At 45.5% G+C, this 57,671-nt stretch carries 50 protein-coding genes and 1 other RNA gene (2 of these 51 running past the window's edge); 45 read left to right on the top strand and 6 right to left on the bottom strand.

Annotated elements, in window-relative coordinates:
• Positions 1-216, bottom strand: partial view of a hypothetical protein gene (locus HQN88_RS02575; protein WP_173108656.1) — the 5' portion only. The gene continues 87 nt to the left of window position 1, outside the view; only the first 216 of its 303 coding nucleotides appear in the window; the start codon lies at positions 214-216; its stop codon lies beyond the left edge, outside the window.
• Positions 217-441: 225 nt separating this feature from the next.
• Here HQN88_RS02575 and HQN88_RS02570 point away from each other — a divergent pair, with 225 nt between their 5' ends.
• From HQN88_RS02570 to HQN88_RS02545, 6 genes are all read left to right on the top strand, one after another.
• Complete coding sequence (locus HQN88_RS02570; protein ID WP_337995212.1) at positions 442-2,169, top strand: alkaline phosphatase; 1,728 nt, start codon at positions 442-444, stop codon at positions 2,167-2,169.
• 82 nt (positions 2,170-2,251) lie between these two features.
• Complete coding sequence (locus HQN88_RS02565; RefSeq protein ID WP_173108655.1) at positions 2,252-2,929, top strand: ABC transporter ATP-binding protein; 678 nt, start codon at positions 2,252-2,254, stop codon at positions 2,927-2,929.
• The gene (locus HQN88_RS02560) at positions 2,926-4,134 is read left to right on the top strand and encodes an ABC transporter permease (protein ID WP_173108654.1); all 1,209 of its coding nucleotides are present in this window, start codon (positions 2,926-2,928) and stop codon (positions 4,132-4,134) included. The genes HQN88_RS02565 and HQN88_RS02560 overlap by 4 nt, the downstream gene beginning before the upstream one ends.
• A 12-nt stretch (positions 4,135-4,146) precedes the next feature.
• Positions 4,147-4,926, top strand: coding sequence for a hypothetical protein (locus HQN88_RS37465; RefSeq protein ID WP_246320008.1), 780 nt, complete (start codon positions 4,147-4,149; stop codon positions 4,924-4,926).
• A gap of 94 nt (positions 4,927-5,020) precedes the next feature.
• Positions 5,021-5,170, top strand: a complete 150-nt coding sequence (locus HQN88_RS02550) for a YfhD family protein (RefSeq protein WP_173108653.1) — start codon at positions 5,021-5,023, stop codon at positions 5,168-5,170.
• Positions 5,170-5,445, top strand: a complete 276-nt coding sequence (locus HQN88_RS02545) for a hypothetical protein (RefSeq protein ID WP_173108652.1) — start codon at positions 5,170-5,172, stop codon at positions 5,443-5,445. Before HQN88_RS02550 ends, HQN88_RS02545 begins: the two co-directional genes overlap by 1 nt.
• 82 nt (positions 5,446-5,527) lie before the next feature.
• On the opposite strand, the gene HQN88_RS02540 is transcribed toward HQN88_RS02545, so the two are convergent.
• On the bottom strand, positions 5,528-6,334 hold the full coding sequence (locus tag HQN88_RS02540; protein WP_173108651.1) for a glycerophosphodiester phosphodiesterase: 807 nt from the start codon (positions 6,332-6,334) through the stop codon (positions 5,528-5,530).
• Between the two features lie 210 nt (positions 6,335-6,544).
• On the opposite strand from HQN88_RS02540, the gene prmA reads away from it, so the two are divergent.
• From prmA to deoC, 5 genes are all read left to right on the top strand, one after another.
• Positions 6,545-7,519: a 50S ribosomal protein L11 methyltransferase gene (gene prmA, locus HQN88_RS02535; protein WP_173108650.1), complete on the top strand. Its 975-nt coding sequence runs from the start codon at positions 6,545-6,547 to the stop codon at positions 7,517-7,519.
• Between the two features lie 10 nt (positions 7,520-7,529).
• Complete coding sequence (locus tag HQN88_RS02530; RefSeq protein ID WP_173108649.1) at positions 7,530-8,201, top strand: site-2 protease family protein; 672 nt, start codon at positions 7,530-7,532, stop codon at positions 8,199-8,201.
• 124 nt (positions 8,202-8,325) lie between these two features.
• Complete coding sequence (locus tag HQN88_RS02525; protein WP_173108648.1) at positions 8,326-9,093, top strand: 16S rRNA (uracil(1498)-N(3))-methyltransferase; 768 nt, start codon at positions 8,326-8,328, stop codon at positions 9,091-9,093.
• A 6-nt stretch (positions 9,094-9,099) separates the two neighbouring features.
• Positions 9,100-10,434, top strand: a complete 1,335-nt coding sequence (gene mtaB / locus HQN88_RS02520) for a tRNA (N(6)-L-threonylcarbamoyladenosine(37)-C(2))-methylthiotransferase MtaB (protein WP_173108647.1) — start codon at positions 9,100-9,102, stop codon at positions 10,432-10,434.
• Between the two features lie 131 nt (positions 10,435-10,565).
• Complete coding sequence (deoC, locus tag HQN88_RS02515) at positions 10,566-11,246, top strand: deoxyribose-phosphate aldolase (protein ID WP_173108646.1); 681 nt, start codon at positions 10,566-10,568, stop codon at positions 11,244-11,246.
• Here deoC and HQN88_RS02510 read toward each other — a convergent pair.
• Complete coding sequence (locus tag HQN88_RS02510) at positions 11,209-12,216, bottom strand: Na/Pi cotransporter family protein (protein WP_173108645.1); 1,008 nt, start codon at positions 12,214-12,216, stop codon at positions 11,209-11,211. The two genes, deoC and HQN88_RS02510, sit on opposite strands and share 38 nt — an antisense overlap.
• A gap of 117 nt (positions 12,217-12,333) precedes the next feature.
• Here HQN88_RS02510 and HQN88_RS02505 point away from each other — a divergent pair, with 117 nt between their 5' ends.
• The 6 genes from HQN88_RS02505 (at position 12,334) to HQN88_RS02480 (ending at position 27,956) form a co-directional block, all read left to right on the top strand.
• Positions 12,334-13,707: a class I SAM-dependent rRNA methyltransferase gene (locus HQN88_RS02505; RefSeq protein WP_173108644.1), complete on the top strand. Its 1,374-nt coding sequence runs from the start codon at positions 12,334-12,336 to the stop codon at positions 13,705-13,707.
• A 609-nt stretch (positions 13,708-14,316) separates the two neighbouring features.
• Positions 14,317-17,847, top strand: coding sequence for a helicase-exonuclease AddAB subunit AddB (gene addB, locus HQN88_RS02500; protein WP_173108643.1), 3,531 nt, complete (start codon positions 14,317-14,319; stop codon positions 17,845-17,847).
• 21 nt (positions 17,848-17,868) lie between these two features.
• The gene (gene addA / locus HQN88_RS02495) at positions 17,869-21,831 is read left to right on the top strand and encodes a helicase-exonuclease AddAB subunit AddA (protein ID WP_274320262.1); all 3,963 of its coding nucleotides are present in this window, start codon (positions 17,869-17,871) and stop codon (positions 21,829-21,831) included.
• Between the two features lie 45 nt (positions 21,832-21,876).
• Positions 21,877-23,058 carry an exonuclease SbcCD subunit D gene (locus tag HQN88_RS02490; RefSeq protein WP_173108642.1) on the top strand — a complete coding sequence of 394 codons (1,182 nt, stop codon included), beginning with the start codon at positions 21,877-21,879 and terminating at the stop codon, positions 23,056-23,058.
• 115 nt (positions 23,059-23,173) lie between these two features.
• A complete protein-coding gene (locus HQN88_RS02485) occupies positions 23,174-26,656 on the top strand; it encodes an SbcC/MukB-like Walker B domain-containing protein (RefSeq protein WP_173108641.1) in 3,483 nt (1,160 codons plus the stop codon).
• A gap of 196 nt (positions 26,657-26,852) precedes the next feature.
• A complete protein-coding gene (locus tag HQN88_RS02480; RefSeq protein ID WP_246320007.1) occupies positions 26,853-27,956 on the top strand; it encodes a S1 family peptidase in 1,104 nt (367 codons plus the stop codon).
• An 87-nt stretch (positions 27,957-28,043) separates the two neighbouring features.
• Here HQN88_RS02480 and HQN88_RS02475 read toward each other — a convergent pair whose 3' ends face one another.
• Positions 28,044-29,273: a CapA family protein gene (locus HQN88_RS02475; protein ID WP_173108639.1), complete on the bottom strand. Its 1,230-nt coding sequence runs from the start codon at positions 29,271-29,273 to the stop codon at positions 28,044-28,046.
• Positions 29,274-29,528: 255 nt separating this feature from the next.
• Between HQN88_RS02475 and HQN88_RS02470 the strand changes: the two genes are divergently transcribed.
• Positions 29,529-31,466 (top strand): stalk domain-containing protein, encoded by a 1,938-nt coding sequence (locus HQN88_RS02470; RefSeq protein ID WP_246320027.1) that lies wholly within the window; start codon positions 29,529-29,531, stop codon positions 31,464-31,466.
• Between the two features lie 84 nt (positions 31,467-31,550).
• Here HQN88_RS02470 and HQN88_RS02465 read toward each other — a convergent pair whose 3' ends face one another.
• Entirely contained in the window at positions 31,551-33,473 is a 1,923-nt protein-coding gene (locus HQN88_RS02465; protein WP_173108637.1) for an FAD-dependent oxidoreductase, read from the bottom strand.
• 190 nt (positions 33,474-33,663) lie between these two features.
• Between HQN88_RS02465 and rsgA the strand changes: the two genes are divergently transcribed.
• From rsgA to rnpB, 25 genes are all read left to right on the top strand, one after another.
• Positions 33,664-34,728: a ribosome small subunit-dependent GTPase A gene (rsgA, locus tag HQN88_RS02460; RefSeq protein ID WP_173108636.1), complete on the top strand. Its 1,065-nt coding sequence runs from the start codon at positions 33,664-33,666 to the stop codon at positions 34,726-34,728.
• A gap of 90 nt (positions 34,729-34,818) precedes the next feature.
• Positions 34,819-35,169, top strand: a complete 351-nt coding sequence (locus HQN88_RS02455) for a histidine triad nucleotide-binding protein (protein WP_173108635.1) — start codon at positions 34,819-34,821, stop codon at positions 35,167-35,169.
• 114 nt (positions 35,170-35,283) lie between these two features.
• Positions 35,284-35,457: a 30S ribosomal protein S21 gene (gene rpsU, locus HQN88_RS02450; RefSeq protein ID WP_028558020.1), complete on the top strand. Its 174-nt coding sequence runs from the start codon at positions 35,284-35,286 to the stop codon at positions 35,455-35,457.
• 8 nt (positions 35,458-35,465) lie between these two features.
• The gene (locus HQN88_RS02445; RefSeq protein WP_171635233.1) at positions 35,466-35,909 is read left to right on the top strand and encodes a GatB/YqeY domain-containing protein; all 444 of its coding nucleotides are present in this window, start codon (positions 35,466-35,468) and stop codon (positions 35,907-35,909) included.
• A gap of 162 nt (positions 35,910-36,071) precedes the next feature.
• Positions 36,072-36,737: an NfeD family protein gene (locus HQN88_RS02440; RefSeq protein WP_173108634.1), complete on the top strand. Its 666-nt coding sequence runs from the start codon at positions 36,072-36,074 to the stop codon at positions 36,735-36,737.
• 14 nt (positions 36,738-36,751) lie between these two features.
• On the top strand, positions 36,752-37,741 hold the full coding sequence (floA, locus tag HQN88_RS02435) for a flotillin-like protein FloA (RefSeq protein ID WP_216626290.1): 990 nt from the start codon (positions 36,752-36,754) through the stop codon (positions 37,739-37,741).
• Positions 37,742-37,759: 18 nt separating this feature from the next.
• On the top strand, positions 37,760-38,224 hold the full coding sequence (locus tag HQN88_RS02430) for a hypothetical protein (RefSeq protein ID WP_173108633.1): 465 nt from the start codon (positions 37,760-37,762) through the stop codon (positions 38,222-38,224).
• Between the two features lie 153 nt (positions 38,225-38,377).
• Positions 38,378-38,656: a sporulation protein YqfC gene (gene yqfC, locus HQN88_RS02425; protein ID WP_056609736.1), complete on the top strand. Its 279-nt coding sequence runs from the start codon at positions 38,378-38,380 to the stop codon at positions 38,654-38,656.
• A 37-nt stretch (positions 38,657-38,693) separates the two neighbouring features.
• Positions 38,694-39,887, top strand: a complete 1,194-nt coding sequence (yqfD, locus tag HQN88_RS02420; protein ID WP_173108632.1) for a sporulation protein YqfD — start codon at positions 38,694-38,696, stop codon at positions 39,885-39,887.
• 10 nt (positions 39,888-39,897) lie between these two features.
• The gene (locus HQN88_RS02415) at positions 39,898-40,860 is read left to right on the top strand and encodes a PhoH family protein (RefSeq protein ID WP_420794196.1); all 963 of its coding nucleotides are present in this window, start codon (positions 39,898-39,900) and stop codon (positions 40,858-40,860) included.
• A 40-nt stretch (positions 40,861-40,900) separates the two neighbouring features.
• Positions 40,901-43,129, top strand: a complete 2,229-nt coding sequence (locus tag HQN88_RS02410) for an HD family phosphohydrolase (RefSeq protein ID WP_173108630.1) — start codon at positions 40,901-40,903, stop codon at positions 43,127-43,129.
• 18 nt (positions 43,130-43,147) lie between these two features.
• Complete coding sequence (gene ybeY, locus HQN88_RS02405) at positions 43,148-43,684, top strand: rRNA maturation RNase YbeY (protein ID WP_173108629.1); 537 nt, start codon at positions 43,148-43,150, stop codon at positions 43,682-43,684.
• Positions 43,684-44,388 carry a diacylglycerol kinase gene (locus tag HQN88_RS02400; protein WP_173108628.1) on the top strand — a complete coding sequence of 235 codons (705 nt, stop codon included), beginning with the start codon at positions 43,684-43,686 and terminating at the stop codon, positions 44,386-44,388. The genes ybeY and HQN88_RS02400 overlap by 1 nt, the downstream gene beginning before the upstream one ends.
• 36 nt (positions 44,389-44,424) lie before the next feature.
• Positions 44,425-44,838 carry a cytidine deaminase gene (gene cdd / locus HQN88_RS02395; RefSeq protein WP_173108627.1) on the top strand — a complete coding sequence of 138 codons (414 nt, stop codon included), beginning with the start codon at positions 44,425-44,427 and terminating at the stop codon, positions 44,836-44,838.
• A 6-nt stretch (positions 44,839-44,844) separates the two neighbouring features.
• Complete coding sequence (era, locus tag HQN88_RS02390) at positions 44,845-45,744, top strand: GTPase Era (RefSeq protein WP_056609724.1); 900 nt, start codon at positions 44,845-44,847, stop codon at positions 45,742-45,744.
• 93 nt (positions 45,745-45,837) lie between these two features.
• Positions 45,838-45,990, top strand: a complete 153-nt coding sequence (locus HQN88_RS02385) for a YqzL family protein (protein WP_082593664.1) — start codon at positions 45,838-45,840, stop codon at positions 45,988-45,990.
• Positions 45,991-46,036: 46 nt separating this feature from the next.
• Positions 46,037-46,786, top strand: a complete 750-nt coding sequence (recO, locus tag HQN88_RS02380; RefSeq protein WP_173108626.1) for a DNA repair protein RecO — start codon at positions 46,037-46,039, stop codon at positions 46,784-46,786.
• A gap of 176 nt (positions 46,787-46,962) precedes the next feature.
• Positions 46,963-47,775: a pyruvate, water dikinase regulatory protein gene (locus HQN88_RS02375; protein ID WP_056609721.1), complete on the top strand. Its 813-nt coding sequence runs from the start codon at positions 46,963-46,965 to the stop codon at positions 47,773-47,775.
• A gap of 90 nt (positions 47,776-47,865) precedes the next feature.
• Positions 47,866-48,330: a YaiI/YqxD family protein gene (locus HQN88_RS02370; RefSeq protein ID WP_173108625.1), complete on the top strand. Its 465-nt coding sequence runs from the start codon at positions 47,866-47,868 to the stop codon at positions 48,328-48,330.
• Between the two features lie 48 nt (positions 48,331-48,378).
• Complete coding sequence (gene dnaG / locus HQN88_RS02365) at positions 48,379-50,226, top strand: DNA primase (RefSeq protein WP_173108624.1); 1,848 nt, start codon at positions 48,379-48,381, stop codon at positions 50,224-50,226.
• A gap of 37 nt (positions 50,227-50,263) precedes the next feature.
• Positions 50,264-51,379 (top strand): RNA polymerase sigma factor RpoD, encoded by a 1,116-nt coding sequence (gene rpoD / locus HQN88_RS02360; protein WP_028558036.1) that lies wholly within the window; start codon positions 50,264-50,266, stop codon positions 51,377-51,379.
• Positions 51,380-51,499: 120 nt separating this feature from the next.
• Positions 51,500-52,330 (top strand): hypothetical protein, encoded by an 831-nt coding sequence (locus HQN88_RS02355; protein WP_173108623.1) that lies wholly within the window; start codon positions 51,500-51,502, stop codon positions 52,328-52,330.
• Positions 52,331-52,333: 3 nt separating this feature from the next.
• Positions 52,334-53,098 carry a tRNA (adenine(22)-N(1))-methyltransferase gene (locus tag HQN88_RS02350; RefSeq protein ID WP_173108622.1) on the top strand — a complete coding sequence of 255 codons (765 nt, stop codon included), beginning with the start codon at positions 52,334-52,336 and terminating at the stop codon, positions 53,096-53,098.
• Positions 53,074-54,183 carry a Nif3-like dinuclear metal center hexameric protein gene (locus HQN88_RS02345; RefSeq protein WP_173108621.1) on the top strand — a complete coding sequence of 370 codons (1,110 nt, stop codon included), beginning with the start codon at positions 53,074-53,076 and terminating at the stop codon, positions 54,181-54,183. The genes HQN88_RS02350 and HQN88_RS02345 overlap by 25 nt, the downstream gene beginning before the upstream one ends.
• 98 nt (positions 54,184-54,281) lie before the next feature.
• Positions 54,282-54,696, top strand: an RNA gene (gene rnpB / locus HQN88_RS02340) — RNase P RNA component class A.
• A 125-nt stretch (positions 54,697-54,821) separates the two neighbouring features.
• Here rnpB and HQN88_RS02335 read toward each other — a convergent pair.
• Positions 54,822-56,741 carry a S8 family peptidase gene (locus HQN88_RS02335; protein ID WP_246320006.1) on the bottom strand — a complete coding sequence of 640 codons (1,920 nt, stop codon included), beginning with the start codon at positions 56,739-56,741 and terminating at the stop codon, positions 54,822-54,824.
• Positions 56,742-56,921: 180 nt separating this feature from the next.
• On the opposite strand from HQN88_RS02335, the gene HQN88_RS02330 reads away from it, so the two are divergent.
• Positions 56,922-57,422: a YpuI family protein gene (locus HQN88_RS02330; RefSeq protein WP_173108619.1), complete on the top strand. Its 501-nt coding sequence runs from the start codon at positions 56,922-56,924 to the stop codon at positions 57,420-57,422.
• Positions 57,423-57,496: 74 nt separating this feature from the next.
• Positions 57,497-57,671 carry the beginning of a glycoside hydrolase family 15 protein gene (locus HQN88_RS02325; RefSeq protein WP_173108618.1) on the top strand. 920 nt of this gene lie beyond the right edge of the window, so the window shows 175 of its 1,095 coding nt (coding positions 1-175); the start codon lies at positions 57,497-57,499; its stop codon lies off the right edge, out of view.

The following is a 57,671-nucleotide window of genomic DNA, read 5'->3' as shown; positions in this document are numbered from 1 at the left end:
ATACCAGCCCCCACCAGGTACCTCGTACCAGCACCAAACACCAAGCACCAAGCACCAAGCACCAAGCACCAAGCACCATGCACCAAGTACCAAGTACCAAGTACCAAGCACCAAGCACCATGTACCTCGTACCAGCACCAAACACCAAGCACCAAACACCAAACACCAAACACCAAGCACTAATTGCTCCAATTGCTGCTCATCGCCACCACCCATCCACTGCACCAAACGGACACAAAAGACACTATTTGTCTTAAATCAGGGCATTTGGAGCGCTAACAGACGCATACATCACCAAACTATAGCTCTCTTTCTCACCCCCATTGATCATCCCTTTACAAATCACATCAAATTTACAAGACCTTCATATGATTTTGACGTTCTCCAAATCTACGAGCCTTATGCTAGGAAGGTGAAATACTATTTTTGGAGGGAAAACATTTGAAAAAAGCGTTAAAGCAATTAATGGGTTCAGGAATGGCAGTTTCTTTATTAACTCTAAGTTTAGCAGGCACAGTCTCCGCTGCAGATTCAGCAACACCATCAACAGTTCAAGCGCCTCCTTCTAAAAATTTAATCGTTCTGATTGGCGATGGGATGGGGCCAGCTGAAGTAACAGCTGCTCGTTACTACGCGAAGAAGTTCCTAGGTAAAGATCGTCTAGAATTAGATGGCGGCTATTACGTGGGGAAAGCGACTACATACTCTCAAGCAAGTCCTTACACAACAGAGTCAGGTACGATTACGGATTCAGCTGCAGCAGCTACTGCTTTCTCAACAGGTAATAAAACGTACAACAATGCGATCAGTGTATCCAATGGGGATGTAGCCAAGCCGTATGCTTCTGTTATCGAAGCAGCAATGAAGCAAGGCAAAGCAACTGGTTTAGTATCAACAGACAATATTACGGGTGCAACTCCTGCTGTATGGGCATCACATGTACGCCAACGCAGCAACCAAAACGCGATTGCTTCCCAATATTTGAACAGCGGTGTTGATGTTATCTTCGGTGGGGGGAAAGTCAACTTCACTACGAAAGAGGACAAAGGCAAGCGTACTGACAAAAATATCATTCCTGATTTTCAAGCAAAGGGCTACCAAACGGCTTTTGATAAAAAAGGTTTAGATGCAATCCCAGCAACAGCAGGCAAAGCACTTGGACTTTTCGCGGATGCTGAAATTCCTTATGTACTTGACCGTACGGATACGGTACCGTCCTTACCACAATTATCCCAAAAAGCACTCGATATTTTATCACAAAATAAAAATGGCTTCGTCTTGTTAGTCGAGCAAGGTCGTATTGACCATGCAGGTCACGCGAACGATCTTCCAGCGAATATTCAAGAGATGTTAGAGTTGGATGCGACATTCAAAACGCTAGTGGATTGGGCTAAAAAAGATGGTAATACATCTGTAGTTGTATCTGCGGATCATGAAACAGGCGGCTTGTCACTAGCAAGAGACAATGTATATGAATTGAACGTAGATTTGTTTAACAAACAGAAGCATTCGTACGAGTACATTGATGGCATCTTGAAAAAAGCTCAAACGGCAGATGATATTCGCAAAATCGTAGCCGACAATATTGGCTTCACGGATCTATCTGATGAGGAAGTACAATTGATTCTGAACGGTGATGGCTCATCTTACGGTCGTGGCGGCGGTTATAATGCAGTCGTGTCGAAGCGTCTAGCGGTAGGCTGGACAGGGCATGGTCACACAGGGGTTGACGTTGGCGTTTGGGCGTACGGTCCGATAGCTGCACTCGTCAAAGGTGATGTGGATAATACGGATATTGCTAAAAGCGGTGCGAAAGTGATTGGCGCTGATTTAGCAGCAGCAACGAAAGAACTTCAAGACAAATATCTGTACCCGATGTTCAAAGTAACGCGGGATTCCAAAACTTTGTTTACTGCAAGGTCATTAGCAGAATCTCTCGAAATTCAAGTAGCATGGGATGAAGCGGCAGGTGCAGTTACTTTTACGAAGGATAGTCAAAAGGTTTCCGTTCTAGTCTCGTCTGGAGCGATCACAGTGAATGGTACAGCAAGTGCATGGGTTGGCAATGTGGATAACGGTAAGTTATATTTGCCGCTAGAAGCTTTTAATCAGCTGACAGGAAAAACATACACGTGGGATTCCTTCAATGAGCGTATTGTGAAAAATTAAACAGTGGAGCAGACGGACATGGGGAGCTCCTTCCCTGTGTCCTCTTTTCTTTTGGAGTCGAATAGAAGCGAGGGACTTACAGATGATTAATCTACAGGGAGTATCGAAATCTTTCCATCTACATGGTCAAAGATTACCTATTTTAGAGGTAGCCCATTGGCATATTCAAAAAGGCGAAAGGATTGCGCTGATGGGAGCGAGCGGCTGTGGAAAAAGCACACTTTTACATCTGCTAAGCGGGATTATAACGGCAGATCAGGGTGAGATTTGGGTGGCAGGACACCCCGTCCATCGCCTCACTGAAAGTAAGCGAGATCGTTTCCGTGCGGAGAATATCGGTTATATTTTTCAAGATTTTCATCTGATAGCATCGTTAACTGTTAGGCAAAATATTGAACTAATCATGCCGCAGACCGGTACAAAGCAGGAGAGAAAGAAGAAGCTCGACAATTGGTTGGAACGAGTGGGCCTGCAGGACCGTGGGCAGCATCTCCCTTCTCAACTATCTCGAGGTCAACAGCAAAGAGCCGCCATCGTTCGGGCATTAATCACCAAGCCTCCTTTGCTATTAGCGGATGAGCCAACGGGCAGCTTGGATTGGGAGACAGCGAGCGAAATGATGACGTTACTGCTTGATATTTGCCGAGATGAGCAATTAACATTACTGACAGTCACGCATGATCGGCATATCGCTGAAATGTTCCCCAAACGTGTGTATATGCAAGAGTTGAACGATCTACTTAGGAGTGTTTCAGTATGAAGGTAATTTCCTTACTTTGGAGTCACATCTGGCATCGCAAAACCTTGTCACTCTTGACCATTAGCTCTGTGGCAATTACAGCAGCGCTTGTTGTATTTCTTTTGTTATGCAGCCAAGGCGTAGAGCAAGGAGCTGAGAAAGGCTATGGCCCCTTCGAAGTCACGATTGGCGCCAAAGGCAGTGCGTCACAGCTTGCGCTTAATACCTATTACCACATCGGCGCGCCGACGGGCAATATTCCTATCACTGTTTTAGAAGATGTACGCAACAATGAATTCGTCGAGTCCGCTTATGCAATGACCACGGGAGATAATTATAATGGTTTTCCGATTGTCGGTATGGAACCCGGTTATTTCTTAACTCGTTATGGTGCTTCGAAACAAATGGCACAAGGTAAGTTATACGGTACGCTAGGAGAAACCATTGTTGGTTCCTATGTGGCTAGCTCTCTGGGTCTTCATGTAGGAGACACTTTCGCAGGTGCACATGGACTTATTCAAGGTTTGGAAGAAGAAGAGGGAGAAGGCGAGGAAGAGGAACATCATCATGCCTTCACCTATACTGTAGTGGGGATATTGCCACCTTTCCATACGTCGGATGATCGAGCTGTTTTCACTACGTTGGACTATGCGTGGGCTGTTCACGAAAGTCAGCCAAATGCGGCTAAAGAGATAACTGCGATCGTTGTTAAACCGAAATCACTACTAGGAGCCCAGACAATCAAAACGGTTTTCACACAATACAGCAATGTGCAGGCTGTTTATACAAGCAAGGCGATTGCCGATGTTGTCAATGTGGTTGATCAAGGGACACAGGCGGTAAAGTTCGTAACAGTGATATGCATTCTGCTAGCGGCGGGATCCATTTTACTATCGTTGACAGCTGCCGTACATGAACGCAAGAGAGACGTCGCACTATTACGACTAATTGGGAAATCAAAGTATTTCATCTGGCTTTCGCTTATTGGTGAGGGCGTTATTTTAACGTTAATTGGCTTAACACTTGGGCTTGCTGCTGGACATATCGGAGGATATATGAGCGGTGATGCAGTCTTTGCACAGACAGGACTACAAATACAGGCAGGAGCTATCGTGCCAGGGGAATCCTTACTAGTAATAGTTACCTTGTTGATCGCGATTGTCGCGTCCATTGGCCCTGCAATTCAAGCTTATCGTGTGGATCCATTGCAATTATTCCGTTCTTGAGGTGACATGAGGATGAAAAATAAACATAGAATCGCTGGGCTGAGTTTGTTTGCCTTGTTCCTTATCCTTTCGGGCTGTGGTCAAAAAAAGGCTGATCTCCCAGGGCAATCCTTCGGAAGTATCGCGTCGAATGTAGAGTCTGTCGTATCTCCGATACCAAGCGATCGTGTCTCCTCCAAGGAGACACTGGAAGAAAAGCCTAAAGCTTTACCTGCCGAAACACCTGGAGCAACATCCCTTGTAACTCCAAGCCCAAGCGCTGTTGTTCAAAAAGATGCAGCAACTGCTTCAACCAATACGGTTTCTCCTATGCCTCCAACACCTTCTCCACAAGTAAAGATTGAAAGCAACAAATCAACACCTGCTGTGTCAACAACTAAGCCCCCTGAGCCTGTTGCAACACTTCCAGTGAAACAACAGCAACTGTCAAACGAACTGAAATGGGACGAATTTTTTGATTCAGTTAAACAGGATACACCTTCCAATAAGTTCTGGGATTTGAATGGGAAAACCGTCCAAATCAAAGGTTTTATGGGAGAGGTACTGTCTTTCGATAAGCATTGGTTTCTACTGATTCCTAAACCTGGTGCTGAGTGTCCTTTTGATAACGGGGATGAAACGTACTGGAATAAGATCATGATTGTATATGTGCCTGATTCAATGAAACTCAGATATACCTCAGGACCTTTGCAGCTCACAGGGAGGCTTGACGTTGGAATTAAACTTGATGAGTCGGGTTATAAAACGATGTTTCGCTTATATGATGCTTCTTTTGAGAAAATAAAGGAATAAACGTGATTTGGCGTTTGCATAAAACGATACCCGTTCGCAAATGATATATGGGGCTATCATGAAAGAGAATAGGGATATTTGGAGGCATGCGAACATGAATCAAAAGAATAACAATCAAGCACAAAGCAAACTACCCGTTGCTAAGCAAGAGGATGTAGAATTTTCAGCGGAAGTAGCCGATAAAGATGATTTTGAGGCTGCTGAGCGCGCGCAAGCGGCAGATGATCGTCAGGAAGATCAGTAATGACTGAAAGAGGGATTCTTGCCTATTTTCATTCTCCCGAACAAGCGGAAGGTGTTGCTTCAAAATTGAAAGCCTTGCGCGCGGTAGATGTGCAGGTTGATCGTTTTACGAATGATATCGGCAGTGGCATTGAGATGTCCATGGCAGATAGCATGATTAGTCAAGATCATGAGGTCGATACAGTGGGACTTGATATTGTATTGGCAGCCGTTATTGACGAGCAGTGTTATGAACAGGCTATCCGCGTGATTGAAACAGCAGGTGGCTCGGTTTAAATAAGAAGCACCTGTTCCATTTGACCTCAAATATCGAGGCCGACAGGACAGGTGCTTTTTAGTGTGGAAAAATTACCACTAATTATTCAACGCTCATCAATTTGACGAGTTTATCTGGATAGTTCGTAATAATGCTGGACACACCAAGCGCCAACATCCGTCTCATCATCCGTGTATCATTAACAGTCCAAACATAAACTTCTTTATGGTGATTCTCGGCGAGCCTCATGAAAGATTCATTCACAAGGGGGTAGGCCGCAGAAATAACATCATAATCAGAGCTTTTCATCAATTGATCAAGATCTTCTGTGTTTTGGCCAACGATGAGGCCAGTTTTAATGGCAGCGTTAAGTGATTTCACTTTATGCAAAAGCTCTGCATCGAAAGAAGTCACCGTACATTCTTTAACAAAATTATGTGATTGGATGATGTCCACTGTTTTTTGTGCGAGATCTACCACATGACCATTATTTTTCAACTCGATATTTAGTTTCAAGTGACCTTTGGCGAGAGAAATAACTTCATCCAGCGTAGGAACATGCTCATCTTTGTAATCCTTATGATACCAGTTTCCTGCACTTGCTTGTTTGAGTTCAGATGAGGTGACGTCCCACATATTTTTATTGATACCGGTCGTCCTATAAGCACTATTGTCATGCATAAGCATGACGACACCGTCAGCAGTTTCTTGCACATCTAACTCCGCGTATCCTGCGTGATCGGTGATGGCTTGTTGAAATGCAGCTAGCGTATTCTCAGGTGTACTCCCTGAACTTCCGCGATGCGCTGTAACTTGACTATAATTTTCAGCCATCATGGTTTTGGTAGTCAGTGGTGCGATGAGTGCCATTGCAAGGAAAATAGGAAGAATCATGAGTGTTTTGCGCATAGGATGTCTCCGTTCTTACGATACATAATGATGATGACTGTTTCAATGTAACACCCAAGTGTTAGAACTGTGTTAAGAAAAATAAAAAAGCGCTTACATTGTTGACTCCATTTTACCCCAGAAGCGAAGTGTAGTACAATGTTCTTTGTGAAAATAGCCCTTAAGGGAGATATTTCGCATAGGGAATAACCGACAGGAGGAGCAATACCGATGCTTTGGCAAGAATTAACTGTATATACGACAGAAGAAGCAATTGAAATGATAACTAACTTTGTTCATGAATTGGGAGCTGGAGGTGTTTCCATTGAGGAATCCGGCACCTTAAATAAAGAGAGAGATACGTCGTTTGGTCAATTATACGAAACGCCATTTAACGATATCCCGGAAGGTAGAGCTGTGATCAAAGGTTACTTCTACCACGGCACCGACATGGAGCCTGTTCTGGCAAATTTGAAGGCTTCTGTGGAACAATTGGCGGATTTTGATATTGATACGGGGAACCCGACATTTGAGGTTGTTGAAGTCGATGATGAAGACTGGGCGCATGCATGGAAAACATATTTCAAACCAATTCGCGTATCCGATCGTTTGACGATTAAACCGACCTGGGAAGAATATACGGCTTCGCCAGGAGAACTGATTTTGGAGCTGGATCCGGGGATGGCGTTCGGGACAGGTACACATGCCACAACTTCACTTTGTTTGAAAACGTTGGAGAAAGTTCTTCAGCCTGGTGACGATGTGATCGATGTGGGAACCGGATCAGGTATTCTTTCCATTGCAGCAGCTAAGCTTGGTGCGAAGCATGTACTTGCTGTGGATCTGGATCCCGTAGCGGTTACAAGTGCGTTGGATAATACGAAGCAAAACCAACTCGAAGAACAAATTACTGTGAAACTTAGTGATCTTCTTGGCGTACTTAAAGAAAGCGAGTCCGAAGGGGATGCAGGATTAGGTGTTTCCATTCCTGTTCAGCTCGTTGTTGCGAATATTTTGGCTGAGGTCATTGTCATGTTCGTTGATGATGTGTACGAGGTGTTGCAGCATGGTGGTTATTACATAACTTCAGGGATCATTACGAACAAAGAAGCGGATGTAGAAAAAGCACTGGTTGCAGCTAAATTCACGATCGTAGAGAAAAACTATGATTCGAATTGGGTTGTGATCGTAGCTAGAAAGCTGTAGGTGTTGGCTCATGGGAGGCTTATTATTTTATGATTGGAGCACGTTGCCGTTTGTGATTTTGGTACTTGTGCTTTCGTTTACGATTCATGAATGGGCGCATGCGTATAGCGCCTATAAATTAGGAGATGATACGGCTTATAAATTTGGTCGGGTTTCGTTGAATCCGATGGTCCATCTGGACTTATTTGGATCCATTATGATGCTGATTGCAGGCTTTGGTTGGGCAAAACCGGTGCCTGTAAACCGAGGGAATTTCAAGCGTCCTCGCTTGTATGGGATTATGGTGACCGCAGCGGGTCCGCTTAGTAACTTGATTATGGCCTTTATTACCATTATTATTGTCGTGCTTTTTGAGAAATACGGCTGGTTGAATGGGATGTCAAAGGGAAGTGGAGAAGCGATTGTTCAGTTCTTAAATAAAATGCTGAGTATCAATATCACGTTATTTTTATTTAACTTAATTCCAATTCCTCCGCTTGATGGCTATCGAATTATTCAAGATTTGGTTGATTTCAAATACACGGAAGCTGTTCAAAAATTTGAACAATGGGCATCGGTTATTTTTCTTGTCATAGTATTCGTAGGCCCGCTGCGTCGCGTAACTCTTGATCCGTATTTGAGATTAGGAAATAAAATCATTATCCAATTCTATGATATGGTCTCAGGTATATTGGGCATGTAATCCTGACCAGACAGTTCCATATGGATTTTCAAGCTCAAACGAGGTATGATGGTGTGTGGAAGTTCTACCTGCAATAAGCTATTCAAATGATGTTCACATGAACGAAGATAGAGAGGCTTTGACTATGCAACGTTATTTTCTACCGCCCCAGCAATTCCATACTGCTACACAAACAGTCACCATTGAGGGGGACGACGCGCATCATCTCGGCCGCGTCATGCGAGCAGAAGTAGGAGATCAAGTGATCTGCAGCAATGGTGTTGATCGAGAGGTGCTCGTTCGTATCACTCACTTGGATAAGGGAGCTGTTACAGCGGAAATCGTGGAAGAGCTCGCGATGGATGCGGAAGCGGCAGTTGACGTGTGGATTGCACAGAGCTTACCCAAAGGCGATAAAATGGAGCTTATTATTCAAAAAGGGACTGAGATCGGGGCAGCCCGGTTTCTTCCTTTTTTATCTGAACGAACCATTGTGCAATACGATGCGAAGAAAGAAGCTAAGCGCACGGAGCGTTGGCAGAAAATCGCGAAGGAAGCAGCAGAGCAAGCTCATCGCAACCGTGTCCCGCAGATTGAATCCGTCTACTCGTGGAAGCAACTGTTACAGAGGGCGAAGGAAGCCGATGTCGCTTGGATTTGTTATGAGAAAGAAGATGGAGGGCAACTGAAACCTGCGATTCAGTCCGCGATAGCAGCAGGGCAAATTGCACCAGGTAAGCAAGTGTTGATTGCGGTAGGCCCCGAGGGTGGATTCACAGAGCAAGAAATTAAGCAAGCTGAAGAAGCTGGCTTTCGCTCGGTTTCGCTGGGGAATCGTATTTTACGGACGGAGACGGCTGCTATGGTCGGCCTTACGTGTCTGTTCTATGAAACCGGAGAAATGGGAGGATAAGCGAAAATGGCAACGGTAGCGTTTCATACACTAGGATGTAAAGTGAACTTTTATGATACAGAAGCAATTTGGCAGCTTTTCAAAAATGAGGGCTATGAGCAAGTTGATTTCGAGAATACAGCAGATGTCTATGTGATTAACACATGTACGGTTACGAATACTGGGGATAAGAAAAGTCGCCAAATGATTCGTCGTGCGATTCGTCGTAATCCAGAAGCAATTGTCGCTGTAACGGGTTGTTACGCACAAACATCACCAGCTGAAATTATGGCTATTCCAGGCGTAGATATGGTGATCGGGACGCAGGATCGTGAGAAAATCATTCCAATCGTGAAGCAATTTGAGTCAGATCGTCAACCGATTAATGCCGTTCGCAACATCATGAAAACCCGCACTTTCGAAGAATTGGACGTGCCTGATTTTGCTGATCGCACAAGGGCTTTTCTGAAAATTCAAGAAGGCTGCAACAACTTCTGTACCTTCTGCATTATTCCTTGGTCACGTGGACTTATGCGTAGTCGGGCACCGGAAAGCGTAATTGCGCAAGCGGAACAGCTGGTTGCAGCAGGTTATCAAGAAATCGTACTCACAGGTATTCATACTGGGGGCTATGGCGAAGATATTGAAGACTACAGCTTGGCGAAGCTTCTCAAGGATTTGGATAAAGTGGAAGGCTTGAAGCGCATTCGGATTTCATCCATTGAAGCTAGCCAAATTACAGATGAAGTTATTGATGTACTGAAATCTTCGGACAAAATGTGCCGTCATCTGCATATCCCATTGCAAGCGGGCGATGATCAGGTGCTTGCGCGGATGCGACGGAAATATACGACGGCTGAGTTCGCTCGCAAAATTGAGCGTCTGCACGAAATTATGCCAGATGTCGCGATCACGACGGATGTTATTGTTGGTTTCCCAGGTGAAACAGAAGAAATGTTCCGTGACGGTTATAAGTTCATGGAGCAAATGAAGTTCTCCGAAATGCACGTTTTCCCTTACTCCAAGCGGACAGGTACACCTGCTGCGCGGATGGAGGATCAAGTGGATGAAGAAATCAAAAACGCGCGTGTTCACGAACTCATTGATCTATCTGAGAAAATGCAGTTGGCGTATGCGCAGAAATTTGTTGGGCAAGTCCTGGAAGTCATTCCAGAACGTACCTACAAAGGCGCTCCAGATAGCGGTTTGTATAGTGGTTATTCCGATAACTATGTGCAGTTAGTTTTTGAAGGTTCAGAAGAGATGATCGGTCAAGTGTGCCGTGTGAAGGTTACGGAAGCCGGTGTAAATGAAAGTAAGGGTCAACTCGTACGCATTCTTGAAGGCGTAGTGAATTTGTAAGTGAAGGTGTAAGGCAATTACCTACCTCTACGCGTGGTCGTTCCTTAGAATGACTGCGATAGAGGTTTTCTCGATTACACGGGAGCCCAAAGCTATGGACGAAATGACTAAATCAGATGAGGTGCTTCATAATGACATTGAATGCAAAAGAAATTGCTAGTTATATTGACCATACGTTATTGAAAGCAGATGCAAGCACAGCGGCGATTCATAAATTGTGTGAGGAAGCTGCCCAACATCAATTTTTTAGTGTTTGTGTGAATTCGCAGTTTGTAGCCACAGCTGCCAAAGCATTGGAAGGCACGGGTGTAAAGGTTGCAGCTGTAGTTGGCTTCCCACTTGGTGCGAGTTTAAGTGAAGTTAAAGCATTCGAAGCGACCAAAGCTGTTGAAAATGGCGCTGCTGAAATCGATACCGTTTTACCTATTGGATTGCTGCTCGAAGGACAATTGGATGCAGTTCGTTCTGATATTAAACAAGTCGTTGATGCAGTAAAAGGAAAAGCTATCGTCAAAGTGATCATGGAAACAGGTTTCCTGAATGATGAGCAGAAAGCAACTGCTTGCCGACTTTCAGAAGAAGCAGGTGCTCATTTCGTGAAAACATCGACTGGCTTTGGACCTGGTGGAGCTACGGTAGAAGATGTTCGCTTGATGCGTCAACATGTGTCCAGCACGATTGGTGTGAAAGCTTCTGGCGGCGTGCGCGACGTAGAGACGGCGATTGCGATGATTGAAGCAGGAGCAACGAGATTAGGGACTAGCTCTGGAGTAGCTATTGTGAACGGAACTCAAGGCGCTTCCACATACTAAGATAGCAGAGAGGCAACGCAACTAAGGAGCCTACGATGTTGAAAATGGTTTGGGAACGGGCAATCTGTGAAGCGGCGTCATCAGCAAGCAGTCCTGAAAGACTAACGAGCACATGGATAAACGGGTAAAAGAGGATCGCACCTCCGACATTGAGCAGTACATGCGACCAGGCGACGTATCGTCCTGCGCGTGAACTGCTCATACCTGCTATTAAGGCGGTTACGCAGGTGCCGACATTGGCACCAATGGTAATGGCAACGCCGAGCTCGACGGGGATAGCCCCAGTGGCAGCGAGGCTCATCGCCATCGCAATGACGGCTGCGCTGCTATGCACGAGCGCGGTCACCGCTGCGCCTGCGAGGATGCCCCAGAGCAGGCTCGTTTGCGCCTGGTGCACGAACCAGGCGAACAGACCGCGGGACTGCAGCGCAGGCCCGATGGTTTGCATGATCTCGATGCCGAGCAGCACGAGAGAGAAGCCCGCCACCGCTAGCGAGCCATAGCGGACGCTGCGCAGCCATTGGCGGCCGCCGTCATGCGCGGCGGTCTGATCCAGGCCAAGCCCTTGCGCTGCAGGCGGTAAGGGCCCAGCCAGCCAGCTCGCCAGCCAAACGCTGGCGCTGGCGATCAGGATCGGCACGCCGATGCCACCCAAGCTGAGCCCGATCAGCTCAGTGGTGAGGCACGTGCCGATGTTCGTTCCGAGAATCACGCCTAGTGTTCTCGGGAAGGACAGGATGCCAGCGCCGACGAGGCCGATGGCGATGACTGTGATGGCGGTGCTGCTCTGCAGCGCCGCAGTGAGCACGGTGCCGGTGATAAGGCCGCGCACCGGCGTTCGGGTAAACCGCTCCAGCCACAGCTGGAGGCGGGGGCCTGCCCAGGTCTGAAGCGAGGTTTCCATGAGCTTCATCCCCAGCAGAAATAAGATAAAGCCTGTAGCAACAGGCAGTATAATAGCATGAATCATGAGAGGATCTCCTTTTCGTGACGTACGACGTTTTCAACCAATATATGTGACCGTAAAGACAAGCATGACAAGCCAGATGGTATAGGTGAACGGTTTCACGCAAAGGACGGCTAAAACATGGCAGCAGTATTTTTACATAAAAAACGCAAACCCCGCTTGGAGCAAGGACATCCATGGGTGTATAAAAGTGAAATTGAGCGCACGGATGGGGACATTGTGCCTGGACAGCTTGTATCCGTTCAGAATCACTTGGGCAAGTATCTAGCAACTGGCTATTACAACGAAGCTTCACAACTTACGGTACGTATTGTATCGTATAGCCCGATTGAGGCGATGACGACGGAGTTTTTCGTCGAACGTTTTACACGTTGTTTCCTACATCGTCAGCGCTTTGTGAAAGGAGCGCAGTCTTATCGTCTGGTATATGGAGAAGCTGATTTCTTGCCAGGACTTATTGTTGATAAATTCGAGAACACACTGGTTGTTCAGCTTTTGACTTTAGGAATGGACCTGTGCCGAGACAATATCGTCGAAGCGCTTGTACAAGTTATGAAGCCAGTAGGGATCTATGAGCGAAGCGACGTTTCCATTCGTGAACTGGAAGGTCTGAAGCAGACGAAGGGACTACTCTATGGCGATTGTGCGAAGCATGTTGATATTTTAGAAAATGGCCTTCGCATTCGCGTTGATATTGAGGAAGGTCAGAAGACAGGTTACTTCTTCGACCAGCGTGAGAATCGCGCGGCGATCGCTCCGTTGATGACTGGCTGGGGTCACCGCAGCGGCATCAACTTGACGGAAATCGAAGAGAATGGCGTAACGCAAATGCTCCCTGTGAACGCGAACGGCAAAGTAGTGACGTTCCCACTGTGGGATGGCGCTTCTGTGCTGGAGTGCTTCTCACATACGGGAAGCTTCACGCTTAACGCATGTAAATTCGGAGCCAAAAAAGTAACATGTCTTGATATCTCCGAGCATGCGATCGAAAGTGCACGCACGAACGTTGCGTTGAATGGTTTCGAGGATCGCGTCGAATTCGTCGTCGCGGATGCCTTCGAATACTTGCGTACACAAGTGAAAGGTTTGGATGAGCGCAAGCTTCGCGCTGTTGCTGGTGCAGCGGGACAAGCCAAGATAGACACTTCTAAGCCTGTGGGCACCGGTGGACGTACGTGGGACGTGGTCATACTCGATCCACCTGCCTTCGCCAAGACCAAAAGTGCGGTGGAAGGGGCTTGCCGCGGTTATAAAGACATCAATTTACATGGCATGAAACTTGTCAATGAAGGTGGCTATCTCGTCACAGCAAGTTGTTCATACCACATGCATCCTGAACTATTTCTTGAAACGATACATGCAGCGGCAACAGATGCGGGCAAGCTTCTCCGCTTAATCGAATTCCGTGGCGCAGGGATGGACCACCCGCGTATTCTAGGCGTTGATGAAGGACATTATTTGAAGTTTGCGATTTTCGAAGTGCGCAGCAAATAAACAGATTTAAAAAAGCGAAGCCGGTTAATCTGGCTTTGCTTTTTTGTTGTGTTTGGGGGTGTTGGTGTTGGTATTAACGTTGATGTTTGTATTGATGTTGCTAATAGTGTGGATTTTGATTTTGATGGAAGGAGTGGGGAGCTAATAGTCCGAAATTGCCGAATTAATCTCGATGTCTCGTTCAAAAAATCTAATTTAGTCAGGAATTGCCTAACTAATTCACCGGTAACAACCGTGGCTAAAGAAAAATGGTGAAATAATTCGGTAGAATCGAACTATTGGTCCAATTCAATATGCAATCTTCGAATTAATTCGGAGTTATCGGACTACTGCAACTAACAGCGTCATGATAAAACTGTATTGACTGATGAAAGTCGTAAATCGGTTAGTTTTCATCGTATATTTCTTTTCGTTTTTTGTTTTCCATGCTATACTAATAGAATGTACGTTCGTATATCGAGCGCTAACTTAGCTCCTTAGTACCCCTCAGATCCCCCTCCATCATCTACCACGCCGACTCATCATCAGAAATATGATAGAATAGAGAGATAGAAAACGAGAATTGCTTACGAAGCAAGCTTTCCGACGGAAAGTGTTAGGAGGCCATAAATGTCCATTCGATTCGTGATTGGTAGAGCTGGAAGCGGCAAGAGTGAACGTTGTCTGACTGAAATGAAACAGCAGCTGTCATCAGCGCCTGAAGGTGATCCGTTGATTTTGCTTGTTCCTGAACAAGCTACTTTTCAAGCTGAGCACGCACTGGTATCGGATCCAACTATTCGTGGAATGATTCGCGCGCAAGTATTAAGTTTCCATCGATTAGCATGGCGTGTCATGCAAGAAGAAGGCGGGACAGCACGTTTGCCGATTGATGATACAGGCAAAAAACTGCTGTTAACAAGCATTTTACATAAATACAAGGATAAACTTCGACTTTTCGGTCATTCAGCTGAGCAAATGGGCTTCGTCGACCGACTGAATCAGCTTTTTACGGAAATGAAACGTTATTGTGTGACAGCTGAACAGCTGGAAACGCATGAGAATAAACGAGTAACTAACCTGGGTGAACACGGATTGCTGCGGGATAAAATGCACGATATTCAACTGGTGTATCGCCATTTTGAGGCCGAGTTAGCGAGGCAGTATTTGGACGGTGAAGATTACTTGACGCTGCTCGCAGAGCAAGTGCCGAACTCGGTTTATTTGCGCTCAGCAACAGTCTGGATTGATGGATTTCATGGTTTTACACCGCAAGAATTCAAGGTACTTGGTGCATTATTTGCTGCTTGTAAGCAAGTGACGATTACGTTATGCCTAGATCGGGAACTGCAGGCGGGAGATAGCCCAGATGAATTGGATTTATTTCATCCTACAGCTACGACGATGGTGCGTTTGCAAGATATGATATGGCAGCTAGGACTTGATGCGGCTGAAGTTCTTCATCTTGCTCCGGAGCGTTCGCCTCGATATGAAGATAGTCCTGCACTTGCCTATTTGGAGCAGAATTATGACCGTCGAATCGGTGGCGGAGCACCTAAATATAAGCCCTCACCTGGAGAGAAGATCGCTGACCAGCTTGTTATTAGGGAAGCCGTTCATCGTCGTGCAGAAGTTGAGGGCGCGGTGCGTGATATGCTTCAGTTAGTTCGAGAACATGGTGTACGGTGGCGTGAAATGGCCATTATGGTACGGAACATGGAAGGGTATCAGGATCTGTTAAACATGGTGCTTACGGATTATGAGATCCCTCATTTTTTCGATCAGAAGCGTTCGGTGCTTCATCATCCACTCGTAGAATTTATTCGCTCTGCACTGGAGGTTATTCAACATAATTGGCATTACGATGCCGTATTCCGTTGTATCAAAACGGATTTACTGCTGCCTCCTGGTGCGACAACTCAACGGACTGAGCTAGATAAATTAGAGAATTATGTGCTTGCATTCGGGATTCAAGGCTATAGATGGACGGATGGCAAGCCATGGACATATAAATTTCGTGCTAATTTGGAGCAAGCAGAAGATGGGGTAAATGAACAAACAGATGAGCTTCAAGCTTTAAATACGAGCAAATCGTGGGTCGTCGGTCCATTGTTGGCGTTATCCAATCGCCTTTCACAAGCGCGTACAGTCAAAGCTCAGGTCGAAGCGGTTTATGAGTTACTGGTAACCGTTCAAGCGCCAGAGAAATTAGAATTATGGACGCAGCAAGCAACACTTGATGGAAAGCCAGAAAAAGCTCGCGAGCACGGTCAAATGTGGAACAGTGTCATGGATATGCTGGATCAATTAGTGGAAACCATGGGCGATGATGAACTTTCCTTAGAGCTGTTTAACGGTTTAATAGAAACAGGAATGGAAAGCATGAAGCTGGGGTTAGTTCCGCCATCAATGGACCAATTGCTGATTGGAAGTATGGATCGCACACGTTCAAGCGGGATTCGGTATGCATATATTTTAGGTGTAAATGATGGAGTTATTCCTGCACAGATGGCTGAAAAAGGTGTCCTCACAGAAGCAGAACGCAGTGTTCTCATGGACTCTGGATTACCTATGGCGGATGGAAGCCGTCGAAAGCTGTTGGATGAGCAATTTATCGTCTACACTTCATTGACTGTACCAGGCAAACGGCTTTGGATGAGTTACCCGTTAGCAGATGAAGAAGGGAAATCGTTATTGCCTTCAGAACTGATTAGACAGATGCGACAGCTATTTCCAGGTACGGACCAATCTCTACTTTTAGCAGAACCTTCAGCGGAAGCCTCTGAAAGTGAGCAAGCTGCCTATTTGGCACATCCGACGCAGGCGATCTCTTATTTGGCTGTTCGCATGAAGCATTGGATGCTAGGCGGACGCATGTCAGAACTATGGTGGGATGCGTACAATTGGTACGCGGAACAACCCGCTTGGCAGATGAAATTACAATCGGTTGTACAGGCATTGCAATTTACGAACAAAGAGAAGGGGCTCTCCATCCCTACTAGCCAAATGCTATATGGGCAGCACTTGCGTGCCAGCGTTTCACGAATGGAGAAATATGTGGCTTGTCCGTTCTCGCATTTCATTTCTCATGGCCTAAGGCTGCAAGAACGTCGAGTCTATCGCTTAGATGCTCCAGATATTGGACAATTATTCCACGCGGCATTGAATCAGTTTGTTCAGAAGCTGCAGCAGGATCAGCTAGAGTGGGGTTCACTTTCCGCCGAGCAATGTATGGAGAGGTCTGCACAAGTCGTTGATGAGCTCGCACCGAGACTTCAAGGGGAAATTCTACTTAGTTCAAGTCGTTACGCTTATATAGCTCGGAAACTGAAGCAAGTGGTAGGTAGGGCGGCAGTTATTCTCGGCGAACACGCCAAACATGGTCAATTTCAGCCACTAGGATTGGAGATTGATTTTGGACCAGGGAAGGATTTACCGTCGTTAACGTTTCAATTGGAGAATGGCTGTACCATGGAGATTATTGGCCGAATTGACCGTGTGGATCGAGCCGATGGTGAGAATGGTGTACTTTTAAGAGTGATTGATTACAAATCCAGTCAAACAGCCCTGCAGCTTTCAGAGGTGTACTACGGATTATCCCTACAGATGCTGACTTATTTGGATGTTATTCTTACGCATGCGGAGACATGGCTCGGTACCCACGCAAAGCCTGCAGGGGTGCTTTACTTCCATGTGCATAATCCGATGCTGCAGCAGAAAAATGCGCTTGATCCTGCCTCTGTGGAGAAGGAACTGCGTAAACGGTTCAAAATGAAGGGTTTAATTACCGCTGATGCTGAGGTAGCTGGATTGATGGATGATGAACTTATCCATAGCTCGGGGCATTCACAACTTATTCCAGTTGCCCTAAAGAAAGATGGGAGTTTTTACTCGACTTCATCGGTAGCTACCGATGAGCAGTGGGATACACTACGTACTTTTGTACGCAAACAAGTGAAACAAATTGGAACAAACATTACGGACGGGCATGTTGATATCGCCCCCTATCGGTTAGGGAAGAAATCGGCTTGCCAGCACTGCTCGTATATGTCGATTTGTCAAATTGATCCTTTATTTGAAGGAAATGAAATCCAAGTTTTTCGACCACGTGCGAAAGATCAAGTTTGGACGGAGTTGGCTGTACAGGCAGGACAGTCGTGAAGGTAGAAAGGAGCGTACAAGGTGACACATCAGCAAGAACCTAAGCCTATAGGTAGCGCTTGGACGGACGATCAATGGGACGCGATAACCCTTAAGGGTCAGAATATGCTGGTTGCCGCTGCTGCGGGCTCTGGCAAGACAGCGGTACTCGTAGAACGCATTATTCGACGGATCTCCAATGAGTGGGAGCCAATCGATGTAGACCGTTTACTCGTTGCTACCTTTACGAAGGCTGCAGCTTCCGAAATGAAGCATCGGATTCGAGAAGCACTTGAGAAGGAACTCATGAAACAGCCGCATTCCCAACATCTGCGAAAGCAGCTTGCACTCATGGGTAAAGCGTCCATAACTACGCTGCATTCCTTTTGTTTAGAGGTTGTACAACGTTATTTTAGTATTATCAAATTAGATCCTGGCTTTCGGATAGCGAATGAAACAGAGGCTGAATTGCTTCGTCAAGATTTGCTTGGAGAGATGCTGGAAGAATATTATGCGGGAAGTAATGAGAACAGTGCTTTTTGGCAGTTGGTGGACTCCTTCAGTGGTGAACGTAACGATAGCGCGATAATGCAGCTCATTCAGAAGCTATACGATGTATCTCGTAGTCATCCTTGGCCAGAGCACTGGTTAAGAGGAACAGCTTCAATGTTCGGGCCGCGAGCACATCAAGCTGACCAGGAGAATGTGGATGAGGCAAACGCGATAGTTGAGGAAGCCTTGCCTTATGTTGCCGCGACATCTGCGCCTGTGGATTATTCACTATGGGAGCAAAGTCTTATTCATGATCTTTCCCTTGAACTAGAGGGAGCAGCGGACTTGCTAGGACAAGCCATGCATATCGCAGAATCCCCTGGAGGACCTGCTCCGTATATCGATAATTTACGTGATGATTTGCTACTCGTTCAGAATCTGCTGGAAACAACGACATACCCATGGTCCGTCTTGTATCTTGGTTTTCAGACGGTTGAGTTCGGCAAGCTCAAAGCCTGCAAAGGCGATGATTATGATAAAGGACTACAAGAAGAAGTCAAAGAATTACGGAACAAAGCGAAAGATCAAATTAACAAATTAAAAGAAGAATTGTTCGGACGGACACCAGAGCAATTTCATCAAGAAATTGCCGTAATGGCTCCTTTATTGCATGTCCTTGTTGATCTTATCGTTGATTTTGGCAAAAGATATCAAGCGGCTAAAGCAGCGAAGGGGCTGATTGATTTTGCTGATTTGGAGCATTACTGCTTGCAAATTCTTAGTGCACCTGGTTCCATGCCGGGTGAATTATACCCTTCAGAAGCTGCTCAAGCGTATAGGAAACAATTTGCGGAAGTGCTCCTGGATGAATATCAGGATACGAATCGTGTCCAAGAAGCCATTGTTGAGCTGATTTCAACTACCAAGCCAGGGAATCGGTTTATGGTTGGCGATGTAAAGCAAAGTATTTATCGGTTTCGATTGGCAGAACCAGGGTTATTTCTGGAAAAATACAAAGCGTATCGTTCCAACAAAGAATCAGCATCTGATGGTGAAATGAACGGTGGAAGAATTGACTTAGCTAGAAATTTCCGAAGTCGTATTCAAGTCGTCGATGCGGTTAACTTTATTTTCAAACAAATGATGAATGAAACTGTCGGCGAAATTGCTTACGATGAGCGTGCGGAACTGGTGTACGGAGCTGGGTATCCGCCTTCGCTATCCGATTGTTCTGTGGAAATGCTAATCATTGACCGTGCGAAAGACGGTGCTGACAAAAGCGATACGTTCATGGAAGAATCCGAAGAAAATAGTGACGAGTTCAACGCGGAAAGCACTGAAAATGGGACGGATCCTGCCTTGGAAGCAGAAGAACTGGAAACCGCACAGCTGGAAGCACGTACCATAGCTCGTCAAATCAGGGGCTTATTAGGAGCTGAGAGTCAAGAAGCCTTTCAGGTATTTGATAAAAGAACAGGCGGCAATCGGCCGGCAACTTACAGGGATATTGTGATTCTACTGCGGGCCACCCAAGCGTGGTCTCCCATATTAATCGACGAGCTGAAGAAACAGGGAATACCTGCTTATGCCGAGCTCAGCACAGGGTACTTCTCAGCAACTGAAGTCGAGACGATGCTCTCCTTATTGAAAGTCATCGACAATCCGTATCAGGACGTACCTTTGGCTGCTGTTTTGCGATCACCTATGGTGGGACTGAGTGCTGAACATTTAGCACAAATCCGAGTTGCGGATAAATCTGTAGCTTTCTATGAGTCTGTCTTGCGCACCGCTGGACAAAGTCTCCATGATGAGCATGACTCGTTGTCGTTGAAATTGACAGCGTTTCTTGAACAATTAGAACAATGGCGAAATGATGCGAGACAGGGCTCTCTTGCTGACTTGATCTGGCGAATCTTTAGACAAACCGGCTATTACGATTTCGCTGGGGGGTTGCCAGGCGGCATGCAAAGACAAGCCAATTTAAGAGCGCTGTACGATAGAGCTAGACAATACGAGAGTACATCCCTGCGCGGATTATTCCGTTTTTTACGATTTATTGAGCGGATGAAAGAAAGTGGAGGCGATCTTGGAACCGCGCGTGCGTTGGGTGAGCAGGAAGACGTCGTACGAATAATGTCCATTCATAAGAGTAAAGGTTTAGAATTTCCTGTCGTATTCGTTGCGGGAATGGCGAAAATGTTTAATCAACGCGATTTGAATGAAGCATTTCTGTTGCATAAAGAACTTGGCTTTGGACCGCGATTTGTAGATACGACGCTTCGTGTCAGTTATCCGACTTTACCCTCACTTGCCATTAAAAAGCGGCTGAAGCTAGAGCTTCTAGCCGAAGAAATGCGTGTCCTATATGTAGCACTAACAAGAGCTCGTGAGAAATTGTACTTATTAGGCACTGTGAAGTCTCTCGATAAGCTTCTGCGCGGATGGGGACGTCATTTATCTAGAGAGGCGTGGTATTTGCCTGATTTTGAGTTGGCTAAAGCGAAGAGCTATCTGGACTGGGTCGGACCTGCATTGCTGCGTCATCCTGATGCAGCCTTGTGGAGAGAAAGGCTTGGTATTAGCGATATGTCTTCAGATATAAGACTGCTGCATGATTCCTCGCAATGGAAACTATCTGTTATTACACCAGAAAGCTTGCAGCAATTAGATGTACTAGTAGATCCTGCTTTCGAGCCAGATCAAGATCGCTTCATGGCAATCCAGCAACGAGAGGTTGTCACTACATCGGGGAATTGGAAAGATGTTTTAGGTGAGCGTTTATCTTGGCAATATGAGTTCCAAGATGCACCTAAACATTTTGCCAAAACGACAGTTTCGGAGATGAAACGATTATCTGAGGCCAATCGAATCGCAGATGAGTTGGAGTCACCGAACGCTGTGGAACCCCCATCTATTCTGGGACCGGTGTCGGTGACCAATCAACCAGCACCCTCGATTTGGCGTAGACCGAGATTTATGGAGGAGAAGAAGTTAACGGCGGCAGAGAAAGGAACTGTTGTTCATGCCGTTATGCAAAATATGTCCCTATCGGAATTACCTACAGAGGCAAGTATCCAATCGACACTCCAAGAGATGTTGGACAAGCAAACCATGACGCAAGATCAGCGTGATGTGGTAGATATACCTGTTATTTTGAAGTTTTTTGAGACGTCGGTTGGCCGAAGAATGATTCAGTCACATCATGTTCAGCGAGAGGTTCCATTTAGCTATGGACTCCCTGCGGATGAAGTTTACTCGGAGACGGAGCCATCTAAGCTTGGTGAAACAGTGCTCATTCAAGGGGTCATTGACTGTCTATTTGAAGATGAACTGGGACTTGTTCTTGTTGATTATAAAACGGATGCTGTACGAGGAAGCACGGAATCAGAACTTCAGCTTCGTTATGAGAAGCAAATAGGGTTGTATGCACGAGCTGTTGAACACATTTGGAAACGTCCGATACACGGAAAGTTCCTCTATTTCTTTGATGGAGCTAAGTTGGTAGAGATGTAGTCATTGAAAACGAAAGCCTGGTCAGGGGTAGGAAGGAGATGAGATATGCGAATTTTACACACAGCGGATTGGCATTTTGGGCGAGCTTTGGAAGGTCGAAGCCGGATGGAAGAGCAGATCGCTTTTATGGACGAGCTCGTACGCATTGTGGAAGATCAAGACATTGATTTAGTGTTAATTGCAGGAGATATTTATGACAGTGTGAATCCTCCTGCGGCAGCGGAGCAGTTGTTTTATGAAGGCATTGCCCGATTAGCTGATGGCGGGAAAAGGCATGTGGCGATTATTTCAGGCAATCATGATCATCCGGATCGGCTAGCAGCTTCGGGTCCGCTAGCAGCAACGCAAGGAATAACCTTGATAGGTTTGCCTATTCAAGAAATTCAGTCGATTGGAATAGCACGTACGGGTGAGCTTGCACGACTAATCGCTTTGCCGTATCCTTCGGAATCACGTTTGAAGGAGTTGTTGTCCGAGGCTGCCGAGGAAGAAGTGCTGAGGAGCAAATACTCGGAGCGGGTTGGTGCACTCATCCGCAAACAGGCAGCTTCCTTCGAAGCTAGCACAGTGAATTTAATTATGAGTCATTTGTATGTCCTTGGAGGACATGAAACGGAATCTGAACGACCTATTCAAGTAGGCGGCGCTTATACGGTTGATACAACAGCTCTGTCAGCGGGGGCGCAATACGTTGCGCTAGGTCATTTGCATCGCCCGCAAAATGTGAAGGCGGCATCACCCATTCGATATAGTGGATCTCCGCTAGCCTATAGCTTCTCGGAAGCAGGTCAAGCCAAATCGGTTACGATACTTGATCTTGCCCCAGGACAAACAGCTGAACCTAAGGAGATTTTCTTGACCTCCGGACGCCCATTAGTGAGTTGGAAGGCAAAGGAAGGCATTGGGCAGGTTCATCAATGGTTAGATGAGCAAAGGGATAGCTCGGCATGGATTGATTTGGAGATTACGATGACATCGGCTATGTCCATTGAGCAGATACAATCGTTACGCAAAGCGTATGAAGGATTCATTCACATTCGCCCCATCTATCCGGAGATGGAAGTTGTGCGCTCAGCAATGCCGAGAGCAGCTTTCTCGATGGAAGAGCATTTTACGCGCTTCTACTCGCGCCAAACGGGAGGCGCACAACCTGAGCCTGCGTTGGTTCAATTATTTTTGGAGCTGCTGCAAGAGAAAGATCTTGGGGATGCAACTGGCGGAGAGTAATTGATTGGACAAGGATGAACGTACTTTACGTACGTGAGAAGGTGGTAGGCAAAGTGTTTTCCCCAACGAATACTTGTGGATAACTTTGCGATGCGAATGAAAGGAGTAAAGTACAATGCGTCCAATTCAGTTACAAATGTCTGGTTTGCAAAGCTATCGAGAACTGCAAACGATTGATTTTAGCCAACTCGTGGATGCGGGCGTGTTTGGTATTTTTGGACCAACGGGCAGCGGGAAGTCATCGATTTTAGATGCGATAACACTATCCCTCTATGGCAAAGTAGAGAGAGCGAGCGGTGGTACGCAAGCGATCATGAATCATGCGGAGCAAACGCTGTTCGTTTCTTTTACATTTGAACTGACGAACGCATCGAGCACAGAGCGCTACCGAGTAGAGAGGCAATTTAAGCGCGGAGCGGAAATGTCGATTAACGGAACGATTTCACGTCTCTTGCATATTCGAGATCATGAAACCATCGTACTTGCGGATAAGGCAGGGGAAGTCAATCTCCAGGTACAGAACATTCTAGGTCTGTCGATGCAGGATTTCACAAGAGCAGTAGTGCTGCCACAAGGGAAATTTGCTGAGTTCCTGACTTTGACAGGTAAAGATCGCAGGCAAATGCTGCAACGGCTGTTCCATCTTGAAACTTATGGTGACCAATTAAGCGCAAAGGTGAGCTCTAAAGTAAAGGAAACGGATAGTGCCGTTAAACAGCTTGCTGCTGAGCAGCAGGGATTGGGCGAAGCGACCACTGAGGCTTTGGAAGAAGCGAATAGAAGACTTCTTGAAGCGGAACAAGAAGCTGTTCGAAGTCGACTTTATTGGGAGCAGCAGGAGAAGGCATACGAAGAAAATAAACAAATTTATCAATGGATCATGGAATCGGAAAGTCTTGAGCAAGAGCAGCGGAAGCATTATGAACAAGAAGGTCTTATTGCGGAGAAAGAACGGGTCCTGAAACTTGCGGAACAAGCGGAGCGGGTTATTCCATATTTGGATCAACATCAATTAGCTAGTAAAGATGTGTCGTCAAGCGAAACACTTCTTGTAAACGCGACGTCATCCCTAGCGCATGCTGAAACTGATTATCAACAAGCATCGCTTGCTTTTGACAAAGCAGGGCAGGATTTAGTCGAGCAAGAAGGGCCGTTATTGCTGCGTTTGGATCAGTTAGAACAAGCGCTTGTAATTGGACGAGAGCTTGAACAAGTACAGTCGCAAATTCAAACGGCTCAAACCCAAGAAGCTGAAGTGAAATCAGCATTATTGGGTTTGCAAGCGGAGATGTCTAAAGCGCAGGACACGAAACAAAAAGCGGTGGCTAAACAAACAGAACTGAAAGCTCAATTAAAACAGGTTGAGACGGATGCTGTGAAGAGGCAACAGCTGCAAATCGCAGTTCAGGAGAAAAAGGCTATACTTCTTCTTCAGACTCAAGAGCTAGAAGCTCAAAGAAACAAAGTTGACAAAGTAAATGCATGTAACATTGTGGAGCAATCGAGAGCTTTAATTTTGGACAAACAAAGAGTGTTATATTCTCAGCTTACAAGATGGTTTGAAACAAGTGCTACGAGTGAATGGCAATTGCAGAAGCAAGAAGGCTTATTAACAGCTTTCTCCAGTGACCTGCATGGGTGGTTGGAGGAGCAAAGAAAGCAATTAAAGAATCAAGAGCGTCATGCCTTAGCTGCTCAGTTGGCTGCAGAGTTGGAAATGGGTGAATCATGCCCCGTGTGCGGTGCGCTAGAGCACCCAGCGTTGCATAAGAGCAGCGGGAACGAAGTGGATCTGGATACGACAAGCGTTTCTGAAAGCCTACTGTATCAGATCGAGCCGTTCTTGCAGCAAGCGAAAGAAAGCCAATATCAAGCGGGGCAACTCATTCGAAAAATGGCGGATCTACATAAGCAGGCTGCTGAGATGAGATTTTCAGAAGAGGCGATAAGTAAGCAACAGATCGTAGACGCTGGACGTGATCTAGCGCTTCAAGAGGCTGCCGTAGGTCAAGAAAAAAGGACTCAGGAAAGTTCGCCAAGCTCACTTGCGGTCATGAATTTGGAAGATTGGCAAAAGGCATGGGAGCGTGTAAACTCTGCCTCACAAGCAGTTGCTTTTCAAGTGGAAGCGTGTGAGAGGGCTTATGAGAATTTGCTCAAAGAACATGTACAATTGACACAACAAGATTTAGTCTTAGGTGCGCAAGCGCAAGCGGCTGCTGGCTTGGTTGTGGAAGCTGAAGGCAGACTAAGTGGTCTGACGTCTGCTATCCAAGATCAAGTTCTTCAGTGGCAAGAACGTTTCACGGGGCTGAGCTGGGAAATTGTTGAAGAACAGCTTCAACAGATTCTTGAGCATGAGCGGATGGCGGATGAGCTGCGCGGCCGCATTGAGAAAAGCATCCCTTTTCTCGAGGAACTCCTCGCCAGCATCGAAAAGCTTCAACTTGCTGCGCAGGAGCGCGAGCGTACGGCCTTGCAGCTCCATGAGCGTCTGCAAGGGCTCGCACAGCTCGCCGCCGACAAGTCGCGGCAGCTCGCTCAGCGCGCGCCTGGCGCGGCGGTGCCGCAGCTCATCGCGGAGGCGACCTCCGCGCTCGCGCTGCTGCGGCAGCTCGCGCAGCAGACCAAGCTCGCGCACGCTGCTGCGCAGCGCGAGCAGTCCCTAGCGGCGCAGCGCTACAGCGCCGCCGCCGAAGCCGCTGCCGCCGCAGCGCGGCAGCTGGCGCAGACCGAGCGCGCGCTGGTTAGCGCGCTCGAGAAAGGCGGCTTCGCGTCGCGCGAAGCCGCAGAGGCAGCGGCGCTGGCGCCTGAGCAGCGCCGTCAGTGGGCGCAGCTCGCGGCGGAGCACCGCGAGCGCGAGCAGGCGCTGCGCGCCCAGCTGGCGCAGCTGGCAGCGAAGCTGCAGGGCCGCGTGCTGAGCGCGGCCGAGTGGGCGCAGTCGCAGGCGCAGCTGAGCGACGCGAAGGCCGGCGCCGAGGCCGCGCTGGAGGCGCGGGCCAAGGCGGCGCAGGGCGCCAGCGAGCTTGCTGCGCGGCACTTGCGCTGGTGCGAGCTCGAAGCACAGCGCGCTGAGCAGGCGACGCTGCTAGAACGGCTTGGCAAGCTCCAAGCCGTGCTTAAGGCCAATGCCTTCGTCGAGTATCTTGCCGAAGAGCAGTTAATGCAAGTAAGTCGCGCGGCATCCGAGCGACTTGGTGAGTTGACGCGTCGACGTTATGGGATCGAAGTCGACTCTGGTGGTGGTTTCGTTATTCGTGATGATGCGAATGGCGGGGTGAAGCGACCAGTTGGCACATTGTCTGGTGGGGAAACCTTCCTTACCTCGTTAGCCTTAGCGTTAGCCTTGTCCGCTCAGATTCAGCTCAAAGGCGAATATCCGTTAGAGTTTTTCTTTCTCGATGAAGGCTTCGGCACACTGGACCAGGAGTTGCTAGACATGGTCATTGGTGCGCTTGAGAAGTTGCATACAGATCGATTAGCTGTAGGTGTCATCTCTCACGTACCCGAGCTTCGGGCTCGACTTGTGCGCAAATTAATAGTTCAACCCGCAGAACCATCCGGTCGCGGGAGTCGCATTTCGCTCGAAGAGCTTTAAATAGGTAATTGAAATTATTTGTAGTTAAGAGACTTTATGAAGAAGTTTTCATCTAAGTATTACCCCATAAAGGTTAATGACCGACTTCCGGTCATTAGCCTTTTTTTATTTCCTGTCTGCCTCTTAGGTAAAGACATCATGCCGAAACGTACAAGTTGGCATACACTGCACCAACTTGATGAAAAGGGGAATGTGCATGGCAACATTTCATGAAGCATTAAAACATAAGAATCGTCTCTCACCTGTCTTATTGAAAAGGGCGGAGGTTATGGGTGTCGGCGTTGGATACGCAGATCCCAAAAAACCAACAGCGGGTGCGAGTGTCATTGTATACACCCACCAAAAAATCGTGCCATCAGGATTAAATAATCTTAAAAGCGTTGCTTCAAAATTGGGGTCATCTGTTCCCGTGCGCTTTCTCTCCGCGGATTCGTTCAAAGCACATGTGTTAAAGGCTCCAAAACCCAAAGTTTACAGGGCAACTACGTTTCAAAGTAGGAATCGTCCAGTTCCTGGCGGGGTGAGCATTGGCAAAACGAATCCTTCCTCCACAGGGACTGCTGGCTTAATCGTAATCAAAAACAATCAACTTTACATCCTGAGTAACAACCATGTGTTGATCAGAGATAATTCTTCGGCATTCTCGGAAACGGTCCAGCCTGGTCCGGCAGATGGCGGAAGTTCCGGGACTGATCGAGTAGGGAGAGCATACCAATTTGTTCCGTTACGTCCTGGTGAAGTTAATTTCCAGGATTCGTCTATTGCCCTTCCAACCTCGAACAGCCTATTAAACCCGAGATATTTACGCAGTGCATCTGGCGAATTAATTACAGTACCAGGCCATCTTCTGAGCTATCCTGTTGGACTTCAAGTGTTTAAATCAGGTCGTACGACAGGTGCTGTAAGAGGAATCGTGGAGTCTAACAATGTGGATGTGCGTGTTTCTTATGGGGGCAGCCTAGGTACGCTGTTGTTTCGCAATCAGACTGTCATCGTAGGAACTTCAGGTCCGGTATCACTTCCGGGTGATTCAGGTTCAGTCTGGCTGCGTTCCAGCGATCGCTATGCGGTAGCGCTTAATTTCGCGGGTCCAGCGGATGGCTCTCGTTCCATCAGTAATCCAATCGGTGTGGTTATGGCATCTTATGGTGTACGTACGGCTATTCCAGCTGCAGGTGGCACGTATACGGCAGGTAAAATAAAAGGAACTGCACCTCGTGGTGACGCTTCTTATGTACAGCCTTTGACGGAGAAGCAACGGAAGCGTACTAGAGCCATTTTGGTGAAATCCCATAAGTAAATAAGTAGTAAGAAGTGGAATTCCGATGACTTCCATATGCTGGGAGAGAGTCATCGGCAGTTCCGCTTACATACTTCCTAATGATATTCACTTGCTGGCGATTCCGATCTCCGGTCGAATCGTCTGCCCTTCGAGTGCCACCCCATAAGAAATAGATGTCAAATAGGCTAATTGCTTTTCTACATACACAGAACCCTTGGAGACGATTTGATTTTTCTCAATGTAAAATGGTTGAAACGACATCTCGATTTGCTCCTCATCTAGCTTCAAATGGAGCAGACCCGTGTCTGCTTTTGGTCCCGTTACATAATCAGGGAATAGGAAATTACCGATCGAATACGCAATGGGCTTGCCTTTGTAATACTCAAAACCTTGCAACACATGCACATGACTCCCAATGATAGCATCTGCACCTGCATCGATCATTTGTTTGGCGAATTCGCGCTGCCATGCTTCAGGACGATTATTCATCTCCACCCCCCAATGCAGATAGACAAGAACATAATCAGCGCCCTCGCGTTCCCGAGCTATGGCATCAAGCACGGGCTTTCTATCATATGCCTGAGCAATACCAGGCTTGTTCTTACCTGCAAACCAATCTCCGGTTGGGATGAAACGAGAGAAGGCGAGGAATTTTACTATTTTCCCCTTCAAATTAACGCTCTTTGCTCGGTACGCTTCTTGTGCATTCAGACCACCTCCCACATAAAGCAGACCAGCCGTATCTAGATGGGTAAGTGTATCGAGAAAACCCTTCTGCAAGAAATCCATGGAATGATTATTGGCAACGGATACCATATCGAAACCAGCATTTTTCAGACCAGTAAGGGATTCAGGATTCGATTTGAAATTATAGATCTGATTAGTATCCTTCTCGTTCTCTTGCGTAACCGCCGTTTCCAGATTGACGAAAGAGAAGTCAGCTTGCTCGATATCGGATTGAATATGTAAGAAAGGATAATCAGGTCCGTATCGATTAATCGCTTCTTTGACGGACCAATCGAACATCGCATCGCCGGCATAAAGGATATGCAAGGGTTCTGAGTTGAATTGTTCGATTGGTGTTGGTTGTACATATACGACATTAGTAGAAATGTCAGTACCGTTTGTGCTTACATCAGAGGCAGGTGTGCGACTCTTATCTTCAATTGATTCTGTCATCTTGACCATCGGTGAAGGGTCCGAAACGTGTTGATTATTTAATTCCTGTGTAACTTCATTTGATTTTGAGTTAATAGGAATGGACTTCACTCCAAGGGACGAGGGATTCCATGCAGCTTCACAACCAACAAATAGCGAACTTATACAAACTGCCATTAGGATAACTGCCCCTATATTTTTCATCCAATGTAAACCCTTTCTTACTCTTTTTAACTATATTCTAACAATGGTTAATTGCAAAAGGGATCGAACTGTCGTGGTGAAAACATAAAATTCAGATCAAATTTTACTTATGATTGGAGCGGTTTTGTAATTTTTTTAAGTTTTATGCTACTTTTCCATTGCTCATAACGTATCAAGTACATGCGAAAAACTTTGAACACCATGAAAGGGAGTTTGTATCTCTTGAAAATGAATAGGCGAATAGGAATTCTATCACTGGCAGTCGGTATTCTTGCGGCGGGTATGGCGGGGTCTCCTGCACCAGCGCGTGCGGATGTTGTTTGGGATCATTGGAAACAAGCGGACTCGTTGCAAGCGTCTGGAAATTCGAAAGCAGCGGTTCCCCATTGGATATATTTGGCTGATTACTATGCAAGCGCGGGGGACTGGGAGAATGCCGCCCTTTTCAGCGGTAAATTAGACAAGTATTTTGACGATATCGGCGATTATGATCAAGCGATTCGTTATTATGAGCAGGAAAATCAATATTGGGTTAATGCAGGCAAGGATTGGGGGGCTGTCAAATTACAGCGTGCGGATCAAATTCGGACAACCGTTGAATTGTATCGGGAAGAAAATGTCGAGAGCATCGTTCAAGAGCGATCCCAATCAGTCAACTCGCGCTTAGCTAAGTTTGAACCAGCATACGGGACCTATTTAGGTATGTATTCCGAGCAAGATCCTAAAGTCGGTAATACATTTACAAAAATGCAATCTGTGTATGGCAAAAAGCACGCGATTTACTTAGCTTATGCTCACTGGGGTCAAGGTTTCCCATCTTCCTATGCAAAGCGTGCCAAAGATGCTGGAGGTGCCTTGCAAATCGCTTGGGAGCCGGATAATGGATTAGATCCTGTCACAGATGGGGCTTACTTACGGAGCTGGGCGAAAGAAGCAAAAGCCGCTGGAATTCCGATTTTTCTACGATTTGCAGGGGAGATGAATGGTGCTTGGGTGAAGTGGCATGGGAATCCTGCACAATATATCGCCAAGTTTAGAATGCTTCATGATGTATTTGCGACGGATGCGCCGAATGTGGCTATGGTGTGGAGTCCGGGGGATGTACCAGCCAATGATATCGATCCCTACTATCCAGGTGATGCGTATGTTGACTGGGTTGGTGTCAGTTTATATATCGAGCCGTACGAAAATGGAGATCCATCACTGCCCTCCATGCTTGCGACAAGCAACGTAGAACGTCTTACAAGGTTGTACAACACCTATGCAGACCGTAAACCTTTGATGCTGAGTGAGACTGGCGTTCCGCATTATTCACATTCGGCTGGTGAAGATTACACGGAATGGGCGAAGTTGAATCTACAACGGTTGTATGAAGTTATGCCTTACAAATATCCAAGATTGAAAGCTATTACGTATTTTAATGTGGATCAGCAAATGAATAACGCAAAGAACGATTACTCGTTATCAACTTCCTCTGATATTCAAAGCTATTACAGTCAGTTGATTGCTAATCCCTATCTTTTATCTGAAGTGAAGGACGCAGCTAAACCAACGGACCGTGTAGGATATGTGCCGATTGATGCTGATCATCAAGCTTTTACGAAGCAAACGAGAATCATTCCTTTTATCAAAATACCTGAAGTATACATTGGTAAAGTGGAGTATCTACTGAATGGTCGAGTTATCGCTTCCCAAACGAGTTTGCCATACGGGATAGATCTTAAAGCTGGCGAGGTGCCGGAAGGCTCTGTTTTACAGCTTCGTATCTTGAATAAATCCGGCCAGCAAGTGGCGTTCCGTACATTTGGTATTTCATCACAAGTATCTGTGAACATCAATGGTGCTGTACAGCAATTTGAACAAGCGCCTGTCATTGTAAATGGTTCGACATTTACGCCGCTTCGAGCCATTTTCGAAGCGATGGGAGCTAAGGTTGATTATGAAGCGGCTACCCGATCTGTCACAGCAACTAAAGGGAGTACAACCGTGAAATTGACACTTGATCAAAAAACAGTCTATGTCAATGGTAAGCCGATTGAGTTGGAAGAACCAGCTAGACTAGTAAATGGCTACACACTTGCACCTGCTAGATTCGTAGGAGAAACCTTTGGTGGTATCGTCAATTGGGATGGGCCAACTCGAACGGTGACCATTACCAGCAAATAAAGCGAAAAAAGCTGTATCAATTTCTGACGACAAAGTCAGATCTTGAACAGCTTTTTGTTTGTTAAAATATAGAGTTCATGTGATTTATACGTTCTGTAAAGCTTGTTCAACTTCCTGAACGATCGACAATGCCGCGCTGCGTGCACTCGAAAATGCGCGTTCAGCAAGCTCGCCTTTACCTGTACATCCGTCTCCACAGAAGTAGAATGGGATATTTTCTACACGTGTTGGCAAAAGTCTGTTGGTCGCAATGTTTTTCACACTGGAAACCATCGCCTTCTTCGAAACACGCTTAACTGCAGTAACATCGCGCCAACCTGGGTAATGCCTATCGAACAGGGCTTCCATTTGAGAGGTTTTATTGTCCAAATAAGCTTTGCGTTCCTCTTCGTTATCGAATTTATCACTAAGGTAAGCAATACCTTGCAGCAACTGTCCACCTTCTGGAACTAGTGTATGGTCTGTTGCAGAAACATCGCTGATGAATAGTTTATTATCCATGTCACTGATGTAACTGAATGGTCTAGCGACGACGCGGCTTAATCCAATGTCATAAACCATAACTTCGGTTGCTGTGTTGGACTCATACGGTGCTAAGAAAGGCTCCCATGCCGAACCTTTAAGTAGTTTCACTACTTGTTGTACAGGCATTGCGAAGATCACTTTATCAAACGCCATTTCACGTGTTTTCGTTTTTAATACAAATTTACGATCCTCATAACGAAGTCCGTCTACACCTTCCTGTAAGGCGATTTCCCATTTGCCGGAAGTGGTCAATTTTTGTTTGAGTTGATTGGTGATAACAGCCCAGCTGCCTAAGACGTAGTTAACAGGTTTACTAGACAAGAATAAGTTGTGATAGTACTCGCTAATCACTGCACCGGATACGTTACGAGCATCCTCAGGTGTAATGAAAAAGTTGGAACAAACCAAATGCTCCCAAAGCTCTTTAACATCTTCATCCGCGTTAGATTCCGCAAGATAGTCGGCCAAGGTTGCGTAGTTCTTAATATTGTGAATATTGGCGATAATGGCTGCAATTTCACCTACAAAGCGAACTTTTTGAATCGTGCTTAACAAATCGGTTTTGAGAAGGTTAATGGCATCGAGCGGCGCAGTCGTAAGTTGATTATGCTTCGCATAGACGACTTTGCGTTTATCCACTTGTTTAGACGAGAAGGATAGCCCTAGCTCGCGTTCCATGGTAGTCAGTGTGTGACGGTCAATTCCGTAGATGGCGTGCGCGCCGTAGTTAAGCGTGAAACCTGCTTTCTCGTACGTAAAAGCTCGCCCTCCTAACTGTGGACTGCGCTCAAATAGAATACCTTCTACGTGTGGGTTTTCTGATAAATACGCGGCTGCTGTTAAACCAGCTAAGCCTCCGCCGATAATGGCTACTTTCATTCGCTTTTCCTCCTTGGGGACGGGTTCTACCTGCAGCGATGCATAAGGTTCTTCAGAACGAAGACCTACCCAAAGCCAGGCTAAGTTGTTTTTCATCATGGAGAGCAGGTCGGCATCATCTTGATTACACCAAGTTAGGATCGTTCCGGTATACATGCATACGAGCAGATCAATCTTTTTTGGCTCCGGGAGCCAGTGCATTAAACTTTGAGTCAGGACTTTCAATTGCTGAAGTTCTTCTGATTTCACCGTATCATTTTGTAAAGAAAGTGCCTGCAAACTTCGAATTAATCGTGGTGACATTTGAATATTCGACGCTAAGTCTAAAAATAGACGATTAATATGACCTTCTAGCGATTGTACCTTCGAAGGGGGTTGTTTCACCCACTCCTGAATTAATTGTGTTTGTTTGCTGTATAACGCTGAAATAATGGCATCTTTACTTTTGAAATAATGATAGAAGGTTCCTTTGGAGGTGCTGGTTTCCCCGATAATATCATCAACAGAAACATTTTCGTACCCTTTCTCCATGAACATCGTTAAAGCGACTTCCATCATTACATCACGCTTTTTGCGGGTCGAGGCTCTCATGAATTGACTCATCCGCTCACTCCATTCAAACGATCCATTTACACTTATTATATGCAAAAATAGACTTACAGTCTACAAGTGAATTGACCGGTGTCAAATAGGATCCGCGGATTAAATAATCTAAACGATTCTTTCCCGTGTGAGGCTTATCGCTTCGGTATATACTTCACATTAGAACACCTTGAGAGGATGAAATAAGGACTTGAATAAAGCAGATTTAGGATGGCACGATAGTTTCGAAAAAGCATTTGAACCCTTTCTTAACGAAGAAGGATTTGTCGCAGGCCGCGTCTCCTTAGAACATAAACATATGTATCGCGTTCAGACGGAAGTTGGCGAAGTGTTGGCTGAAGTTTCTGGCAAAATGCGTCACCAAGCTCTACGACGCGAGGATTACCCTGCGGTAGGGGATTGGGTAGTGATATCACTCCGAGAAGGCGAGCAGCGTGCTGTAATCCATGCCGTGCTTCCTCGTCGAAGTAAGTTTTCCCGTAAAGTGGCTGGACAAGTCACGGAAGAGCAAATTGTTGCAACCAATGTGGATACCGTATTTCTGGTTAATGCGTTGAATCAAGATTTTAATGTTCGCCGCATTGAGCGATACTTAGTCCTAGCCTGGGAGAGCGGCGCAAATCCTGTCATCGTATTAAGCAAGTCTGATCTTTGCGCGAACCCAGATGAGTTGGCGGCTGAAGTAGCCGCTGTTGCCATTGGGGTACCGATTCATATTATTAGCTCTGCTGAAAATCGTGGCTTAGACGAACTTGCTAGCTATATGACCCAGGGTCAGACTGTGGCACTGCTGGGATCGTCAGGGGTAGGGAAATCAACCTTGGTGAACCGTATTTACGGTCGAGATATTCTAAACACGGGGGATATTCGATCTGGGGATGACAAAGGAAAGCATACGACAACGCACCGTGAGCTGATTCTACTGCCGGATGGCGGTATTTTAATCGATACACCAGGAATGAGGGAGCTGCAGCTATGGAGCGCTTCTGAGGGTTTGAGTACTTCTTTCCAAGATATCGAGGAATTCGCCGAGCAATGCTTCTTTCAAGATTGCAAGCATGAGAATGAACCCAAATGTGCCGTGAAATCCGCGTTAGATTCGGGCGTTTTGTCCGCAGAGCGGTTTCAGAATTATGTGAAATTACAGAAGGAACTAGCTTATTTGGCTCGCAAAGAGGACAAAGGACTTCAAGCAGCTGAGAAAGCGAAATGGAAGAAGATTCACCAATCCCTCAAAAGTCAACCTCATCGCTAATTCCGATAAGATTTGGATTGGATTTTTTGAGCGCTTTCCGATAAACTTAAAGGTAAGTAGGATAACACTGTCGGGAGGACGAATGGATCAATGAGTGATTGTATTTTTTGTAAAATCATTGCAGGGGATCTTCCCTCAAAGAAAGTCTATGAAGATGATCAGATTCTAGCTTTTCATGATATTCAGCCAGCGGCACCGATTCACGTCCTAATCATTCCGAAGAAACACTTTGCTTCTTTAGCGGCGGGACAGCCGGAAGATTGGGCAATCGTGGGGCAAATGCAGCGTGTAGCTGCTGAAATTGCTAGAGAGCTAGAGGTGGAAGAATCCGGTTATCGTGTGATCACGAACATTGGAGCAAACGCTGGTCAAATTGTTCACCATTTGCATTATCATTTGATGGCAGGTGCTAGATTGGCACCGCTTGGGGTCCATAACTAATCTTTCTAGTAGGAAAGATCAGTTTTGCGATTGACACCCTAATTACTATCACCTATAATGAGATTTGATGAACCGTTTTGTCTTAGATGGTCTGTTCGGAGGGAGGGAAAACTGTTGTCAGAAACTCGAGTTCGTAAGAACGAAACTATAGATGCTGCACTTCGTCGCTTTAAGCGTTCCATCGCTAAGGATGGCGTTCTTGCAGAAGTTAAGAAACGTAAGCATTATGACAAGCCTAGCGTTAAGCGCAAGCTTAAATCTGAGGCTGCTCGTAAAAGAAAGTTCTAGGAGGCAACATGAGCTTAAGCGATCGATTGAACGAAGATATGAAACAAGCGATGAAGAGTCAGGACAAGTTTAAGCTCTCTGTAATTCGAATGGTACGATCTACGATTAAGAATTCTGAGATTGATCTGAAAAGACCCTTAGACGACAATGAAGTGCTTGATGTTCTAACTCGTGAGATCAAACAGCGTAAGGATTCCCTCCAAGAATTTAGTAAGGCAGGTCGTGACGATCTAGCCGACAACCTGAAGGCAGAACTTGTTATTCTAGCTGAGTACATGCCGCAACAGCTTTCTGAGGAAGAAGTGAAAGCCATTGTACAGCAGACCATCCAGCAAATTGGTGCTTCTTCCAAAGCGGATATGGGCAAAGTGATGACGGCATTGATGCCTCAGGTTAAAGGACGCGCTGATGGTAAACTTATCAATCAGTTAGTTCAACAATTATTAGGTTAATACCAAATATGTTTTGTGAAGACCGAGTGGATCATTCTGCTCGGTCTTTTTTCTTTAACATTCAGGTGCATTTTAATATTTCTACTAATTTCTGAAACAGTTCATAAGTTATTACGTACATACCTATTGAGTAGGAAGTATGACGGGAAGGAGTGAACGACGATGTTTCTTGATAATCTATCCGCGTTTCTGACTCACCCTGTGACAGGTACCGTTTTATTGATGGTTGGGATTATTGGGATTGCACTTGAGTTGCTTTTTTTCAGTAGTGGATTGCTTGCCTTGGCGGGAGTTGCTGGCTTTGGTTTATATTTCTTAGGTTTTTACTTAGCTGGCTTTGCGAGTTTTGGCGACTTAGCTGTCTTGGGACTTGGTTTGGTTCTTTTAATTTTAGAATTGGTTGTGCCAAGTTTCGGAATTCTAAGTGTTCTAGGGGCGATTTGCCTATTCGGCGGTGTGCTGATGGCATCTTCAGATCCCAAGGAAGCAGCATTCATGTTAATTATTGCCTTGCTAGTCGCCCTTGTGGTTATCATTGCTGCAATCAGGACGTTTAAGCATCGCGGCGTTTGGAACCGTTTTATTCTGAAGGAGCAGCTAACTACGAGCAAGGGCTTTACATCGAGCCCCGATCGATCCAATTTAATAGGTTTGACGGGTGAAGCCATAACGCCATTGCGACCTGCGGGTACGGCATTGATTCAAGGGGAACGTGTTGATGTGGTAACGCATGGTAGTTTTATTTCGGTAAATAAAGCAGTTATCGTTGTGGAAGTCGAAGGAGTTCGAGTAGTAGTGAAAGCTGTAGAAGACCAACCTAATATTTAGGAGGATACAAACAAATGACGATTGAACCAGGTTTATATTTGGTGCTGCTTGCAGCGATTATTATCATCGTATTATCGATATTACTCAGTGTGGTTCCGGTCATGCTATGGATTTCTGCGTTGGCTTCCGGTGTCAGAATCAGTATTATTACCTTGATTGCCATGAGACTTCGTCGGGTAACCCCAAGTCGCATAGTAAACCCAATGATTAAAGCAACCAAAGCGGGTATTGATCTTAGTGTGAACCAATTGGAAAGTCACTATCTAGCAGGTGGAAACGTTGACCGTGTTGTGAATGCATTAATTGCTGCACATCGTGCAAAAATTCATTTGGAGTTTGAGCGCGCGGCAGCCATTGACTTGGCGGGCCGTGATGTATTGCTAGCTGTTCAAATGAGTGTAAATCCGCGTGTTATTGAAACGCCGAATGTTTCAGCCGTAGCGAAGAACGGTATTGAGGTAAAAGTTATCGCGAGAGTTACGGTTCGTGCGAACATTGATCGACTCGTAGGTGGAGCCGGCGAAGAAACAATTATTGCCCGCGTCGGAGAGGGGATTGTTACAACCGTAGGTTCCAGTGAATCTCATAAAGATGTTTTAGAAAATCCTGACATGATTTCTCGCACAGTTTTAGGCAAAGGATTGGATGCGGGGACAGCTTTTGAAATTCTGTCTATTGATATTGCGGATGTCGATGTTGGCAAAAATATTGGTGCGCATTTGCAAACAGAGCAAGCGGAGGCAGACAAACGGATTGCCCAAGCGAAAGCTGAGGAACGCCGCGCGATGGCCGTTGCTGCTGAACAGGAGATGAAAGCGCGAGTCGTTGAGATGCGTGCTAAAGTGGTTGAATCGGAGTCGCAAGTCCCTCTTGCCATGGCTGAAGCTCTACGGAATGGTCAATTAGGAGTCATGGATTATATGAATCTCAAAAATATTGAATCTGATACACAAATGCGTTCCTCTTTGGGTAAAGTAAACGATGGAAAAAATGAAAAAGAATAAGGTTTGTGAGGTGATCAAATGGAACAGCTTATCGCATTTTTATTTAAGAACTGGTATTTGGTCATTATAGCGCTAACCTTCTTCTATCAAATACAAAGCAGACGCAAGCGAGCTGAGCAGAGTGCGCAAAGAAAAGGCATGCCGACCTTCGGTAACGGCCCAGGTGACCCTAGAAGGCATGCAGAGGCGAAGAAAGCACCTTCGGGTCATATGACTCCTTCCAGTCGCCCTGAACGCACAAGAGACGAGTTTAATCAGTCTGGGCTTGGCAAGTCAAGTGCTACAACGCAGAAACCGAAGGCATCACCCTTCACACCTCAAGTGGTGAAAAGTGGAACAACAACGAGTTCGCCTATTTATGCAGATGAGATCTCGACCGCAAGCCAATTTCCAGATCAACCGAATCGGGATCAAGTTCTTCAAGGTGTTGTGTGGGCAGAAATTTTGGGCCCGCCACGAGCTAAGAAACCCTACCGTCGATGACATCATATCAAGAACGTCCTCTTGCCAATGCGAGGGGACGTTTTTTTTATGCCTCTTTTTCATAAAAGCAGCTCTTGTCGCATAATTTGGTAGAAAGTCTATGCGCCTTTTCTTCATTCTCGATCTTCTAGTTAGAGGGGGTACTGCCCAGCTATGCGTCGCTTGACCCGCAAATGGAACCAGTTCACGGCCAAGATCCTTGATCTTCCCCAAGATGTTGTACAGGATTTGCCGCGAATCACGATGATCGGCAACGTACAGCTATATGTTGAGAATCACCGGGGCGTACTGCATTTTTCCAGTGAAATTTTGAAGCTGGAGTTAGCGAAAGGAACGTTAGAAGTTTGCGGCCAGCAATTGGTCATAAGAGCGATTCTATCGGAAGAAGTGTTCATTGAAGGCATCATCGATCATGTGAAATATATGCCTTAATATTGTGGTAGTGCGAATGAGAACTGGAGGCTGAGTCATGAAACAATCCCTATTCATTGCCCGTTTGCGTGGCTATGTACGCATACAAATCAGAGGCAACGACTGCGAAAGGTTGATTCGTCCCATGGTGGAGGGTGGCTTCTCCATATGGGATATTCAAGCTGGCAAAGATGGGAAGTTGGAGATGTACATCCTTATCAAGGATTTCTTCCGAATTCGGCCGCTTTTGAAAAGGACAGGCTGTAGAGTGCATGTGGTGGAGCGGTTTGGGCTGCCATTTTTTATGGATAAAATTGGACGGAGAAAAGTGTTGTTTGGCGGCATTGCTGCATTCATTATTAGTATTTATGTGCTCACTTCTTTGGTGTGGCAAGTGACAGTGGACGGCAATGATCGTATCGCATCGTCGGACATTTTACAGGCTGCATCCAAGCAAGGTATCCATAAGTTTCAGTGGAAATTTAGGTTGGACAAGACCGAGGAGCTCTCTCGTGCTATTCAGCAGCAACTACCAAGTGCTGCGTGGGTTGGCGTCGAAATTCGAGGGACGCATATCACCATTAAGGTTGTTGAGGCGACCATCCCCGGAAAAGGTCCATTGAAAAATCCACGAAACATCGTGGCTTCCAAAAGTGCGCTCGTCACTGAAATACAATCGGTGAAAGGCAAGCCGATGGTTAAACCGAATACGTATGTTCGCAAAGGGGCTGTTTTGATCTCTGGTACGATTGGTGATGAGCAAAATAGTCAAACCGTGGTCGCAGATGGTAAGATAAGGGGAGTGGTCTGGTATACCTCCCGAATCGAAGCCCCGCTTACGAAACAATATAAGGTCTTTACAGGTGAAACAGAACATCGAAGATATCTCGTAGTAGGGTCAAGAGCTTTGCAGCTTACAGGCTATGGGAAGACATCATTCGAACAATTTGAAACCATACCTGATCGCAAAACACTAGCTTGGCGTTCATTTTCAATCCCTCTTGGTTGGCTTCATGAGAAAATAATGGAGGTACATGTCGTTGATGAGCCTGTGGAATCGGCGAACGCGAAAAAGGTAGGCATGGAGCAAGCTAGAGCCAAATTATTAGGGGCTGCGGGTGAGGATGCAAGGATCGTCGGAGAAAAAATTTTGCATGAAAAAACAGAGAATGGTAAAATTTATATAGACGTTCATTTTGAGGTCGAAGAGAATATCGCGGAAGAACAACCAATTGTGACACAAGGAGAATGAGGCCCAGTTGATAGAAAATGCGCAATCTGTCCAAATTACATTGAAAAATCCAAATGAAGGACTCGCTTTGTTTGGTCCCCAGGATAAATTCTTACATATCATCGAACGGGAAATTGAAGCTCAAATCTTTACGCGCGAAGCCGAAATAACAATTCAAGGCAGAGCTGCGGAAGTGAACTCACTTCAGCAGCTCTTTGAAGTTCTGCTGCAGCTGATCCGCAATAATTACACGGTGACTGAGCGAGATGTACTTTATGCCGTTGAGTTAGCGAAACAAATGAAGGCAGAGCAATTATTGGATTTATTCAAAGGTGAAATTACATCCACACATAAGGGAAAGCCGATTCGTGTCAAAACAATTGGGCAGAAGAAGTATGTGGATACGATTAAGAAAAAGGATGTTGTCTTTGGCATAGGTCCAGCAGGAACAGGTAAGACGTATTTAGCAGTTGTTCTTGCCGTGACGCGCTTGAAAGAAGGAGCTGTAAAACGTATAGTCCTCACTCGCCCAGCAGTCGAAGCAGGGGAAAGTTTAGGATTCTTGCCGGGGGACTTACAGGAAAAAGTTGACCCTTATTTACGCCCATTGTATGATGCTCTTAATGATGTCCTAGGGCCTGAGCAAGTTGCGAAGTCACTAGAGCGCGGACTCATCGAAATCGCCCCTTTGGCGTATATGAGAGGGCGTACGTTGGATGATTCTTTCATCATTCTGGATGAAGCGCAGAACACGACGCCAGAGCAAATGAAAATGTTTCTGACGAGACTTGGTTTCGGTTCCAAAATGGTCATTACAGGCGATGTGACACAGATTGATTTACCTAGAGGGAAGTCTTCTGGATTGGTTGAAGCGTCCCGTATTCTAAGTGGTATTGAAGAACTGGGCTTTATTTATTTTGATGAAGGTGATGTTGTTCGTCATTCACTTGTTCAGAAAATAATTGTTGCCTATAACGCTGAAATAAATAAGTAATGATGCTAGGTTGGATAGATAGAGAGGAATGACCTCCGTAATGAAGAATGAAGTGCAAATGAAGGGCAAATTTCATTACCGGCTGAGCGGATGGAAATACAATACAGGCTTAAGAATACTCTTGTTTCTCATATTGGGATTGATATTCTATTTCACCCTGTATGCTAAGCTCGTTCCACAAGTATTCGATATTACCTTAGGCATGAAGAGTGAAAAGACGATTTATGCGCCAGAGCAGATTGAGAACGCTGTCGCAACAGAGCAAGCCAAAGAAGACGCTGCAAAGCGCGTTCAGCCTGTCTACAAGATCGTTAATCTCAAGAATGAAGTCATAAGTGATGCTATTTTTGATAAGTTATCTCAGATCAACGCTGATGAAGAAGTGAAGTTCGATGATAAAGTTAGCATTTACCGTCGTGTCATTCCGCAGCTAATTAGTGACCTAACGAATGACGCTATCAAAACCTTGCGCAATAGTGGGCAATATAATGATTTGTTACTTGAACAAATCCAACTCGGTCTATCGGATCAGAAATATCCGCTGCCAGAGGAAATTTACTTTAAACTGCCTAGGTTGACGAAGGAAGATCTTGCAGACATGCGATCGGTAACCAGAGAGATCGTCATGAAATTGATGAATGACCAAATTCTTGATGCACAGACGGCAAGGGCCAAGGTAGCTGAAGTTGTGAATACGTCAACCTTGGCGAAGAATACATCCCGTGAGATGGTAACCGAGATTGCCAGAGCGTTGATTACCCCGAATAAATTTTTTGATCAGAAGGGTACTGAAGATGCGAAAGGACAAGCAAGGGGCAATATGAAGACCGTATATATTAATAAGAATGATGTCCTGGTTAAAGCTGGAGATGTTATTACGGAAGAAATATACACGCGGTTGGAAAAGCTGAAGCTATTAAAAGATAAGGCTAATCATTTGCCTCAGCTTGGTCTAGGCATCCTATGTGCGCTCTTATCATTTGTGATTTTTATATTTGTAAGACAGAGTAATTTACAGGTTAAATACAATAATTCACAACTGGTCATGCTAGTACTCATCTTCGTAATGAATATTGCTGGTATGAAAATCATTTCACTGCTCCAGAATTTTGATTATCCGTTTATCGGGTATCTAGCTCCAACAGCACTCGGAAGCATCTTGATCGCGATATTACTGGATGCACCCCTAGCTTTTATTTCATCGGTTTTATTCTCTATCATTGCTAGTATTATTTTTAATACAGAGCACGATTCGCTATTCGATTTTCGGTTTGGCTTAGTTAGCTTAGTTATTTGTTTTAGCGGTGTTTTTACGATTCAACGTGCAAGTCAGCGTGCGACTATTTTGAAAGCGGGCCTAATGATTGCCTTTTTCTCCATGTTGACGATAACGGCGATGTTGTTGATGGAGGATCATTTTCAGCAAAGAGAAGCTCTAATGTCTCTGTCTTTTGCTACGGCTGGTGGACTTGTAACGGTTGTTTTCGTCATCGGACTGCTTCCGTTTTTTGAAGCTTCTTTTGGAATTTTGTCCCCGCTTAAGCTGGTAGAGCTTTCTAATCCGAATCATCCACTACTTCGCAAGCTGTTAACAGAAACACCAGGTACGTACCATCACAGTGTAATGGTAGGCAACCTTTCTGAAGCAGCGGCTGAATCTATTGGTGCAGACGGGCTTTTGTGCCGGGTAGGATCGTACTATCATGATATTGGCAAAACCAAGCGTCCTAGCTACTTTATTGAAAATCAAACAAATATCGAGAATCCGCATGATCGGATAGATCCGAATCTTAGCAAGTCCATTATTATTGCGCATCCACGCGATGGTGTTGACATGTTGAAGGATTATAAAATGCCGAAACCGATCCGTGATATCGCTGAACAGCATCATGGGACAACGCTTTTGCACTTTTTCTATCATAAGGCGAAGAAGCAAGCTGAAGAAGAAAATAGTGACAAAGCAATACGCGAAGAAGACTTCCGTTATCCAGGTCCTAAAGCGCAATCCAAAGAAGCGGCTATTGTGGGGATTGCAGATAGTGTGGAGGCAGCGGTACGTTCATTGCGTAACCCGACCCTTGAACAAATTGATTCCATGGTAACCAAAATTATTAAATCACGCTTGGACGATGGTCAATTCAACGAATGTGATCTCACCTTGAAGGAACTGGATAAGATTGCTAAAACACTGAATGAAACTTTGTTAGGGATCTTCCATTCTCGTATTGAATATCCAAGTGAACTAACGGCTAAGAAACCAGGCGCATAAGAAGGAGGGTTTATCCCTATGGCAAGTGTAGATTTGACATTAGCATGGAGCAGTGAGCAGGAAGAGAAAGAAATTTCGCCGGCGTTCATAGAGAAGCTCGAGGAACTGCTCAAGCTTGCAGGTGAGAGTGAAGGCGTATCTGAAGGTGAAGTTGCCCTTACGTTCGTAGATGATGAGACAATCCAAGATTTGAACAAGCAGTACCGCAATTTAGACAAGCCTACAGATGTCCTATCCTTTGCGATGAGTGAATTTGGCGATGATGAAATTCAAATTAACTATGAAGATGATGGTGACGAATCTGAGGGGGAGCTTGAAGAAGGCGAAACCGTATCGGAGGCGTTTATTGAGCCTCTTGGCGATATTATAATTTCTGTGCCACGTGCGATTGCGCAAGCAGAAGAGTATGGTCATTCCGTTGAACGTGAGCTGGGCTTCTTGTTTGTTCATGGCTTCTTACATCTGATTGGATATGATCACCAGAGTGAAGAAGAAGAGAAAGTGATGTTCGCTAAACAGGAGGACATTTTGCAGAAGGCAGGCTTGACACGCTAATGTCAGGCGGCTTCCGTAAATGGCGTAGAAGCTTTCGGTATGCCTATGAAGGAATCAAATATGCACTAGATACGCAGCGAAATATGAAGTTTCATTTTTCCGTTGCGTTTCTTGTGTTATTAGCAGCTCTTTTTGTTCATTTATCCAAAACCGATATATTGTTTATTTTATTAGCCGTCACACTCATGATTGTTACGGAACTAATTAATACGGCTGTCGAGAAAACGGTGGATCTAGCTATGCCAGACCGCCATCCGTTAGCCAAAATTGCGAAGGACGTCGCCGCGGCGTCCGTATTGGTGTCTGCAATGTTTGCAATCGTTGTCGGCTTAGTTGTTTTCTATGAGCCAATCGATCAATTGTTACGGCACGCCAGACTTCAAGAAACACCGATGTCAGCGGGGGCAATATGGATCTTAATTGCTCTAGTCATGCTTACAGTCATCGTGATTGAAACCAGATTCTCTGACAAAGGGAAACTAGTTAGACCCAGTTTATTAACAGCTATCGCCTTTGCGATCGCTACAGTCATATTGGTACTAGTCACCGAAACGATTGCCGCCTTACTTGGATACACGCTATCTATTATTATCCTTATTGTTTTGTATGATAAGAAAACAAGGCCGTTCCCAGCACTCTTTTTGGGCGCAATGATTGGCATTGTGGTGACGCTCCTCGCTTTTACCTGCTTAAACATGCTATAACTTAACTATTACTAATTAATAAAAGGGTGGATGGCTATGAATCCGCAAGAACTCATTGAATTCGCTAAGGACGCGATGAAGCGAGCCTATACGCCTTATTCCAACTTTCAGGTCGGTGCCGCGTTATTGGACGCGAATGGACACGTGCATTTAGGATGCAATGTCGAAAATGCTGCCTATGGACCGACGAACTGTGCCGAGAGAACTGCGTTATTCCGTGCTATTGCAGATGGGCATCCGAGGGGATCCTTTCAAGCAATCGCGGTAACTGGAGATACGGAAGGGCCGATTTCGCCATGCGGCGTATGTCGACAAGTACTAATTGAATTGTGCGAACCGGAAATGCCTGTATATTTGAGTAATCTCAAAGGAGCTTTCGTTCAAACGACGGTGGCTGCTTTATTGCCAGGCGCTTTTACAACGAAAGATTTGCACACAAATGGAGGATAAGTAGAAGTGGCCAAAAAAGAATTTAAATCAGGGTTTGTCGCGATTATCGGACGCCCGAATGTCGGAAAATCAACATTAATGAACCAAATTATCGGACAAAAGATTGCGATTATGTCGGATAAGCCTCAAACAACTAGAAATAAGATTCATGGTGTGTATACATCAGATAATGGACAAATTGTATTTCTAGATACACCAGGTATTCATAAACCTACGTCCAAGCTAGGCGATTACATGAGTAAAGTTGCTCATGGGACACTTGGTGAAGTTGATGCCGTATTATTTTTGGTTGACGTTGCAGATGGTATAGGTGGGGGAGACCGCTATATTATCGAGCAGTTAAAACATATTGAAACGCCAGTTATCCTGGTGTTGAATAAAATCGACCTCGTTCAGCCTGAAGCGCTGCTTGCCATTATTACCAATTACAAGGACCTATACAATTTCGCAGAAATCGTACCTGTATCCGCGTTGAAAGGGAATAATGTAACGACGTTGCTCGAACAAATTATTCGCTACTTGCCAGAGGGACCTCAGTACTACCCTGCAGATCAAATTACAGATCACCCGGAGCAGTTCGTTTGTGCGGAGCTTGTGCGTGAGAAAATTCTCCATATGACACGGGAAGAGATCCCACATTCTATTGCCGTTCAGATTGAAGATATGCGTGTCGAACCGAATGGGATCGTTCATATCTCCGCGGTCATTTTCGTAGAGCGTGAATCGCAAAAAGGGATCGTCATCGGTAAACAAGGTGCGTTGCTGAAGGAAATTGGGCGTCAAGCCCGTCGAGATATCGAAACACTATTAGGCTCCAAAACCTTCTTAGAATTATGGGTAAAAGTTAAGAAAGACTGGAGAAACCAAGACAGAGTGCTTCGTGACCTCGGTTTCCGTCACGAGTAATTTTTTTCCTGAGAGTACCAGTTTTTACATCGCATACTGACGCGCTCAATGCACATCCTATGAACATCACGTTCGATGGGGAGGATGCTGAACATGAAAGATTTTTCGTGGACGTATTTTTCAAAGACCGGTGATGTGGACGCCTATCTGCTGTACAAACAAGTAACGGGAGAACCTGGCATGGATTCAGAAGTGCAAGAAGAGGATCAAAGTAACGAAGAGCCGCTTGATGGTCTGAATATGTGAGAGTAAGAACTCGTGTATTCAGAGCGGCATTCATGGGGGAAGCTATTTGCTGCATAGCGTTCAAGGGATTGTCATTCGTAGCATGGACTACGGAGAAGGCAACAAAATTATTCGTTTATTCACCCCCGAGCTGGGGAAAGTTGGAGTTATGGCTCGCGGTGCGAAGAAATTGAAGAGCAAACATGGCGCCGTTACGCAGCTGTTTACGTACGGCGATTTTGTTTTTTTTAAACAACGAGGTCAGATGGGATCTCTCAACGGAGCTGAAATTATTGAGGCTCATCATGCATTACGCGAAGATTTACATAAATCGGCCTATGCCTCTTATTTAGCAGAGATGACAGATCGCATGCTGGGTGATGAAGAAGGCAATAACTACATTTTCGAGCAGCTCAAGGCTGGTCTAATGGCCATTGAAGAAAATAAGGACATGCAAATCGTCACGCATTTGTATGAAATGAAAATGTTTGATTTAGCTGGCTATTTGCCTATAACGGATGCTTGTGTCGCCTGTGGTGAAACAACTGGAATCACGACTTTCGGCCCGAATATGGGTGGTACGCTATGCAGTCGCTGTCGATATAAAGATGCCTCTGCGATTGCTATTGGTGAAGGTGCACAGAAACTCCTAAGACTTTTTCCTAGAATGGACATGCGCAGACTGGGTTCCGTTCAAGTGAAAGAGGAGACGAAAGAGCAGCTTAAGCAATGCATGCGTGCCTACATGGACATACATATTGGTGTGCAGTGGAAATCAAGAGGTTTTATTGAGCAAATGGAGAAATACAATATTTAAATGAATATGCGATTCAATTGACATGTGTTTCTCCCTTTGATATGATGTGGTGGAAAACACCTCGCCCTTGTGCTATCCGCATATCGGTGAGGTTTTTCTCATGCTATCGTTCTGTTCTGATGTTCTTTACATACAAATGCTAGTAGGGTCTGTCCCTGCTGAAAGGGGTTAGGAAGATGGAACATCCACAACCTACTCGTGTTTATGTTGTTTCGGATTCTGTCGGTGAAACAGGAGAGTCTGTTGTTCGGGCAGCTGCTATGCAATTCCATCCAGTGCCTGTAGAAATCGTTCGCGCTCCGTTTATTCACGATTTCGAGGGTATAGATAAAGTGATTAATGGGATTCGAACGCATGGAGGAATTGTTGTATTTACGTTAGTTATTCCTGAGCTGCGGGATGATTTGATAACGAAAGCTAAACAATATGATATTCCCTTTATCGATTTACTTGGCCCTGTTGTGACGACGCTAGGGAAGGCATTGCGGCAAGAACCGCGTAGACAACCCGGGATGATTCATCCACTGGATGAAGACTATTTCAAGAAGGTCGAAGCCGTTGAATTTGCTGTTAAATATGATGATGGTCGCGATTTTAGCGGCATTCAGAAAGCTGATATCATTCTATTAGGTGTATCGCGTACGTCCAAAACCCCGTTATCCATGTATTTGGCGCACAAAAGACTGAAGGTGGCAAATGTGCCACTAGTTCCGGAAATGCAGCCGCCTGCTGCCATTTATACCGTGCCAAAAGATAAGATTATCGGCTTACGCATTGACCCTGATAAATTAAATGTAATACGCCAAGAACGTCTCCGGACACTTGGACTTGCAGAAAATGCAACCTATGCGAATGTTGAACGTATTAAAATAGAACTGGATTTTGCTGATAAAATTATGAGCAAAATCGGGTGTGTCATTTTTGATGTTTCGAATCGTGCTGTTGAAGAAACAGCCAGTTTAATTATGGATCATATTGAACATATCTAGAAAGCTTTATGTTCTGGCTTGCAGGATTTTTTGCAAGTCCATCGTATATAATAGTACGGTGAGATTTCTTCTGAAGGCAGGGGCTGACACTTGAGTGCAAGAAGTATTATCGTTGATGCCGATGCTTGTCCTGTAAAGTCGGAGATCGAACAGGCGGGTAGACAGTTTGGCGTACAAGTTGTTCTAGTTGCTTCATTTGATCATAAGATGAAGGAAAATCCAGGTGTGAAGGTAGTTCAAGTAGATCGTTCCGATCAATCTGTCGATTTATATATTGCCAATCAGATTCGGTCAGGTGATATTCTGGTAACACAAGATTTTGGACTCGCCGCGTTGGGTTTAGCGAAGGGTTCGATTTGTTTGACGAATCGGGGGCAGGAATATACCGATAGTTCGATTGATTATCTGTTGGAACGCCGCCATGCCTCCGCTAAATTGCGAAGAAATGGTAAGCATACGAAAGGGCCAAAACCCTTTACAGAGACGGATCGCAAAAATTTTCTACATGGTTTGACAAATCTTTTAAAAAATTTGCAGGAAATCGAAAACAAATAGCGAATAGTAATTAGTCGGAAAAGCGACCTGAATTGTAGGTGGATTGAAATGAGGTACGGACGCATACCTGAAGAGGTTATTGAGGCTGTACTGAAGCGCCATGATATCGTAGATGTCATCGGAAGGCACGTACATTTAAGCAAACAAGGGCATTATATGAAGGGACTATGTCCTTTCCACTCGGAGAAAAGTCCTTCGTTTACGGTTACACCAGAGAAACAGATCTATCGTTGCTTTGGTTGCCAGGCAGGGGGGAACTTAATTCGGTTCATTATGGAAATCGAGGGCTTAACCTTTGCAGAAGCGATCACGAAGCTTGCAGAAGACGCAGATATCCCAATAACTTGGGAAGAAGTATCTGACGAGCAGAATGAGCAGCAGCAAGAAAAAGCCACCCTTTTAAAGGCCTATGAGTTTGCAGCCAAATTCTATCATTATGTCGTGGGTAACACCGATCAAGGTAAAGCGGCGAAAGGCTATCTGACCTCTAGAGGAATTTCCGATAAGCTGATTGATACGTTTCAGATTGGTTACGCACCATTAATGTGGGACACGCTCGTTCAACAATTGGACAAACGTGGATTTGATTTAGCTTTAATGGAGAAAGGCGGTTTGATTTCCGCCAAACATGAAGGTCATGGCTACGTGGACAAATTCCGTGAACGTATCATGTTCCCTATTTGCGACTCGACGGGCAAGGTCATTGCATTTGCCGGCAGAGCTATGGGGGATGCGCAACCCAAATATTTAAACAGCCCTGAATCCATACTTTTTAATAAAAGTAGGACTTTGTACAATCTTCATCTTTCCAGGCCGAATATGCGAAAGCTTCAGCAAGCGGTTATTTTCGAAGGGTATGTAGATTTGATCAAAGCATGGGAAGCAGGTATTACCAATGGTGTTGCAACAATGGGCACGGCATTAACCAAAGAGCATGCAGCCTTACTGAACCGCAACGCGGATGAAATCGTCATTTGCTATGATGGTGATAATGCAGGACAATCTGCTGCTTTCAAGAGTATTCCTTTATTGGAAGAGACCGGAAGCCGAGTAACGGTTGCGATGCTGCCAGATGGCAAAGATCCAGATGATTATGTTCGTCAATATGGGTTTGACCGATTCGCAAGGGAGATTATTGGAGCTTCCGTGCCATCGATGAAATATAAGCTCTTATACATCCGCAAAAATTTTAAATTGCATGAGGACGGTGAACGACTACGTTATCTGCAATCCGCTGTGAAATTAATTAGCCAGTTGCAATCTCCAATGGAACGCGAACATTATCTCAAACAGTTAGCTTCAGAGTTTCCTGATTCTTCCTATGAAGCCATGAAGTTGGATCTCCATGAAATCTTATTGCAATCGGAAAAAAACCGACCAGATGGGGATAATAAACCAATTCTGTGGAATAATGTTATGAATAATGGGAGACCAGCGGAACGAACAAAGAAGAAAACGCCCTCGTTGCTACCCGCATATCATAATGCAGAGCGTTTGATTTTAGCCGTAATGATGCACGATCGTGACGTATGTGCTCATGTTGAAGCGCAATTGGGTGACCAGTTTAATGTTGAAGCTCACGCAGTCTTAGCTGCTTATTTATATGCTTACTACGCTCAGTATTTAGAGCCCGATGCAAGCCGATACATTGCCATGCTGCAAGACGAACAGCTGGAGAGCTTGGCTAGCTCCATCGTTATGATGGGAGCCGGTCATGGACTACACGAACAAGTGATTGACGACTATATTCGCCAAATTCGCAAAGTTCCAATGCAAGAAGAAGTTGAACGCAAGAAAGAAGAACAAGCTCGCGCAGTACGCGAGGGAGACCATCTTAAAGCTGCACAAATTGCAATTGAAATTATTGCCCTAGAAAAACGGTTGAAGTCATCTTAGCTAAACTGACATGACTAGGGAGGAGGGAGTCCGTACCATGGCGAATGATCAGCGTACAGAATTAGAGACAGAATTGACCCTGGACCAGGTGAAAGACCAACTTATAGAGCAGGGGAAAAAACGGTCCTCACTAACTTACAAGGATATCATGGAGAAATTAGCTCCCTTCGATCAGGATCCTGAGCAAATCGATGAGTTCTTTGAACAACTTTCCGAGCAAGGTATTGATGTGGGGAATGAGTCAGATGAAGATTCGATGAATCCGGAAGAAAACGAGCGCGATGAATTTAACTTCGATGATGATCTGGCTTTGCCGCCGGGGATTAAAATTAATGATCCAGTTCGGATGTATTTGAAAGAAATTGGTCGCGTACCGCTTCTTTCCGCGGAAGACGAAGTGGGGTTGGCTAAACGTATTGAAAATGGGGATGAGGAAGCGAAGCGTCGTTTAGCTGAAGCTAACCTTCGACTTGTTGTAAGTATCGCCAAACGTTATGTAGGTCGCGGCATGTTGTTCCTTGATTTGATTCAAGAAGGTAATATGGGTCTTATTAAGGCTGTGGAGAAGTTCGACCATACCAAAGGCTACAAATTCAGTACCTATGCAACCTGGTGGATTCGTCAAGCGATTACTCGCGCAATTGCGGATCAAGCGAGAACGATTCGGATTCCGGTACATATGGTAGAAACGATTAACAAATTGATTCGTGTTTCACGTCAATTGCTGCAAGAACTGGGGCGCGAACCTACGCCAGAGGAAATTGCAAAAGAGATGGATTTAAGCACGGATAAAGTTCGTGAAATCATGAAAATTGCACAAGAGCCTGTTTCTTTAGAAACACCAATCGGTGAAGAAGATGATTCACATTTAGGGGATTTTATCGAGGATCAAGAAGCGCTCGCGCCAGCGGATGCAGCTGCATACGAGCTTTTGAAAGAACAACTTGAAGATGTGCTAGATACGTTAACTGAAAGAGAAGAGAATGTGCTTCGCTTACGTTTCGGACTTGATGATGGACGTACAAGAACATTAGAAGAAGTCGGTAAAGTATTCGGTGTTACAAGGGAACGGATTCGTCAGATTGAAGCAAAAGCTTTGCGGAAATTAAGACATCCGAGCCGTAGCAAACGTTTGAAGGACTTTTTGGAATAAAATCGCTTGGAGTGGGCCCTGCCAAATTCGGCGGGGTCTTTTTTTGCGGTTTCCTTTAAAAATTTACTAAAATCTGAGCATTGAATCACCGATAAAGTAGCTAGGAAGGTGAGCGAATAGATGGATGCTGAGAGAAGAAAAGTGATAGTAAGAGAAATCGATCATTGGCGCCGGAGCAAATTGCTGCCCGAGCATTATTGCGATTTTCTAATGAATTTGTATGTGGATGATATGACCCCTAAACCGGCTTCACTTTTGGGTGTTTCGGCTACGGCTGTAACAAACAGTAATTGGAAAATATGGTTGTTCGCATTAGCGGTAATTGCCGCTCTTGCCTTATCTGCTCTTAATTTTAACTCTTTTGGATTGCCAATGCAAATTGGTATTTCCACACTTTTTGTCTTTATTTGTTATGCATTTGCATATAGACAATTTAGTCGCAAGCCTGTCATTGCTTATGTCTTGTGCGGCATAGCATCTATTGCTATGCTACTTTTGGGGTTACATATCATGGACTTGTCGGACATACACACGTCAACAACGTACATTGGATATTTGGCATTTTGCAGCTTTATCTGGTTATTTAATGGTTTGATTGGTCGAATGGCGATTTTTCAAATTTGTGGATGGCTAGGGCTTGTAGGGACTTATAGCTGGTTATTGATGCAAAAGTTAGAGCATCCTGCTTGGTTTTCACTCCAATTAAGCTGGGTACCTGTAAGCGTTGTACTCATATGGATGGCTTGGCTTGCACATCACACGAATAAACAAGCGGCTAGCGTGCTCATGCTAGTAGGAGGCTTGGTTTGGTTTATCCCTGAGGCCATGACCTTCCTCGTAGATGTAGACATGAGCTCGCGTGTCATTCAACTATCATTCACGGCGAAATTAGTTTCAGTAGGCGTAGCATTATTTTTGCTGCGAAAAAAATGGGTAGAGTGGGTAATGTAGGATATGGTTAAATTATCGAAAAGACTTCAAATGATTGCGGATCGCGTGCCAGTGGGCTCGAAAGTTGCTGACATCGGTTCGGATCATGCGTTATTGCCAACCTATTTGGCACAGCAGGGGATTATCGTTGCTGCGGTTGCAGGGGAAGTAAACCCTGGGCCGTTCGAGGCAGCCCAAAGACAGGTGCTCGAGAGCGGTTTATCCAAGATCATCGAAGTGAGATCAGGTGATGGGCTTGCGGTAATTGAGGCAGGTGAAGTGGATGTCATTACGATCGCTGGCATGGGTGGCAGCTTAATGGCGAGCATTCTAGAGGCTGGTAAATTGAAGCTTCCAGGCGTTCAACATTTGATTCTACAACCGAATGTGGGTGAAGATCATGTGCGGCGTTGGCTGCTCTCCAATGGTTGGAAGTTGGAATCAGAAACAATTCTCGAAGAAGATGGCAAGATCTATGAGATCTTAACCGCGGTTACCGCTAATACAGAGGAACGCGGAGCTTTAGAAGCGCTTTATGAGGAGCGGATTCTTCAAGGTGGAGTTACTGTTTCCAAGGAACGATTGCAACAGATGGGTCCATATTTGATTAATGAGACGCCTGAGGTTTGGTTTGTGAAGTGGGAAAGTGAACTTAAGAAGCTGGCCATGATCGTAGACCAACTGAAGCTATCTACTGCAGAGGCATCCATCGCGAAAGCAGAGCAAGTTAGCCAAGAAATGCATGAAATTAAGGAGGTACTCGCGTGCTTGCAAAAGGTCAAACCGTAATCCAGTTGTTTGAACAACTGGCTCCGAAGCATTACGCGATGGCCGATGATAAAATCGGCTTGCAGCTTGGCTCACTACAGAAAGAGATCACGAAGGTGCTTGTTGCTCTTGATGTGACCGATGCCGTTGTTGATGAGGCTATTGAAGCTGGAGCGAACCTAATTATTGCCCATCATGCAATTATATTCAGACCTTTGGCACATCTTCAGACAGAAACACCAGCAGGTCGTTTATATGAAAAATTAATTAAGAATGATATCGCTGTGTATATTGCTCATACGAATCTGGATGTAGCAGAAGGCGGCGTTAATGATCTGCTATCAGAGCAACTAGGCTTAACTGAGATGACACACTTGGAAGATGTGCATACCGAGAAGTTGCAGAAGCTCGTCGTCTTCGTACCGGAGACGCATCATCAAGTCGTGCTGGATGCCCTATTTAAGGCTGGAGCTGGCGGCATTGGCCAATACAGCTCCTGCAGCTTCAATATCCCCGGGACGGGGACGTTCCTGCCGCAGGAAGGGGCTACTCCGTTTATCGGGGAAGTTGGGAAGCTGGAACGCGTACAAGAGGTACGCGTAGAGACGATCGTCACCGCTAGCGTTCAGCGCAAAGCGGTAACTGCTATGCTGAAGGCCCACCCCTACGAGGAGGTGGCCTATGACCTCTACCCGATGGACCTCAAGGGTAGAGTGTTCGGTTTGGGCCGCGTGGGCAAGCTGTCCGCGGCAATGACACTTCGCGAGCTCACGGAGCACGCGAAGGCTGTGTTCGACGTGCCGACGGTGCGCGTCGTCGGCGATCTATCACGGCCCATTCGCAAGGTGGCCGTGCTGGGTGGCTCTGGCGGCCGCTACATGCGGCACGCCATGTTTGCCGGCGCCGATGTGCTGGTCACCGGCGACATTGACTACCACACCGCGCATGATGCGCTCGCGGCGGGGTTAGCCCTCCTCGACGTTGGTCACAACGTTGAGAAGATCATGAAGCGCGGCGTCGCAGATTATCTCGCCGCGCAGCTGGCCAAGACGGATACGCAAGTGCTCGCATCCGCGATTAATACAGAACCGTTTCAATTCGTCTAAACGTGGTTTTGGTTCTCTTTCGGCTGTTTCAGGAAAGAAAGGAAACGACCATGTGTTGTAATTCGTAGGCATTCCTAGTATACTAGCCTATGCAATGGAAAGTTTGACAGACAATCGCTGGCTATGGGTAAGCCATAGCGAGAGGAAAGTCCGGGCTTCATAAGGCAGGGTGCTGGATAACGTCCAGTCAACGCGAGTTGAAGGATAGGGCCACAGAAATGGACCGCCGATGGCTTGAAATATAGCACAGGCAAGGGTGGAACCGTGGTGTAAGAGACCACGAGGTTCTATGGTGACATAGATCCTGGTAAACCCCACTTGGAGCAAGACCTAATGGAACGCTAGCTGCTTTCGAGGCAGCAGTCTTCGCCTGAGACGCGTTCGGGTTGGTCGCTTGAGCTGTGCAGCAATGTACAGCCTAGATAGATGATTGTCGCTTCAATAGTGGCAGGGGAGCAGACGCCCGTTATGACCACTGGAAGTACAGAACCCGGCTTACGGCAAACTTTCCACTCAGTCGGTTACCCGCAAGGCTTCGGCTTTGTGGGTATTTTATTTTATAATCAATAAAACCTTCAATCCCGCCAAAAATAGGGGGATTGAAGGTTTTTAACTGTGCATGGAAGGTGGTGAGTGTTCTATTTCTCAAGCCCCAAGGTACCCGCATACTTCTGCGGTACAAGATGTAATTGGCGCGCTAAATCCTGCGGCCAGTAGGACAATGGAGCAGCCGTATCCTGTTTCGCCATCTCGAGAGCTTTGACGACATCGATCACGCCATAACCAAAGTATTTGTCATGACCCTTGTCGCCTAGATCCTGAGCGGACTGCCTCATAATTTCATAGACATCCGTATTTTTCAAATTAGGATTAGTAGATCGAATTAAAGCAGCGAGTGCTGTTACGTGCGGACTAGCCATGGATGTACCCGATAGGGCAGCGTACTGATTGTTGGGATACGTGCTGGCGATGGTGACACCAGGAGCGGTCACATCAATATAGTCGCCATAATTGGAGAAGGGCGCTTTCTCATTCTGCGAATCTATGGCCGCAACTGCAAATACCTCGGGATAAGCAGCTGGATATCCAGGTTGTTCAGTATTGTCATTTCCGCTTGCCGCGATGAGTGCGACATCCTTATCATAGGCGTATTGAATAGCATCATGGAGAAATCCAGAATCTGCGTAATTGCCGAGACTGAGATTCATAACCTTTGCTCCGTGATCCGTTGCCCAAATAATTCCTTGAGCAACCGAGTATGTGCTGCCTGCACCTGTCTGGTCTAGTACTTTAACGGGCATCACTTTGTTAAACCAAGTCATCCCTGCAACGCCTAGATGATTGTTGACAAGAGCTGAAATAACGCCTGTGACGTGTGTACCATGTCCAACATCATCTTGCGGATTATCATTTCCACTAATGACATTGTAACCAGGCAGTAATTGACCTTGCAGGTCTGGGTGCGCCAGATCAACACCCGTATCAACTACGGCAACAATGACATTATTTGCGCCGCGGTTTAGCTGCCAGCCTTGTAATGTTTCGATCAACGGCAAATTCCATTGATATTTTTGATACAAATTATCATTGGGTACGAAGTTTGATGAGACTGGTGTTTGAATGCTATCTGTATTGGTACTGGATGGGTTTGAATCTGTTCGTTCTTGATCATCATAGTAATCATTGGTCATATAAAGAAAGTGTGGTTCAACATACACAACGTTCCATTTACTGAAATAGGCGATCAATGACTTGGCATCTCTATCATTTGTACGGAAAACATACGTATAACCTAGCTTTTGAGCAGATGTTGCATGAATCTCTGTTTTAATTTGATTGAGCTGAGCCTCCGTTGGATCCGTTTTGAAACGGACGACGACTTCATTCTGTTGATAGTGGCTAGTTCCTTGATTATCTTCGGGATGATCGACAATCTTCTCATTTAATGTATTCGTTTCAACGGCTTTTACTTTCCAACGGTTCTCGTTGGGGTAAGGCTCGAGTCTTAAATTTTTCATTTGATGATCGGTCACTTGTGCCAGCACATCCTGATGAATAACCCCAATAAGCGAATCTTGACCGTTGGTTGAAGCAGTTCCTTGGACGAAATACACATGATGTCCAGCACCGAATTTAGGAGACTGGTAATGTTTACCTCCATCTACGGCAGTTTTGGCTTCTTTCAGATAGGTTGCGGCCTGGTCTGCATAAGCAGGGGGAAGTTCTCCCGATTTGATGCCTTGCTCCCAAGTCTGACCGCGCTTGGACCATACTAGCACATCCATTTTCTCATGGTGACTGCGCATGTTTTTCATAACATTGGTTACAGGCTCACCGCCTTCGATTTGACTGAGCATGGTCGTATAATCGATAGCACATTGACTTCTGCAAAGTTCATCTGTAATCTTTACATCTTGTTCTAATAGCGCAAGCTTGGACGTTGTTTCATACTTCGCACTGTAAACCTCAGGACCAGGTTTGGTACGTTGTTGAGGCTGCGGAAAGAGTATAACCCCTAATCCAAGAACAACCGCAATGGTGGAGAGATAGCGCCACATGTTCATGCCCTCCTTTTTGTTTGTAGAAAAAGGTCAACTCGTTAATGAAGAACATATTATCTAAGAGTAGGGTTAGGCGAGCGGTTATCTTTTATGCATGGTAACTGGTGTTTTACATATACCACTTCGGGATAAATTATGGTAGGATAGAAGTAGCGCAATTATAGGAGGTCTTCTAACATGGCTGTTTTTAATGTGAAAAATGTTTGTGATTCCACGCGTACGAAACTCAAAGAAACGACGGCCAAAATGGAACTGTTTCTTAATCAACAATCTCTCTCACTGTTAAATGTGGAAAATGATCCGGCAATGGACGAATTTTACCGCGGGTATTTACAGGACACTCGTCATCTTCTAGTTTTTTGTGAAGTGGCTTATGAGAAATTAGGCGTTAGCTTAAGACGTCCTACTTTTAATGTTGATTTTTCGGAAAAAGTGCTCTATGAGGTATACCATACATGTGTTAATACCTTTTTCTATCCTAAGAACGAGTGCTACTCTGAAGATGGTCGTTACGCTTATACAGGACAAGATGCGATTCGTTTCCGCAAGAAACCATCACGTGAAGTGCGTGATTTAACAATCGAATTGTCCAAGGTGTTCGAAGAGCTTCGTGAAGATCTTGCATACTATGAAACAGATTACATTACACAACGCCGTATGCAAGGTGAAAAAGTTTAATCCAATAAAAAATAAACCAACAAAGGGATGCGGTTACAACGCATCCCTTTTTATATAAAAGGGAGGAAATCGTTATGGAGCTAGAACAATTAGTCAGCGTTAGCAAGGACATTATTAAGCTGAATCAACATCCTAGCGGAGGTTACGTGGCTTCACCTCTTTTTTCAACCTATTCCTATAGTTGGCTGCGTGATGGTACTTTTATAGCAAATGCGATGGATCGTGTTGGAGAAACGAAAAGTGCGGAGC

The sequence above is a fragment of the Paenibacillus qinlingensis genome (assembly GCF_013204845.1).
Taxonomy (GTDB): domain Bacteria; phylum Bacillota; class Bacilli; order Paenibacillales; family NBRC-103111; genus Paenibacillus_E; species Paenibacillus_E qinlingensis.
The sequence above is the reverse complement of the archived record's forward strand: the minus strand, read 5'-3'. Positions and strand labels throughout refer to the sequence as shown.

Excerpts from the sequence above, each read along its gene's own strand:
- HQN88_RS02565 (WP_173108655.1), top strand. The coding sequence starts at position 2,252 with ATGATTAATCTACAGGGAGTATCGAAATCTTTCCATCTACATGGTCAA.
- HQN88_RS02560 (WP_173108654.1), top strand. The coding sequence starts at position 2,926 with ATGAAGGTAATTTCCTTACTTTGGAGTCACATCTGGCATCGCAAAACC.
- HQN88_RS37465 (WP_246320008.1), top strand. The coding sequence starts at position 4,147 with ATGAAAAATAAACATAGAATCGCTGGGCTGAGTTTGTTTGCCTTGTTC.
- HQN88_RS02550 (WP_173108653.1), top strand. The coding sequence starts at position 5,021 with ATGAATCAAAAGAATAACAATCAAGCACAAAGCAAACTACCCGTTGCT.
- HQN88_RS02545 (WP_173108652.1), top strand. The coding sequence starts at position 5,170 with ATGACTGAAAGAGGGATTCTTGCCTATTTTCATTCTCCCGAACAAGCG.
- HQN88_RS02540 (WP_173108651.1), bottom strand. The coding sequence starts at position 6,334 with ATGCGCAAAACACTCATGATTCTTCCTATTTTCCTTGCAATGGCACTC.
- prmA (WP_173108650.1), top strand. The coding sequence starts at position 6,545 with ATGCTTTGGCAAGAATTAACTGTATATACGACAGAAGAAGCAATTGAA.
- HQN88_RS02530 (WP_173108649.1), top strand. The coding sequence starts at position 7,530 with ATGGGAGGCTTATTATTTTATGATTGGAGCACGTTGCCGTTTGTGATT.
- HQN88_RS02525 (WP_173108648.1), top strand. The coding sequence starts at position 8,326 with ATGCAACGTTATTTTCTACCGCCCCAGCAATTCCATACTGCTACACAA.
- mtaB (WP_173108647.1), top strand. The coding sequence starts at position 9,100 with ATGGCAACGGTAGCGTTTCATACACTAGGATGTAAAGTGAACTTTTAT.
- deoC (WP_173108646.1), top strand. The coding sequence starts at position 10,566 with ATGACATTGAATGCAAAAGAAATTGCTAGTTATATTGACCATACGTTA.
- HQN88_RS02510 (WP_173108645.1), bottom strand. The coding sequence starts at position 12,216 with ATGATTCATGCTATTATACTGCCTGTTGCTACAGGCTTTATCTTATTT.
- HQN88_RS02505 (WP_173108644.1), top strand. The coding sequence starts at position 12,334 with ATGGCAGCAGTATTTTTACATAAAAAACGCAAACCCCGCTTGGAGCAA.
- addB (WP_173108643.1), top strand. The coding sequence starts at position 14,317 with ATGTCCATTCGATTCGTGATTGGTAGAGCTGGAAGCGGCAAGAGTGAA.
- HQN88_RS02490 (WP_173108642.1), top strand. The coding sequence starts at position 21,877 with ATGCGAATTTTACACACAGCGGATTGGCATTTTGGGCGAGCTTTGGAA.
- HQN88_RS02485 (WP_173108641.1), top strand. The coding sequence starts at position 23,174 with ATGCGTCCAATTCAGTTACAAATGTCTGGTTTGCAAAGCTATCGAGAA.
- HQN88_RS02480 (WP_246320007.1), top strand. The coding sequence starts at position 26,853 with ATGGCAACATTTCATGAAGCATTAAAACATAAGAATCGTCTCTCACCT.
- HQN88_RS02475 (WP_173108639.1), bottom strand. The coding sequence starts at position 29,273 with ATGGCAGTTTGTATAAGTTCGCTATTTGTTGGTTGTGAAGCTGCATGG.
- HQN88_RS02470 (WP_246320027.1), top strand. The coding sequence starts at position 29,529 with ATGAATAGGCGAATAGGAATTCTATCACTGGCAGTCGGTATTCTTGCG.
- HQN88_RS02465 (WP_173108637.1), bottom strand. The coding sequence starts at position 33,473 with ATGAGTCAATTCATGAGAGCCTCGACCCGCAAAAAGCGTGATGTAATG.
- HQN88_RS02455 (WP_173108635.1), top strand. The coding sequence starts at position 34,819 with ATGAGTGATTGTATTTTTTGTAAAATCATTGCAGGGGATCTTCCCTCA.
- HQN88_RS02445 (WP_171635233.1), top strand. The coding sequence starts at position 35,466 with ATGAGCTTAAGCGATCGATTGAACGAAGATATGAAACAAGCGATGAAG.
- HQN88_RS02440 (WP_173108634.1), top strand. The coding sequence starts at position 36,072 with ATGTTTCTTGATAATCTATCCGCGTTTCTGACTCACCCTGTGACAGGT.
- floA (WP_216626290.1), top strand. The coding sequence starts at position 36,752 with ATGACGATTGAACCAGGTTTATATTTGGTGCTGCTTGCAGCGATTATT.
- HQN88_RS02430 (WP_173108633.1), top strand. The coding sequence starts at position 37,760 with ATGGAACAGCTTATCGCATTTTTATTTAAGAACTGGTATTTGGTCATT.
- yqfC (WP_056609736.1), top strand. The coding sequence starts at position 38,378 with ATGCGTCGCTTGACCCGCAAATGGAACCAGTTCACGGCCAAGATCCTT.
- yqfD (WP_173108632.1), top strand. The coding sequence starts at position 38,694 with ATGAAACAATCCCTATTCATTGCCCGTTTGCGTGGCTATGTACGCATA.
- HQN88_RS02410 (WP_173108630.1), top strand. The coding sequence starts at position 40,901 with ATGAAGAATGAAGTGCAAATGAAGGGCAAATTTCATTACCGGCTGAGC.
- ybeY (WP_173108629.1), top strand. The coding sequence starts at position 43,148 with ATGGCAAGTGTAGATTTGACATTAGCATGGAGCAGTGAGCAGGAAGAG.
- HQN88_RS02400 (WP_173108628.1), top strand. The coding sequence starts at position 43,684 with ATGTCAGGCGGCTTCCGTAAATGGCGTAGAAGCTTTCGGTATGCCTAT.
- cdd (WP_173108627.1), top strand. The coding sequence starts at position 44,425 with ATGAATCCGCAAGAACTCATTGAATTCGCTAAGGACGCGATGAAGCGA.
- HQN88_RS02385 (WP_082593664.1), top strand. The coding sequence starts at position 45,838 with ATGAAAGATTTTTCGTGGACGTATTTTTCAAAGACCGGTGATGTGGAC.
- HQN88_RS02375 (WP_056609721.1), top strand. The coding sequence starts at position 46,963 with ATGGAACATCCACAACCTACTCGTGTTTATGTTGTTTCGGATTCTGTC.
- dnaG (WP_173108624.1), top strand. The coding sequence starts at position 48,379 with ATGAGGTACGGACGCATACCTGAAGAGGTTATTGAGGCTGTACTGAAG.
- rpoD (WP_028558036.1), top strand. The coding sequence starts at position 50,264 with ATGGCGAATGATCAGCGTACAGAATTAGAGACAGAATTGACCCTGGAC.
- HQN88_RS02355 (WP_173108623.1), top strand. The coding sequence starts at position 51,500 with ATGGATGCTGAGAGAAGAAAAGTGATAGTAAGAGAAATCGATCATTGG.
- HQN88_RS02350 (WP_173108622.1), top strand. The coding sequence starts at position 52,334 with ATGGTTAAATTATCGAAAAGACTTCAAATGATTGCGGATCGCGTGCCA.
- HQN88_RS02335 (WP_246320006.1), bottom strand. The coding sequence starts at position 56,741 with ATGTGGCGCTATCTCTCCACCATTGCGGTTGTTCTTGGATTAGGGGTT.
- HQN88_RS02330 (WP_173108619.1), top strand. The coding sequence starts at position 56,922 with ATGGCTGTTTTTAATGTGAAAAATGTTTGTGATTCCACGCGTACGAAA.